Raw genomic sequence first — 44,903 nt, 5'->3', positions numbered from 1 at the left:
CCCGAGGATCCATACGCCCGGTATCTGACGGTGGCGCACCCTGGGGACACCGGGCGTATGGATCCTCGCCACAAGGGCGAGGATGACGAAATTAGAGCGGCAAGAAGTGGATGGTCGTTCCAGCGTTTATCCAGCGCGAACGGACGCAGCTTCAACTGACCCCACCCTATCCGTGGGAGCCTTTGAAAGATCAAATTTAAATCGCAGAAGCTCCTTGTTCAACAGGGCAGCATGGACTTCATTTAATCCCTTGATTGCTTCCTTATTTGAACTTGGAAGAGAGCCCGCCAAGTATTGGATCAGATCCTCCAATTCCGTACGAATACGAAGTGTTTGGCGGGCAAGGCCTGGAGTCATGGCGACGCCTGTTTCGGTGAAAGCCTCCTGAGGCATCATTGCCCATAGCGCTTCACGTTTAAGCTCATAGTTCACCATGACCTCATGACACTGGTTCCTAATAGCTGGCAAAGAGCCCACCAAGTTGAACTCGTTATTTAGGCCCAGATCCAGAAGCAGTGACGTTTCATCGCCGTCGAAGATTATGGGAGCTCGATCAACGAACATGGCGAGGACGCGAGGCCACGCATCCTGGCCGGCGGGAATCGCCTTCAACTGGGGTACCAAGTGTTCGTTTAGGCGCTGCAAGTCCGACTGGATCGCCATAAGTTTGACGAACATCCTATGAGCAACAGATCGTTGGCGTTCAAACCGATCATCTTGGCGGATCGCCTCTTGCCGATCAAACTCCCGTTTTTGAAGCACGTAGCTCGTCAGGGCTGTCGCACCGGCACCTATAATCGCGCCGAGCAGACCACCCCAAAGACCGATCAAAGCATCTGCACCTCCACTTCCACCGAAAGCGAGGCCAACAAAAACAGGGATATCTGCGATTCGATACATCAACCACCGATATGAAAGAGGGCTGGTAGTTCCGCCTTCTCAGAGCGACTCGTCCTCTGTGATATTCCAACCCTCGCTTTGCGCCAGTTCTCTAAGTTGGGAAGGATTAGTGGAGGTGTGACTGCCCTCTAAACTATTATGAGGCATCCCGTTGTGCAGCGTCTGGAGCTGCCAAATGACCACACCCGCGGGACCTCCCGATGGCGTTATGTCGATAATTCTCGCGTCCATAGCCATTTCCCCTGTTGGTCGATTGTTCGCATCACCTCACAGTTGCAGCTTGTCGCCAAATCTTTTGTGCTTTGCCATATCTCTTAATCACCAATGCCCTCCATCCTCTTCGTCTGCCTCGGCAACATCTGTCGCTCTCCCCTCGCCGAGGCCGCCCTCCGCGCCGAGGCCGAACGCCTCCGCCTCGACCTGATCGTCGATTCCGCCGGCACCGGGAACTGGCATGCGGGCGAGCCGCCGGACCCGCGGGCCCAGGCGACCGCCCGGCGGCACGGGGTCGATATTTCGGGGTTGAGGGCGCGGCAGGTGACGCCGGCGGACTTTCGTCGCTTCACCCATGTGATCGCCCTGGACCACGACAATCTGGCGAACCTGCGCCGGATCATGCCCGACGACGCGACCGCCGAACTCAGCCTGCTGCTCGACCACCTGCCCGGCCGCGAGGGCCAGGCCGTGACCGATCCCTATTTCGGCGACGACGCCGGGTTCGAGGTCACATGGTCCGAGGTGACGGCGGCGGCGGAACGACTGGCCGAGAGACTGCGCCTCACACGCGACTGACCTCGCCCCCTCCGTCTCGCCGGCTTCGCCGGCGATCCACCTCCCCCAAGGGGGGAGGATCGCCGTCATCACCCCGCGCATTCCTCCCCCCTTGGGGGAGGGGGACCGCCGCGCCTCTTGCGCGGTGGTGGAGGGGCTTGCCGCACGGCCGGCGCCCGAATCCGTCGCACCCTGCGTCGGGGTCCGAAGATCAGTCGCGTCCCCGTCCCGTGATCCTGCGCCAGATCCGCTTGCGCGCCTCGACCACCGACACCCCCAGCAGGGCCGCCGTGGTCCAGAACAGGGCCTCGGTCGTCACCGCCGCGACGATGGCCAGGGTGATGCGCGCGCCGCGATCCACGTCCAGATAGAGGCCGATGCCCAGGCCGATCCAGGCGCAGATCGCCCCGACCAGCAGCAGCAGGGCCAGCACCTTCAGGAACCCCTTGCCGCGCCCCAGCATGCCCTTTTTCGGCGACTCCATCGTCTCGGTTTCGATCGTCATGGCGAACTCCTTTGTTTTTCGACGCCTGACCTGAAAGTCTCGGCCAACCCTTGAGTCTTTCATCCCGACCGACGATTTTTTACGGAGACCGCCGCGCTTGGGACGCGACCAGACCTTCGAGGCCCTGCTGGCCGAGCACGGCGGCATGCTGCGCCGTATCGCCTCGGCCTATGAGGCGGATCGCGAGCGGCGGCGCGAGCTGGAGCAGGAGATCCTGCTGGCCGTCTGGCGCGCCCTTCCGAAACACCGGGGCGATGCGCCCCTGCGCCATTTCATCGCCCGCGTCGCCCACAACCGCGCCGTCACCCATGTGGCGCGCGAGGCGGCCGAGCCGCGCCGCCAGCCGCTGGACGAGGCGGCCCCCTCGGACGCCCCCACCCCGCACGAGGCGACCGAGACACGGGATCTGCACGACCGGCTGGGCCAGGCGGTGCGCGCCCTGCCCCTGTCGTTGCGTCAGCCGGCCCTGCTGACCCTGGAAGGTTTCGCCCCGGCCGAGATCGCCGACATGCTGGGCCTGAACCCCAACGCCGTCTCCATCCGCCTGACCCGCGCCAAGGCGGCGCTGCGTGAGGCGCTGAACCCCGAGGTTCGATCATGACCATCCCCGACGACGACTGGACCGACCTGACCCAGGCCTGGACCGAGACGCCCGACGACGGCCCCCGGCTGGACGCCGGCTTCATCCGCGCCGTGCGTCGCCGAGACCGGCTGGCTCGGATCAATTTCATCGCCGAGCTTGCCGGCGGCCTTATGGTCATCGCCGCTATGGGCTGGGGTCTGCATCGCGGCCTTCCCCTGCCCGCCGCCCTCGCCGCCCTGGCCTTTGGCGCCTTCGCCCTGGGTGTGACCCTGTGGTCGCGACGCGGCGATCCCGGCCTGCTGACCGACACGCCGCAGGCCGTGCTGCGCTCGGCCATCGGTCAGGCGCGCATCGGCCGGCGCTGGGCTCTGGCCGGCGTGGCGACCAGTCTGGCGGGCGCAGTCTTCCTGGCCATCATGCTGACAATGACCGACACGGCCGCGCCGAGGACCGCGCCCGTCTTTGCCGGCGGCTTCGTCTTCCTGTGGATCTGTATCGGCTTCTATCTTCGTCACGCCCGGCGGTGCCGTCGGCGAATGGCGGCGCATCAGGCGGCGTTGGACGCCCTGGACGAACGTCCGTCCGACCCGGCTATTCGCTCCTGAGGAACAGCACCCGCGCTGCGCCATAATCGCGCGCGTCCAGCCGTTCATAGCCGGGGGTGTCGATGTCCGGCTCGTCCGATCCGCGCTCGAACACCACCAGAGCGCCGGGCTTCAGCCAGTTCCCCTCCAGCAGCCGCACCAGGGTCTGCTCTCCCAGACCCTTGCCATAGGGCGGGTCCAGGAAGGCCAGGTCGAAGGCCTCGCCGTCCGATCCGGGACGGACGCCCAGGTCGGTCGCGCTGCGCCGATGCACGCGTGTGCGCCCCATCACCCCATAGGCGTCGGCGTTCTCGCGGATCGCGCCCCTGGCCCCGTCGTCGGTCTCGACGAACAGGCAAAAGCCCGCGCCCCGGCTGATGGCCTCGAAGCCCAGGGCGCCCGAGCCGGCGTACAGGTCGATGACCCGCAGCCCCTGCAGGCTCTCGGCCCAGGCGGCGTGTTCCAGCACGTTGAACACGGCTTGCCGCGCCCGGTCAGAAGTCGGGCGCGTGCCCTGCCCCTCCGGCGCGACGATGGCTCGGCCCTTCAGGCTGCCCGCGACGATCCGCAAGCCTCAGCTCCGAGGCGTGCGGGGCTTGCCCCCCGGCGCGCGACCGCTGGTGCCCGACGGGCCGGCCGGCTTGCCGCCGCCCGTGCGGGGCGGCCGCGTCTCGCGCCCGCTGGGCGAGGCTGCGCCGAAGCCGCGCGGTTTGAACTCCCGCTTGGCGCCGTCGGCGCCGGCCGTGCGCGGCTTGTACTCGCGCTTGGGTCCGTCGCTGCTTCGGGCCGGGGCGCCTTCGCGGGGCTTGAAGGCCCGGGCCGGACGATCGCCCTCCTCACGCGGCTTGTAGGCGCGGGCCGGGCGTTCGCCGTCGGCCGGGGCGCCCTCGCGCGGCTTGAACACCCGTTTCGGATGGCTGGTCTTGGGCGCGGCCTTGGCCCAGCCCTCCTTCTTGGGCGGACGTTCGCGGCGCTCGATCGCATCGGCCTGGGCCGTTTCGGCGGCGCGGACGCGGCTGGGCTTGCGCGACGGGTCCGACATGGCCGAGCCCGAGTTCCCCTTCAGGATCGGCGTCGACACGCGACGACCGGGGACCGGCGCAGGCGTTTCGACCGTATTCCCGGTCGGCAGGTTCTCGGGCCGGATATAGTCGGCCAGCAGCTCGCGGATCACGCGCGGCCCGATCTCTTCGACCGACCCGACCGGCAGCACGTCCAGTCGGAACGGCCCATAGGCCAGGCGGATCAGGCGGTTGACCGTCAGACCGACGGACTCCAGCACCTTGCGGACTTCACGGTTCTTGCCCTCGGTGATCGACACCGAAATCCACAGGTTGCTCGGCGTGCGGCCGTCCTCGGATTTGGACTCCTTGGCCTTGTCCAGCGTCGCCACCATGGGACCGTAGGAGATGCCCTCCACGACGGCGCCGTTCTTCAGCTCGTCCAGCTGTTCCTGCGTGATCTTGCCCCGCGCCCGCGCCCGGTACTGACGCACCAGACCGGCCGAGGGAAGCTCCATCGCCCGGCTCAACTCGCCGTCGTTGGTCAGCAGCAGCAGGCCTTCGGTCGACAGATCCAGCCGTCCGATCGAGATCACGCGCGGCAGACCGGCCGGCAGGGCGTCGAACACCGTCGGCCGCCCGGTCGGATCCCGGTGGCTGGTCAGCAGGCCCGCAGGCTTGTGATAGCGCCAGACGCGGGTCGCCTGGGTCGAGCCGATGGGCTTGCCATCGACGGTGATCACGTCGTCGCGCGTCACCAGGGTGGCGGGCGTGTCCAGGATGCGGCCGTTGACCGCCACCTTGCCCAGGCCGATCAGCCGCTCGACCTCGCGGCGCGAGGCGATGCCGGCGCGGGCCATGGTCTTGGCGATTCGCTCGGCGCGCAGGGGAGTGTCGCTCTTGGCCGAACCGGACGCAGGCTTGCCGTCCTTGCCGGCCTTGCCGGCGCGCGGCCGGTCGCCTCGATCCGGCTTGTCGCCGAACCGTTTGGCGCCGTCGTCGCGAGGGCTGCGCGGCTTGTCGCCGAAGGAGGTCTTCCCGTCGCCGCTCTTGCGAGGACCGGAGGATTTAAAGGGCCGGGGCGACCGTTCGTCTTGACGGGCGCGGGGCTTCTTGTCGTTGTCGTCTGTATGGCGGACCATGATCAGCGGTTCATGCGCATGGCGCTGGACCAAGCGCAAGCGGCGGCGGACGCAGGAGAGGTGCCTGTGGGCGCAATTCTTGTCGATCCTGCCTCAGGTGAGGTAATTTCGACCGGCGCCAATGGTCCCATAGCCGCCCACGACCCCACGGCCCATGCCGAGATCGTGGCCATGCGGCGGGCGGCGACGGCGCTGGACAACTACCGCCTGACCGGCCTGACCCTCTATGTGACGCTTGAGCCCTGCGCCATGTGCGCCGGCGCCATCAGCCACGCCCGCATCGGCCGGGTGGTCTGGGCCGCAGACGATCCCAAGGGCGGGGCGGTGATCCACGGTCCCCGTCTGTTCGAACAGCCCACATGCCACTGGCGCCCGGCGACGGACTGGGGTTTGCTGGCCGCAGAGTCGTCCGACCTGCTCAAGTCCTTCTTCCGCCAACGGAGGGGAACAGCGGCAGGCGGCGTACGTTAGCACCGCGCGCCAAGCGGCGCCGTTGGAGGAATATCGCCTTGTCCAAGCCGGGTCTGCCGCCGTCGCTCGTGTTCAGCGGTCTCGCCGCCGCCCTTCTGCTGACGGCCTGCGGCCCCGATCCCGACACGGCCCCCAGCACCGGCGACGAGGTCAAGGACCGCGCCATCGAGGCTCAGACCGCCCGCAAACGCACCGGCGCCGAGATCCAGGATCGCACGCTGAACCGCGTCGTCCACACCGTCTATCTGTGCGACAACGGCGAGCGTCTGTCGGTCGATTTCGACAACCCCCGCCAGATGGCCACCATCCGCAACTCGTCCGGCGAGGCCGTCGACCTCTATCAGGAACGCGCCGCCGACGGCATCTGGTACCGCGCCTCCAACGTTGAACTGCGCGGCAAGGGCGTCCTCGCCACCTGGTCCGTCGAGGGCCGCCAACCGACGCAATGCCGGGCGGTGGATTAGGCGAACGCCGCCAGCCTTCGATCCAGCCCGTCCCGCACCGCCGGCCAGTCGTCGTCGATCACCGCGAACACCGCCGTGTCCCGCGCACGGCCGGTCCAGGTGATCTTGTGCTTCCTCAGCACCCCCTCGGCCTTGGCGCCCAGTTTCAGGATGGCGGCCTGGCTCTGGGTGTTGATCGCATCGGTGATGATCTCGACCCGCACCGCGCCGGCCTCGAAGGCGTGGCCCAGCAACAGCCGCTTGCAGGCCGGATTGATCACGCCGCCCCGCGCCTCGGGTCGATAAAAGGTCGAACCGATCTCACACCGCCGATAGGTCGGGTTGATCTCATAGAGGCTGGTGGTCCCGACCACGACCCCGTCCGACAGCCGCCGCACCGCATAGGCGATCCGTGTGTCCGCCTGCATCGCCGCCAGAGCCGCTGTCCACCAGCCGTCGAAATGCTCGCCCCAGGCCGGTCCGACCATGATCGCCCAGGCCGCTTGATCACAATCCAGAGCCGCGCGGACCTCGTCGCGCAGCCCGTCCTCGAAGGGCTCCAGCCGGACGAAACGGTCCTGCAGTGGAACCGTCGCGATCCGCATCACGCGGACGCGCCTTCCTCGATCAGGAACGCCCGCACCCGGTCCGCGTCCACGCCCTTTGCCACAAAGGCCTGACCGATCCCGCGCGCCAGGATCAGGGTGAGGGCGCCACCCTCGGCCTTCTTGTCCCCGGCCATCAGGGCCAGCAGTCGGTCGGCCGTGAACGACCCCGCCTGGTCCAGCCGGGTCGGCAGACCCGCCGCAGCGACCACCGTCTCGACCCGTTCGACGTCGGCGGCGGAACACAGGCCCTCGCGCGCCGAATAGCGGAAGGCCATGCAACAGCCCAGGGCCACCGCCTCGCCGTGCGCCAGCGCGTCCTCGTCGAACCCGACCTCGGTCTCGACCGCATGACCGAAGGTGTGGCCCAGGTTCAGCAGGGCGCGCCGACCGGCCTCCTTCTCGTCTTCGCCGACCACGGCGCTCTTGATCTCGACCGAGCGGATCACGGCCCGTTCCAGCGCAGCCGGATCGCCGGCCGCCCCCGCCGCCCCCTCGCCCGCCAGCCAGTCGAAGAAGGCCGGGTCGCAGATCAGCCCGTGTTTCAGCACCTCGGCCCAGCCCGAGCGCACCTGTCGTTCCGGTAAAGTGGCCAGGACGTCGATATCGGCCAGGACCAGGCGCGGCTGATGGAAGGCGCCGACCAGATTCTTGCCGCGCGGCGTGTCGATCGCGGTCTTGCCGCCCACAGACGAATCGACTTGAGCCAGCAGGGTCGTCGGGATCTGAACGAAGTCGACGCCCCGCATGTAGAGGGCCGCCGCCAGACCGGCCAAATCCCCGACCACCCCGCCGCCCAGGGCGACGACCACGTCCTTCCGGTCCAGCCCGATCTCCAGCAGCCGGTCCAGAACCCGCTCCAACTCGGCGAAGGACTTCGATCCCTCGCCCGGCGGCACAGCGACGATCTCGCTCCGGACGCCGGACGCCGCCAGGGACGCGGTCACGGCCGGGCCGTGCAGCGCCGCCACCGTGGCGTCGGTGACGATGACCGTCCGCCCCTTGGCCAGGGGCGCGATCCGCGCGCCCGCCTCGGCCAGCAGCCCGCGCCCCACAACGACCTCATAGGCCGCGAAGGCCCCGCCGCTGACCGGAATGATCGTCATGGCCTCTTCTCCGCGCGACGCCGTTCGCGCCAGTGCCGGCGCAGATGCTTGTGAATGGCGTCCACCGCCTGGCCATGCGAGCCCTGTCCCACGTCCACGGTCACGTCCGCCTGGCCATAGATCGGATAGCGCGTCTCGGCCAAGCTGGTCAGGACCTCCAGCGGATCCTTGCCCCGCAGCAGCGGCCGGGTGTCGCGCCGCGCCACCCGCTCGGCGACCACCGACAGGTCGGCCCTCAGCCAGACGGTGTCGGCCCTTTCCTTCAGCAGGGCCCGCGTTTCGGCGTTCATCATCGCCCCGCCGCCGGTGGCCAGGACGATGGGCGGCCCCTCCAGCAGACGCCGGATCACCCGCGCCTCGCCCGCCCGGAACTCCTCCTCGCCCAGGGCCGCGAAGATTTCGGACACCGTCATCCCGGCCGCCGATTCGATCTCCACGTCCCCGTCGGCGAAGGGTAGTTTCAGTCGGTTGGCCAGCCGACGCCCCACCGACGATTTGCCCACCCCCATCAGGCCGACCAGGGCTATGGTGCGGCTCGGCGCCGGATTCGCGCGCCGCCTCATCCGGCGGCTCCGGCGGAACGGACGGTCGAAAGGACGGCGAAGGCGGCGACGCGGGTAGGCATGATTGATCAAACCTCTACACCAAGCCTGATCATGCGCCATCCGTCTGCGGAGCGGATTGCATCATGACGCCCCAGATCGAAGCCTTTCTGGAGATGATGGCGGTCGAGCGCGACGCCTCGCCCCACACCCTGGCCGCCTATGGCCGCGATCTGGCCGACGCCGAAGCCGTTCTGGCCGACGCCGGCGGCCTGATGAAGGCCGACGCCGAGGCGCTGGAGGCCTGGTTCGCCGATCTATCGCGACGCGGCCTGTCCGCCGCCACCGCCGCCCGCAGACGCTCGTCGGCGCGTCAGTTCTACCGCTTCGCCCTGGCCGAGGGCTGGCGGACCGATGACCCTTCGCGCCGTCTCGACGCCCCGAAACAGGGCCGCCCCCTGCCCAAGCTGCTCAGCCGCGACGAGATCGACCGCCTGCTGGCCGCCTCGGCCGCCCGCGACGCGGCGGCGGGCCTGCGTCTGGTCGCCCTGGTCGAGATGGCCTACGCCTCGGGCCTGCGTGTTTCGGAACTGCTGGGACTGAAGGTCGAGGCCGTCCGCCGTGATCCCGCCTATCTGATCGTGCGCGGCAAGGGCGGCAAGGAGCGGCTGGCCCCGCTGAACGCCGCCGCCCGCGTGGCGATCAAGGCCTGGCTGACCGCCCGCGACGCCAAACGAAAACCCGAGGCGCCGGACAGTCCCTGGCTCTTCCCCTCCTCTGGCCGCACCGGCCATCTGACCCCGCGCCGCTTCGCCCAGCTTCTGGACGAGGCGGCGATGACGGCCGGCATCGATCCGGCCCGCGTCAGTCCTCACGTCCTGCGCCACGCCTTCGCCACCCACCTGCTGGAGGGCGGCGCCGACCTGCGTGTCGTCCAGACCCTGCTGGGCCACGCTGACATCGCCACCACCCAGATCTACACCCACGTCGCCACCGACCGCCTGGCCCAGATGGTCCGCTCCAAACACCCCTTGGCGCGCGACGAGTGACGGCGCATATTCGGGACATGGCCGAGGATTTCTACGTCAAGGCGATCTGGGACCCCGAAGCCGAGGTCTGGTGCAGCGAGTCCAATATCGTGGGGCTTGTGCTGGAAACGGCGACGCTCGGTGAGTTCGAAAGCCTCGCTCGCCATTTCGCGCCTGAGCTTCTGGCTGAAAACCTGAACATCCACGGCGAAGTGCCGATCCGTTTCGAAGCCGTGGGCGGCTTTGATGTGATCGCAGCCTGACCCACAACGCGTAGAAGAGAACTCCGAGAGCGATGATCGGCGACCTCATCTGATCGAAGGCTGCCATGCCCAAGGATTTCTATTCCGAACTCTCGGCTCTCCTTTACGCCGCCGGATGGCGTCGCGTGTCCGATGCCAAGGGCAGCCACGAGAAATGGCGGCACCCGGATCAGCCACACGCCGTCATCGTTCCCCGTTCCAAGAGCCGACACACCGCCAACACCATCCTCAAACAAGCTGGCCTGCCGAAGGCATTCTGACCCGCTTGCCCGGCGGCCTCGACCTCTCTAGTTTCCCCCGCCTTCCCCTGGGGCGCCCCGCCCGCAGTTCCCGGACGCCTTTATGGCCACGCACTATCTCGATTTCGAAAAGCCGATCGCCGATCTGGAAGCCAAGATCGACGAATTGTCGGCCCTGTCCGAGACCTCCGGGGGCTTTGACGCCGAAATCGCCGGCCTGCGCAAAAAGGCGGAGCAGCTGCGCAGGAAGATCTATGCCGGCCTGGATCCGTGGATGAAGACTCAGGTCGCGCGCCACCCGCAGCGGCCGCATTTCGTCGACTATGTTGAGAGCCTGTTCACCGACTGGAACGAACTGCACGGCGACCGTCAGTTCGGCGACGACCAGGCCATTCTAGGCGGCCTGGCTCGCTTCCGGGGCCGTCCGGTCGTGATCATGGGCCATGAGAAGGGTCACGACACCGCCACCCGCATCACCCACAATTTCGGCATGGCCCGGCCCGAGGGCTATCGCAAGGCCGTGCGGCTGATGGACATGGCCGAACGGTTCGGCCTGCCGGTGCTCAGCTTCATCGACACCGCCGGCGCCTATCCGGGTCTGGGCGCCGAGGAACGGGGCCAGGCCGAGGCCATCGCCCGTTCGACCGAGCGCTGCCTGACCCTGGGCGTCCCCTCGATCGCCACCATCACCGGCGAGGGCGGTTCGGGCGGGGCCATAGCCATCGCCGCCGCCAGCCGCGTGCTGATGCTGGAACATTCGATCTATTCGGTCATCTCGCCCGAAGGCGCGGCCGGCATCCTGTGGCGCGACGGCGCGCGGGCCCGTGACGCGGCCATGGCGATGAAGATCACCGGACCCGACCTGATGGGGCTGAAGATCGTCGACCGCCTGATCGACGAACCCGTCGGCGGCGCCCACACCGACCGCGACGCCGCCATGGCGAAGGTCGGCGAGGTTCTGGCCGAAGAGCTGAAGGGTTTCGACGGCCTGTCGCCGCAACAGATCAAGACGCAGCGGGCCGACCGCTTCTACGCCATCGGCGCGCTTTGATCGAACGCTGTTAACCCGGCGTCCATCAAATGCGGTGAAGCTTCCAGTCCCAAGGGTCCGGAACTGCAACGCGCATGCCGACACAGGCTGATTCGCTTCGAGACAGCGCGGTCTTCAATCTGAGCGGCGCGATCACCATGGTGGTCGACGACTCGCCCTTTTCCCTGACCCTGACCTCCAGCGCCCTGTCGGGCTTCGGCGTCCGTCCGACCTTCACCATCGGCCGGGGCGCCGAGGCGCGGCGCATTCTTCAGGACAAGCCGATCGATCTGCTGCTGATCGACACGGACATGCCCGACATCGACGGGTTCGAGCTGGTTCGCTGGCTCCGGCGCTCCGGACCCAATCCCAACGCCTTCACCCCCGTCATCATGACCGCCAGCCACATCCGCCGGGGCCGCGTGACTGAGGCGCGGGACTGCGGCGCCAATTTCGTCGTCACCAAGCCGTTCAGCGCCGCCATGCTGCTGGAGCGTATCCTGTGGGTCGCCCGCGACACGCGCCCCTTTCTGGAGGTGGGCGATTATCTGGGGCCGGATCGCCGCTTCCGGAGCGTCGAATATGAGGGCGAGGAGCGCCGCGCCGACATGATCCGCAAGAAGACGGTGGAATTCGCGTGACCGTCATCACCCACGCGGCAAGACAATCCCGTCTGGCCGAAATGATCGATCGCCCCGGCGGCGTCAGTATCGGCAGGGCCCTGAGCGACGCCAAGACCAATCTGGACGCGCTCAAGGATCAGGCGCGGGCCGTCATCGTCCAGACCATCGCCACCCTCCTGGCCGAACCTCTGCCCGACGTCTCCGAGCCGGAGCGGCTGGACAGGGCCTATGCGGCCGCCAGCCAGATCATCGACGCCGCCAGTCTGTTCGCCCTGGACGACCTGTGCACGGCGGCCAAGGGACTGTGCGACCTGCTGGACGCCGCCCCGCTCCAGGGCGGCTTCGACTGGCGCATCGCCACGGTTCACGCCCAGGCGATGAAACTTCTGCTCTCCCTGCCGCCCGAGGCTGAGGAGACGATCGAACATCGCACGGCCATCATGGCCAATCTGAGCGAGGTTCTCAGACGCAAACTGCCGGCGGCCGGTCAGCCCTCGGCCTGAGCCGCCGCCTTCGTCCGGGTCTGTTTGCGCCACAGGGCGGCGTATTCCCCGCCCAGACGCGCCACCAGTTCATGGTGCGCGCCGCGCTCGACGATCCGCCCGGCCTTCAGCACCAGGATTTGGTCCGCGTCCGCCACCGTCGACAGCCGGTGCGCCACCACCAGGGTGGTGCGGCCGGCGCTGACGCGCCGCAGGGTCTTCTGGATCGCCGCCTCGGTGCGGCTGTCCAGGGCGCTGGTCGCCTCGTCCAGGATCAGGATACAGGGATCGGCCAGCAGGGCGCGGGCGATGCCGACCCTCTGGCGTTCGCCGCCTGAAAGCTTCAGCCCCCGCTCCCCGACCCGCGTCTCCATCCCGTCCGGCAGGCCGCGGATGAAGTCGGACAGCTCCGCCGCCTCGGCCGCCGCCCAGACCTGGGCCTCGTCCGCATCGGGCCGCGCAAAGGCGATATTGGCGTAGAGGCTGTCGTTGAACAGGGCCACGTCCTGCGGCACCAGGGCCACCGCCGCCCTCAACGAGGTCTGGGTCAGGGCGCGAACGTCGTGGCCGTCGATCAGAACCCGCCCCTCCTGAGGGTCGATCAACCGCAGCGCCAGTTTGACGATGGTCGACTTGCCCGCCCCCGACGGCCCGACCAGGGCCGTGGTCGTGCCCGGCGCAGCGACGAAACTGACGTCCTCCAGCCCATTGGCCCGCGCGTCGTGGCGGAAGCCGACATGCTGGAACTCCACCGAGGCCCCGCGCGCATCGACAGGGCGCGGCAGGGGCGTGGCCTCGGCCGCATCCGCGACCTGGGGCGTCTGGCGCGTCACCTTCAGCATCTCCTCCATGTCGATGAAGGACTGGCGGATCTCGCGATAGGCGAAGCCCAGGATGTTCAGGGGAGCGTACAGCGAGATCATGATCAGCACCGCCGCCGCCACGTCGCCCGGCCCCATCCGCCCGGCCGCCGCCTCGAACCCGGCCATGACCGCCATGACGCCCAGGCCCAGGTTCATGATCAGGGCCTGGATGCCGTTCAGAAGGGCCAGCGAACTATTGGCCTTCAGCGCCGCCTGGGCATAGTCGCCCAGGGCCCGGTCATAGGTCTGGGCCGCCCGGCTCTCGGCCCCGAAGGACTTGACCGTCTCATAGTTCAGCAAGGCGTCGACCGAGACCCCGGCCGCCTCGGAATCAGCGGCGTTCATGACCCGCCTATGTTCCAGCCGCCAGTTGGACATGGCGAAGGTGGCCATTGTGTAGACCACCACCACCGCCACCGCCACGGCCGCGAACCGCCAGTCATATTTGCCGCCCAGCACCGCCGCCGCCAGCACCAGCTCCACCCCCGTCGGAACCAGGTTGAAGGCCAGAATGCGCAGCAGGAAATCGACGGCCCGCGAGCCGCGATCCATGGTCCGCGACAGGGCGCCCGACCGCTTGGTCTGGTGGAAGTCCAGCGACAGGCTGAGCGCGTGGGCGAAGGCCTCGGCCGCCGTCGTCCGCTGGGCCGCCGACCGCACCGGAGCGAAGACCACGTCCGAAATCTGAGGCGCGGCCGAGGACAGGAACCGCACCAGGGCCCAGCCCACGGCGAAGGCCGCAAAGCCCCAGCCGACCGCCACGGCCGTCCCCTGCCCCGCCGCCAGCCGGTTGACGGCGGCGCCCAGCACCAGCGGCGCCAGCACCCCCAGGGCCTTGCCGGCCAAGGTCAGGCCGATGGCCGAAATCAGCCGTAGCCGCAGCTGCGGCGCGCCCGAGCGCCCAACCAGCCGCACCAGGTCCGCCAACGCCTTCAGCGTCGGGGGACCTTCTGTCTTTTCTTGCATGCTCCCCGCCTGTTGCGCCTTGACCATAGGGTCGCGCCGGCCGCCGGAGCGCTCTCCGCGCATCGCCATAGGTCGCATATGGACAGACTATGCGACCGGGGAAAGGCCGCGCACGGATCGAAGGCTCAGTTAAGCCCGGCGATCGCCTCGATCAGCTCGTCCACGGCCTCTTCCCGGGTGGCCCAGGAACAGACGAACCGCACCGACCCGTCGTCGAACTGATAGCAGGCCCAGCCCAGGGCGTTCAGCCTCTGGTGCGCCTCGGCCGGCATCCGCACGAACACCGTATTGGCCTCGACCGGATGGGCCAGAACATAGGGCGAGCGCGTCGCCACCCCGGCCGCCAGACGCTGAGCCATCAGATTGGCGTGGGCGCCGCCCGCCTCCCAATCGCCGCTCTCCAGCAGGCCCAACATCGGCCCGGCCAGCAACCGCGCCTTGGACGCCACCTGGCCAGCCTGTTTCAACCGATTGTCCAGACGCCGCGCAAGGCTCTTGTCGAACAGAACGATGGCCTCGACGCAATTCGCCCCCGCCTTCGCCCCGCCGAACACCAGAACGTCGACGCCCAGGCGCGGAATATCCTTCAGGTCGAAGCCGGCGGCGACCGCATTGGTCAGGCGCGCGCCATCCAGGTGCACGCCGTATCCCCGCGTCTTGGTCGGTTCGATCAGGTGGCGCAGCTGCTCCTCGGTATAGACGGCGCCGTACTCCGTCGCCTGGGTCAGGGACAGGGCCGCCGGGGGCTGGCGATGGCCGACCTCGGGCTCGTCCAGTTGCGCCTTCAGCGCCAGCGGATCGATCCGACCGGAAAACCCCGGCAGGCCGATCAGACCCAGGCCCTGGCCGAAGAAGCCGGGCGCTCCCGTCTCGTCGGTGCAGACGTGGGCGGCGTTGTGGGCCAGCACCGCCTCGAACGGAAAGGCCAGCATCGACAGGGCGATGGCGTTGGCCGCCGTGCCGCTGAAGACAAAACGGATTTCCGCATCGGCGTCCAGTCGCAGACGGATCTGATCCGCAGCCCGCGCGGTGATCTCGTCGGAGCCATAGGACCGGGTGAAGCCCTCATTGGCCCGCACCAGTCCTTCGACCGCGCTCGGCGCCATGCCGGCCGTATTGTCGGATCCGAAATCGTAACGCATCAGCTCTTCTTCGTCGTCAAATCGCTCTTGTCATCCTCGACAGTCCGTACACGGACTACTGGCATGACATCCTCGTCCCCATAGGGCACGGCGACCTGATGCGGGAAGGGAATTTCGATCCCGGCGGCGTCCAGGGCCTCCTTGCCGCCCTGCATCAGATCGGCCTGGGTCTGCCACCAGTCGCCGACCTCGACCCAGGCGTGCAGCGTGATCTGCACGGCGCTGTCCAGCAGACCTGTGACCCCGGTCCAGGGATGGGGGTCGGCCAGAACCTTGGCGTGCGCCGCCGCCATGTCCGCCAGGGCTCCACGCGCCCGGTTCAGATCTTCGCCATAGCCGACGCCGAAATTGATCTCGATCCGCCGCGTCTGCTGTCCGGTCAGATTGGTCAGGGAATCGCTCAGGACCTTCGAATTGGGGATGACGATCTTGTGGTTGTTGGCGTTCGACAACTGGGTCGTGAACAGGTCCAGCCGCTGCACCGTGCCGGCCATTCCGCCGACGTCCACGACATCACCGACGCGATAGGGTCTCAGCACCAGCAGCATGATGCCCGACGCCACGTTCGACAGCGTGCCCTGTAGGGCCAGGCCGACCGCCAGAGACGCCGCCCCCAGGACGGCGATGATCGAGGTCGTCTGCACCCCCAGCCGCTGCAGCACGGCGATCATGCCGATGATGATCACCACCACCCGCACGACCTGGACGGCGAAGCTCAGGACGGTCTGGTCGTGACGGAAGGCGCCGACCCGCGACAGGGCGTTGCGCGCCAGCCGCGCCGCCCATTTGGCTGCGACGACCGTCCCCGCGAAGATCAGGGCGGCGATCGTAAGATTGATGGCGAAGTCGCCGGCCATATCGGTGATCTTGGCGATCATGACGGTGTCGACAGCCACGGCTTGACGCCCGGCGGCGACGGCTTCGGCTATGGGGGAGGCGTTCAACATAGGGCGGGTCTAACGCCTCGATCTCCGAATGGAAGCCCGCTCAAGGCAATTTCACCTGAGACAACGACTATGCCCCCTCCGTCTCGCCGCTGCGCGGCGATCCACCTCCCCCAAGGGGGGAGGAATGCGAACAGTGATGACCGAAATCCTCCCCCTCTGGGGGAGGTGGATCACCGGCGAAGCCGGTGAGACGGAGGGGGCCCGAACGCCGCCTACCCTCCTAATGACGCTGGTCTGACCCCAGCAATTCCAACACCTTCCACGAATCTCGCCCCCTCCAACCCATCACCCCGCCCAGACCCCTTATAATCACGCCCGGTCTCGTCGCTTGGAGGGCTCGCTTGGCCTGCGACCTTGCGGCGGCGGGAGCGGATGGAACGGGAGCGGGGGTGAAATCCCTCCGCGCCGACGGCGTCTCACGACGTCGGCGGAGGATCGAGGGGGATACTCGATCGCACTCGGGACGGGGTTCGCAGACCCCGCCGACCCGTCGCAGGCTTATGGGGTTAGGCGATAAGACCGCCACCGCTCGGCGCCCCGAGCTTGCAGGACAACCAACCGCGCGGGGCGTCAAACCTTCGTCGAAACGGTACTTCTAGATCAAACTCCGGGCGAAGGCCCGGCGCCCCGCCCAGCCCTCCACTTGCAAAGGGCCTCCCAACTTCGCCGCGAAACGGCGAAGACGCCGTCGTTCCTCCCGCCTTATTTGCTCTCCCGCCTCAGGATCGCTACATCCGCCCAAACCTCCTCATCCGACGAAACCCGAAGGGCGACACCGCACCTCATGGCGCAGCAATATATTTTCCAGATGCAGGGTCTGACCAAGACCTTCCCCGGCGGCCGCAAGATCTTCGAGAACATCTGGCTCAGCTTCTACAACGACGCCAAGATCGGCGTCGTCGGCGTGAACGGCTCGGGTAAATCCACCCTGCTGAAGATCATGGCCGGCCTGGACAACGAGTTCACCGGCGAAGCGCGCGCCGCCGACGGCATCAAGCGCGGCTATCTTGAGCAGGAGCCCAAGCTCGACGACAGCCTGAACGTTCGCGAGAACGTCGAGGCCTGGTGCGAAGAGAAACAGTGGGTCAACCGCTTCAACGCCGTCGCCGGCGAACTGGGCGAGAACTACACCGACGAGCTGATGGAGGAGATGACCGCCCTCCAGGAGAAGATCGACGCCGGCGACGTCTGGGACATCGACAGCCGTATCGAAATGGCCATGGGCGCCCTGCGCTGCCCGCCCGACGACTGGGAAGTCACCAATCTGTCCGGCGGTGAGAAGCGCCGCGTGGCCCTGGCCCGCCTGCTGCTGTCCAAGCCCGACATGCTGCTGCTCGACGAACCGACCAACCACCTGGACGCCGAATCCGTCGCCTGGCTGCAGCACCACCTGGAAAACTTCCCCGGCTGCGTCATCCTGGTGACCCACGACCGCTACTTCCTGGACCTCGTCACCAAATGGACGCTGGAGCTGGACCGCGGCAAGGGCCACCCGCACGAGGGCAACTATTCCTCGTGGCTGGAAGCCAAGACCAAGCGGGTCGTGCAGGAACAGTCCGAATCCGAAGCCCGCCAGCGCGCCCTCACCCGCGAACTGGAATGGGTCCGTTCGGGCGCCAAGGCCCGTCAGGCCAAGTCCAAGGCCCGTCTGGCCGCCTATGAGCGGATGGTCGAGGAACAGGAATCGATGCGCGGGGCCCAGACCCACGCCCACATCCAGATCCCGCCCGGCCCGCGCCTCGGCAACGTCGTCCTGGAGGTCGAAGGCCTGGCCAAGACCTATGGCGACAAGACCCTGTTCGACAATCTGACCTTCAAGCTTCCGCCCAACGGCATCGTCGGCGTCATCGGCCCCAACGGCGCCGGCAAGTCGACCATGTTCAAGCTGATCACCGGCCAGGAACAGCCCGACGGCGGCACGATCAAGGTCGGCGAGACGGTCAAACTGGCCTATGTCGATCAGTCGCGCGACGATCTGAAGCCGGACGAGACCATCTGGCAGGCCATCTCGGGCGGCACCGACGTGATGATGGTCGGCAAGCGCGAGATCAACACCCGCGCCTATGTCGGCAGCTTCAACTTCAAGGGCGGCGACCAGCAGAAGAAGGTCGGCCAGCTGTCCGGCGGTGAGCGCAACCGCGTCCACCTGGCCAAGACCCTGGCCTCGGGCGGCAATCTGATCCTGCTCGACGAACCGACCAACGACCTGGACATCGAGACCCTGCAGAACCTCGAAGAGGCGCTGGAAGAGTTCGCCGGCTGCGCCGTGGTCATCTCCCACGACCGCTGGTTCCTTGACCGTCTCGCCACCCACATCCTCGCCTTCGAAGGCGACGGCCACGTCGAATGGTTCGAGGGCAATTTCGAAGCCTACGAACAGGACAAGATGCGTCGCCTGGGCGCGGACAGCATCATTCCCAAGCGCATCCAGCACCAGAAGTTCGGGCGCTGATCGTCTGATCGAAAAAGAGGAGCCGCTGCATGACCCAACGCCCCGCCGTTCTTATCATGCAGCGGCATCTCGCCCCGCTCTCGCCGATCCTCGAGAGCGCCTATGACGTCTACCGCTTCTGGGAAGGCCCGCCGATCGAGGCCGCCCATGACATCCGCGCCCTGGTCGTCGCCGGCGAATATCCGCTCGACAAGGCGCTGATCGAACAACTCCCCGCCCTCGACCTGATCGCCTGTTTCACCTCGGGCTACGACGGGATCGACATCGACTGGTGCCGTGAGCGCGGCCTGCCCGTCACCCATGCCCCAGGCGTCAATCACGAAGACGTCGCCGATCACGCCCTGGGCCTGATCCTGGCCGCGCGCCGCCAGATCGTCTCCGGCGACCGCCAGGTCCGGTCCGGCGGCTGGACCGCCGAGACCCGCACCATCACCCCGACGCTGGGCGGACAGAACGTCGGCATCGTCGGCCTGGGCGCCATAGGCAGGGCGGTCGCGGATCGATGCGAAGCCTTCCGCATGAGCGTCTCCTGGTGGGGGCCGCGTCCGCACGACGCCGAATGGCCGCGCGCCGAAAGCCTGCTGGCCCTGGCGAAGCAGAGCGACATCCTGGTCGTCGCCTGCAAGGCCGACGAGACCAATCGCGGCCTGATCTCGCGCGAGGTGCTGGAGGCGCTCGGCCCCGAAGGTCTTCTGGTAAATGTCTCGCGCGGCCAGGTCGTCGACGAGGACGGTCTGCGCGCCGCACTCAAGTCGGGGGCCCTGGGTCAGGCCGCCCTGGACGTATTCGTGGAGGAGCCGACCGCTCCCGCTCGCTGGGCCGATCTGCCGCAGGTCATCCTCACGCCCCACACCGCCGGCGCCACGACGGCCGGGGTGCAGGGCATGCTGATGCTGCTGATGCAGAACCTCCAGGCGCACTTCGCGGGTGAACCGCTGAAGACGCCCGTCGCGTAATCAGTCGGGCCGCATCGGGCGCTGCGGGCGTTCGTCGGCGGTGACGACGCCGTCGCCGTTCTTGTCCATCGCCTTGAACATGACCTCGGCGGCGGCGTTCATCTCGTCGCGCGTGATGCGACCGTTGCCGTCGCCGTCCGCCCGAGCCAGCATACGCCCACCGGGTCCGGCGGACATTTCCGAGGCGTCGACGGCGCCGTCATGATTGGCGTCGATCCGGTCGAACATCTCGCTCATCCGGGTCTTCATATCGGCCAGGGTCTCACGCTCCGGCGGACGCATGCCGCCCATCGGCGGACCGGACATCGAAGGAGGCGGGCCGTCGGGGAAATCGCTCTGAGCGAAGGCCGGCGCGGCGACGAGCATGAAGGCGGAGATCAGAACCAGACGCATGAAACCACTCCAAAGGGGATGCGACAGGTTCAACGCGGGTCGCCCCGCTTTCCGTCGCACAGCCGCGCTTGGTGGTTTTTGCTTGCATAATCATATAAGGATATCCTTATATGATCTTATGAGCCTGACCGCCGACCAGACAGTAGACGCCCTGCGCGCCGCCGGCGAACCCACACGGCTGCGCCTTCTTTCCCTGCTGTCCGGCGAAGAATTATCGGTCATGGAGATGTCCCGCATTCTGGACCAGAGCCAGCCGCGCGTATCGCGTCATTTGAAGCTGATGACGGACGCCGGGCTCATCGAACGATTCCCGGACGGCGCCCGTGTCTATTACCGCCTGTCGCACGACGCCCAGGCGCGCCGGCTGATCGACACCGTACTGGACATCCTGGCCGACGACGCCGGCGAGGCGGATCATCGCCGGCTGGACGAGGTCCGCAAGGAACGCGAAGAGGCCGCCGAAAGCTATTTCGAACAGGTCGCTCCCCAGTGGGACCGGCTGCGTTCTCTCTACATCAGCGAAGCGGCCGTCGAGGCCGCTCTGGAGCGGGCCGTCGGCCCCGGCCCGTTCGAACGGGTCGTCGACCTCGGCACCGGCTCGGGCCGGATGCTGACCCTGTTCGGCAAGAGGGCCAAGATGTCGGTGGGGCTGGATCTCAGCCAGAACATGCTGAACATCGCCCGCGCCAATGTCTCCAAGGCCGGGCTGGACAAGGTCGAACTCCGCCACGGCGACATCTTCGCCACCCGACTGCCCGCCGGCAGCGCCGATCTGGTGATCGTCCACCAGGTGCTCCACTATCTGGCGGATCCGTCCGCCGCGGTGGCGGAGGCCGCGCGGCTGGTCTGTCCCGAAGGCCGGCTGGTGATCGTCGACTTCGCTCCCCACGACTTCGAACATATGCGCGAAGCCCACCAGCATCGCCGCCTCGGTTTCCCCGATGGCGAAATCAACACCTGGCTGGTCGAGGCCGGCCTGACGCCCACCGCCCCCATCGCCCTGCCCCCCGACAACGAGGGCCTGACCGTGACCATCTGGACGGCGGAACGCCCCGCCGCCCAAGCTCGAAAGTCCGCCTGATGGCCTCGTCCAATAATCTCGCCGAGGCCCGCGCCCTGCTGCTGTCGCCGCTCGGTCCGGTCGCACGGGCGGGTTCGAACCGGGACGCCGTGCGCGTCTCGTTCGAATTCTTCCCGCCCAAGACCGACGAGGCCGAAGCCAATCTGTGGAAGGCCGTTCGTCGGCTGGAGCCGCTGAATCCGGCCTTCGTCTCCGTCACCTATGGCGCCGGCGGTTCGACGCGCGAACGCACCCACCGCACGGTCCAGCGGATCATCGCCGAGACCAGCCTGCGTCCCGCCGCCCACCTGACCTGCGTCGAGGCCAGTCGGGACGAGGTCGACGAGGTCATCGCCGGCTACAAGACCATCGGTGTCGATCACATCGTCGCCCTGCGCGGAGACCCACCGGGAGGCGCCGGCATCGGCGGCGTCTATACGCCCCGCGCCGACGGCTACGCCAACGCCACCGAACTGACCCAGGCCATCAGCCGCGCCGGCGGGTTCGAGGTCACGGTCGGCGCCTATCCCGAAAAACACCCGGAAAGCCCCTCCATCGATCACGACATCGAGGTGCTGAAGGCCAAGGTGGACGCCGGCGCCACCCGCGCGGTCAGCCAGTTCTTCTTCGACATCGACGCCTTCCTGCGCTTCCGCGACCGGGTGCGAGCGTCGGGCGTGACCATTCCGCTGATCCCCGGCGTCATGCCGGTGTCCAACTTCGCGGGCCTGACGCGTATGTGCGGCGCCTGCGGGACTAGCATCCCCGACTGGCTGAAAGCGCATTTCGACGGCCTGGACGACGATCCCGACACCCGTCGCCTGCTGGCCGCCTCGGTCGCCGCCGAGACCTGCGCCCGCCTGCAGGAAGAAGGTTTCTCCGACTTCCACTTCTACACCCTGAACCGCGCCGACCTGGTCTATGCGATCTGCCGGGTGCTGGGCGTGCGTGAAGCAAAGGCGGTGTCCGCGTGAAGAACCCCTCCGTCTCTTCGCTTCGCTTCGATCCACCTCCCCATTCGCCAAGCGGCGAACAGGGAGGAGACGCAATGGCGCATGTCTCCTCCCCGTCGCGCAGCGATGGGGAGGTGGCGCGGCGCGTTTGCGCCGTGACGGAGGGGTTCTTCCCAGGAGTGAACACATGACCCGCACCGACCGCATCGCCGCCCTCCACCAGGCAGCCAAGGAACGCATCCTCGTCCTCGACGGCAGCTGGGGCGTGATGATCCAGCGTCGCGGTCTGGACGAATCCGACTTCCGCGCCGACCGGTTCGTGGCCGCCAACGGCTATGACGAGAAACACCAGATGAAGGGGAACAACGACATCCTCTGCATTACGCGACCGGACATCATCTCGGACCTGCACGACCAGTATTTCGGCGCAGGGGCCGACATCTCCGAGACCAACACCTTCTCCGGCACCACCATCGCCCAGGAGGACTACGCCCTGGACGCCCAGGCGGTGTGGGACATCAATCTGGAAGGCGCCAAACTGGCCCGCGCCGCCGCCGACCGCTGGACGGAGAAAGAACCGCACAAGCCGCGCTTCGCCGCCGGCTCGATCGGCCCACTGAACAAGATGCTGTCGATGTCGTCCGACGTGAACGACCCCGGCGCCCGCAGCGTGACCTTCGACCAGGTCTATGAGGCCTATCGCCATCAGGTGAAGGCCCTGAACCAGGGCGGCGTCGACCTCTATCTGATCGAAACCATCACCGACACGCTGAACTGCAAGGCCGCGATCAAGGCGATCAAGGACCTGGAGGACGAGGGCATGGACGCCCTGCCCATCTGGATCAGCGGCACCATCACAGACCGTTCGGGCCGCACCCTGTCGGGCCAGACGGCCGAGGCCTTCTGGAACAGCGTGCGCCACGCCAAGCCCTTCGCGGTCGGCTTCAACTGCGCCCTGGGCGCCGACCTGATGCGCCCCTTCATCGCCGAGCTCAGCCGCGTCGCCGACACCCTGGTCGCCGCCTATCCCAACGCCGGCCTGCCCAACGCCATGGGCCAGTACGACGAGGAACCCCACGAGACCGCCCACTTCATCGAGGAATGGGCCGCGTCGGGCTTGGTCAACATCGTCGGCGGCTGCTGCGGCACGACGCCGGACCACATCCGCCACGTGGCCGAAGAGGTCGCGCCGTTGAAGCCCCGCGCGATCCCGGAACGGCCGGTGGCGCTGCGGCTGTCGGGCCTCGAACCGTTCGAGATGGTGGCGTGATGATCGCTCTGATCATCGCCCTTCTGATTGTACCTATGCCAAGCGCCAGCGCAGCGGCGTCAAACGCACATGCGAACTCGATCGCATATCGAGGAACTTGGGATGTCGGCCCGTTTGATAACGACACGGCAAGCGACTGGTATTTGACCTTCACCGACGCGCCGACATGGACTGGGCTTCACGAAGCTTTCGCCGCGACAACCGCCCTAGACTATGTCGATGCCGACACGGCTTCGATCGCGGTCGCTGCAGCCGCTATTGTATCGGCGGCGGATCAGCAGCGTTTCGATTCGCTCCCGCCGGAAGGACGCGAGGGTATCGCCGCCCTTGGAAAACCGTCCCCTAGTCTCGTACGCGAGGCACAGGGCGCACTCTCCCGTGTCGAACGGGATTCCGAACTGGCTGAGCTGTGGAATGAAGGCGATCCCGCCGACTGGCTCGCCTCCCTGAACTCGATTCGAACCGGCCTCAAGTAATGCGTCCCACCTTCATCAACGTCGGCGAACGGACCAACGTCACCGGCTCGGCCAAATTCCGCAAGCTCGTTGTCGAGGGCGACTATTCGGCCGCCCTGGACGTCGCCCGCCAGCAGGTCGAGGCCGGGGCCCAGATCATCGACGTCAACATGGACGAGGGTCTGCTGGACGGCGCCGTCGCCATGCGCACCTTCCTGAACCTGATCGCGGCCGAGCCCGACATCGCCAGGGTGCCGGTGATGATCGACAGCTCCAAATGGGAGGTGATCGAGGCCGGGCTGAAATGCGTACAGGGCAAGCCGATCGTCAACTCCATCAGCATGAAGGCTGGCGAGGCCGAGTTCCGCGAACAGGCCGTCAAATGCCTGCGGTATGGCGCCGCCGTCGTGGTCATGGCCTTCGACGAGCTGGGCCAGGCCGACACCGCCGCCCGCAAGATCGAGATCTGCACCCGCGCCTACAACATCCTGGTCAACGAGGTCGGCTTCCCGCCCGAGGACATCATCTTCGACCCCAATATCTTCGCCGTGGCAACGGGGATCGAGGAGCACGACAACTACGCCGTCGACTTCATCGAGGCAGTCAAGGTTATCAAGGCGACCCTGCCCTACGCCCGGATCAGCGGCGGCGTGTCGAACGTCTCGTTCAGCTTCCGGGGCAACGAGCCGGTGCGCCGGGCCATCCACAGCGTCTTCCTGTATCACGCCATCCAGGCGGGCATGGACATGGGCATCGTCAACGCCGGCGACCTGCCGGTCTATGACGACATCGACCCGACCCTGCGCGAAGCGGTCGAGGACGTGATCCTGAACCGCCCGCAACGGACGAACGTCTCCAACACCGAACGGCTCGTCGACATCGCGCCCAACTATAAGAGCGACAAGGGCGTCGCCCGCGTCGTCGATCTGAAATGGCGGGACCAGCCGGTCGCCGCCCGCATCGCCCACGCCCTGGTCAACGGCATCACCGAATATATCGACGCCGACACCGAAGAAGCCCGCCTGGGCGTCGAACGCCCGCTGCACGTCATCGAAGGCCCGCTGATGGACGGGATGAATGTGGTCGGCGACCTGTTCGGATCGGGCAAGATGTTTCTGCCCCAGGTCGTGAAATCGGCCCGGGTGATGAAACAGGCCGTGGCCTGGCTGGAGCCCTATATGGAGGCCGAAAAGGCCGGCAAGCCGCGCGAGCAGGCCGGCCGGATCCTGATGGCCACGGTCAAGGGCGACGTCCACGACATCGGCAAGAACATCGTCGGCGTCGTGCTGCAGTGTAACAACTACGAGGTCATCGACCTGGGCGTCATGGTCCCGGCCGACCGCATTCTGGACGAGGCCAAGGCTCACAATGTCGATATCATCGGCCTGTCCGGCCTGATCACCCCGTCGCTGGACGAGATGGTCTTCGTCGCCGCCGAGATGGAGCGGCGCGGCTTCGACATCCCCCTGCTGATCGGCGGGGCCACCACCAGCCGCACCCACACGGCGGTCAAGATCGAACCGGCCTATCGCCGGGGCTCGACCACCTATGTCATCGACGCCTCGCGCGCCGTCAGCGTCGTCTCCGGCCTGCTGTCCAAGACCGAGCGCGCCAAGAACGAGGCCGCCACCCGCGACGAATATATCCGCATTCGCGAACAGTACGCCCGCGGCCAGGAGGTCAAGGCGCGGGCCACCCTGGCGCAGGCCCGCGAGAACCGGTTCCGCATCGATCCGACCCAGCCCATGCCCGGCAAGCCGTCCTTCATCGGCATCAAGGCCTTCGACGCCTGGGATCTGCAGGATCTGGCCGACCACATCGACTGGACCCCCTTCTTCGCCAGCTGGGAGCTGATCGGCCGCTATCCCCTGATCCTCGACGACGAGATCGTGGGCCAGGCCGCGCGCGACCTGTTCGAAGACGCCAAGGTCATGCTGAAGCGGATCATCGACGAGAAGTGGTTCACGGCGAAGGGCGTGGTCGGCTTCTGGCCCGCCCGCGCCGACGGCGACGACGTCGTCGTCTTCGCCGACGAGACCCGCGCCGAGGAGATCGCCCGCTTCCACACCCTGCGCCAGCAGATCAAGAAATCGAACGGCAAGCCCAACCTGGCTCTGTCCGACTTCATCGCCGAAGAGGGCGAGTACTATATCGGCGCCTTCGCCGTCACCGCCGGCCATGGCGAGCTGGAGATCGCCAAACGGTTCAAGGAAGCGGGCGACGACTATTCCGCCATCCTGGCCACGGCCTTGGCCGACCGCCTGGCCGAAGCCTTCGCCGAACGGCTGCATAAGGAAGTCCGCACCCAGCTCTGGGGCTACGCCGCCGACGAGACGACCAGCGTCGATGACCTGATCGCCGAACAGTACCAGGGCATCCGCCCTGCTCCAGGCTATCCGGCCCAGCCCGACCATACCGAAAAGGCCACCCTGTTCCGCCTGCTCCAGGCCGAGACCAACGCCGGCATGGCCTTGACCGAGAGCTTTGCCATGACGCCCCCCGCCTCGGTCTCAGGCCTCTATTTCGGCCATCCGGGCAGCCACTATTTCGGCGTGGGCAAGATCGATCGCGATCAGGTCGAGGATTATGCCCGCCGCAAGGGCTGGGACGTGGCGACCTGCGAGCGCTGGCTGGCGCCGATCCTCAACTACGATCCCCACGCCCAGAAACGCGAAACGGCGGCCTGAGCCGAAGCTCGGACCGCCGTTCCGGACGCGCCGGATGCCCGACGATCAGTTGGTCGCGGCCGGCGCTTCCAAACCGACTTCGGCCGGGGTCGCGGGCGGGGTGGTGATATTGCTGCGGATACGCCGCGCGGCATGCTCGCAACGGCCGGGCAAACCATAGAAGAGCCCGAAGGACTGGCTGCGCGCCGCCTCGTCCTGGCTGGCCAGCAGCGGCGCCCACTGGGCCTTCACGGCCGCGGCGGCCTGTTGCGCGGCGGCCTTGGTCGCGGCGGTCTGGCGTGGTTCAGCGGCGGCCAGGGCGCTGCGGAAGTCCTGGGCCTCCAGTCGGCCCAGACGCACCAGTTCGACGTCCTCGGGCGCACGGTCGGTCAGGGTCTCCCCCAGATCCGCGTGCCCGGTCACCAGCGCATCGCACCAGGCCACCAACGGATAATCCTGCGTCGGCGCGCCGCGCGGCAGCGGGTTCGCATAGGCGATGGCCTCGCGCACCTTCAGGGCGTCGGCCGTTTCGGCGCCCCGATTTCCGGTGACGATCGGCCCATCCTGGTCCTGAGCCTGGGCCTCGGTGAAGGCGGTCGCACCCGCGAGAGCGACGGTGGCGGCGAGTGCGGCGGCGGCGGTCTTGAACATTGGCATCCTGTGGTCTTGAGCCCCCCGGCCCGATCTTGAGTGCACGTAACGCTTGATCGACCGAATGGTTTTTCTGCGGCGCCAAAAAAGAAAAGGGCGGCCAACCCGAAGGTCCGCCGCCCCATTCCAGCTCAGTCGAATGCGGGCTTAGAAGCTCGCGGTCACGCTGATGAATGCGTAACGGCCCATCGCATCATAGACTTGCGGATAGGTGTTGTTGTTGCCCGTGGTCCCGACCGAATAGGACAGCGGCGGGTCGTTATCGAGCACATTATTGACACCGCCACGCAGGGTGACGTTGTCACGCAGCTGCCATGACCCGTTCAGGTCGAGATAGTGCTGTGCGTCCAGGGTGCTGTCCAAGCGAGTGGTGACGCCGGAGTCCAGCTCCACTTCGCCGACATACCGCCAGGTCGCGCCGAGGTGCACGCCGTCCCACGGAGTGCCCCACGACACCGTGGCGCGGTGACGCCATTCGGGCGAGGCGGCGATGCCGTTGGCGGCGCAGGTGTTGCCGTATTTGCCGGCGCAGTCGAACACCGAGTTTTCGAAGCCCAGGCCGGTGTCGGTTTCAAGTGTCTCCAGCCAGGTGCCAGTGAAGGAGAAGCCGAGCGTGCCGAAGCTCGCCGCGCCGAAATCGGCGAGGTCGATGTTGTAACCGGCGTTGATGTCGACGCCAGAGGTCTTCAGGCCGCCGATGTTGGTGTTCAGGTCGACGACGACGCCGTCGCCGGACCACAAGGACCCGTTGGCGTTCCGCTGGACCAGGTCGCACGCCTGTTGCAGGCCTGCGTTGTAGCAGGCGTCTAGAGTATTGGCCGCGCCGATCGACGAGATCAGATTGGTGATCTCGATGTTGAAATAGTCGACCGACATGTTGAAGCCCGGCAGGAAGCTGGGCGTGAACACGACGCCGAAGGTCGTGGTCTCGGAGTCTTCCGGCTCTAGTTCGGGACTGCCGCCCTGCAGGTAGTTGTACTGGCCGGCCGGGCTGGTCAGGAAGCCGCTCGTCGATTGTGCGGCGGTCACCTGCCACGGGTTGGTGCCGATACAGGCGCCTGACGAGGCGGTGCCATCACCGGCCGGGTCGGTGAAGTCGCAGGGATCATCGTCCAGGTCGAACAGGTTGAAGCCTTGGGCCGTGAACAGATCGATCACGTTCGGAGCACGCGTCGCCTGCTGATAGCTGGCGCGGAAGCGGATGTCCGACACCGGGGCGTAGTCGAGGCCCAGTTTCCAGGTGTCGGTCTTGCCGCCCAGCGTATAGTCCGAGGCGCGATAGGCGCCGTCCAGTGTGATGGATTCGGCGAGCGGCATGCCTTCGACGATCGGCAGTTGGAACTCGCCGAACAGATCGTAGGTCGAGTTGGCGCCGCCCAGGCCGATAGTCGCGCCGCCCTGGCCCGCACCGTCGCCGGTCGAGTAGGAGACGTCGGTGGTCAGATCCAGAGCGTCACGACGGTATTCCGCGCCCAAGGCCAGCTTCAGGCCGCTTTGCGCCCAAGGCGAAACAATGCCCTTGTCGGTCAGATCACCGGTCACCGACGCCGTCACGACCTGCTGTTCTGTGTAGCCTGTCATGACCAGCGGAACTTGAAGATAGTCGAGCGTCGCCTGGTTGATTCCTCCCGGTGCGAACACATTGTAGGGGACGCAATTCGGGTCGGTGCCGTCCAGGACCGAGGAACAGACCGGCGCCCCCGATGTGGGATCGGTGACAACGTCCAAGGCGCGCGTCAGACGAGCGACCGAGAATTCATTGCGGTAGATCTGCGACAGTCTGACTTTGGAATATTGGGCCGAAACCTCATAGCCCCAGGCGTCGTCGAGATCACCCCGAATGCCGACCACGCCGCGATAGGACTCGTAATTCAGGTGCGACTGGCGACCACCGCCCTCGACGTTCCGACGTAGAATATAGAGGTCGGTATCCGAACCTGCGGCGATGTCAGCAGCCGAGCACCCGATACCCGTCGCCTGAGCCGCAGACAGCAGCGGGTTATCGCAATTGATCGTCGTCGTATTGCCGAAGTTGCCGGAAGGCGCAATCTGAGCCACCGACTGATAGTCATTGAACATCAGCTGGGCGAAGGCCTCAATCTTGTCATTGACTTGATAGCGGCCGAAAGCTCCGAGATTGTAGCGCTCGTCGGGACGTTGGTAATAGTTAAGCGGGCCGAAGTTGTAGGCGTCGCGGGCGGAGCTAAACGGAATAAAGTTGCCGCTAGCGTCCAGTGTGTAATCGAAGGTCGCGAAATCGGTGAAACGCCCCGGGTTGGAAGTGCTCGACCCACCGCAGGTGAAGCTGCCTGCACTCTCGCCACCTAGCGAGCAGGACGCATAGTCGTAGTCGCGTCCGAGAACCTTGTTGTTCTTGCGATAGCCGGCATAGGCGGTGATATTGCCGCGGCCGTCCGGCGAGCTCACACCCATGATGGCGGTGATTTCACGGCTGAATCCGGTCTGGACATCGTCATCCGGCAGTTGGAACTGCGACGGGTTGGTCGCGCCGCGGCCTTCGATGACCGAACGCAGATTGCCCGGGCCGTCATAGTCGTTGTGGTGGAGATACTGGCCGTACTGAGCCGTGATCTCGAGGCCCTCGAAGTCCTTCTTCATGATGAAATTGACGACGCCGGCGATGGCGTCCGAACCATAGACGGCCGAGGCGCCGCCGGTCAGGACCTCGACGCGCTCGACCAACTGGGCCGGGATCTGGTTGAGGTCGGCCGCAGCGTCCAGCGGCGAGCCGTACGGCATCCGCTTGCCGTCGATCAGGACGAGGGTGCGGGTCGAGCCGAGGTTACGCAGCGAAACCGTGGCCGTGCCCGAGGCGCCGTTCGACACGGTCGAGTTCTGGGCCGCGAAAGCCTGCGGCAGTTGGGTGACGAGATCTTCGACGCGGCTGACGCCTGTTTCCCGGACATCCTCGGACGTGACCTGGGTCACCGGGCTTGTCGTCACCAGGTTCGCCTGACGGATGCGAGAGCCCGTGACGACGATTTCCGAAACCGACGTGGCCTCATCCTCAGTCGATTGAGCCATAGCAGGGGCCGCCATGCCGATGGCGGCGAAGCCCGCAATCATGGTCGACGCCAGCAAGCGCCTCCGCTGGTTCTGTGATCTCACGTTGATAACCCTCCAAAGGTTCAAATCGCATTCGGTCCACGGACACGAAAACTCCGTTTTGGTCTCCCATCGTTTCCGGCGTGAAACCAACTCCGGAGTGTTGACCCGCCTTTAACCCCGCCGCCACGTGAATTGCATAATCGCAACCCTATTGTGGCAAGACTGTCGCAAATCAGCCACGCCATGGACACCGGCGGATCAACAATGCAGACTCTTCAGGCTACCCGTTAGTTTTGGGTATTTTTGACTAGCTTAGGCGGAAATTGGAGCAACGACTTGCGTCACATTATGACTTTTTTGGCCTGTTTGGCTCTGACCTTGAGCCCGACGGGACACGCTGAGGCTGCGACGATTCAAGAGTCCACCCAGGCGGGCGCTCTCAGCGATGTGGCCCGCTGCCGGACAATTGTGGCGGACGCGGACCGACTCGCCTGTTTTGATCGCGCCGTGTCAGCCCTGGATGCCGCCGAGCGTGCGGGTGAGGTAGTCGTGCTCGACCGTGCGCAGGTGCGCGAGACGAATCGGCAGCTGTTCGGTTTCGAGATCGTCAATCCCTTCGTCGGCCGGACGAACATCCCGCCGGAACCGGTCCTAGAGGCGATCGAGACTACGCTGGCGTCCGCCAATCCGTCCGGCGACGGCAAATGGGTCTTCAGACTGGCGAACGGCTCGGAATGGCGCCAGATCGACTCGGGGCCCGTCCGTTTCAGAAATCGTGAAGGCGAAGCGGTACGCGTGCGTCGGGCGTCGCTGGGAAGCTATATGATGACGCTGGGCAACAGCCGCGCGGTCCGCGTTCGGCGCCACTAGTCTCGTCTATCGCTGAATCGCCACCCGGCTCGCATAGGGCGCCGGTTCCGGGGTGCAGGAGGCGGTGACCAGTTGCGTCGCCATGAGACAAAGCACCGCCGCCGCGATAGGCTGGAGCCGATTTGAGACAGCGAAGGCGATCGAACGGGCCATGATGGGCGCTCCGGCGGTTATTACCGAAACCTTAAGGCAAACCCCAGGCCACCTTCGGGGCGATCAATGGTGATCCCCTTCGTGCGGGCGTTCGACTTCGCTCATGGCCGACTCGATCAGGTCTCGCCCCTGATTCAGCGGGTGATCGCGAACAATCCGGGACCGTTCACCTTCACAGGGACCGGAACCTATGTGGTCGGACGGCCAGAGGCGGGGGCGGCCGTGGCGGTGATCGATCCGGGACCGCTGGATCAGGCGCATCTGGACGCCTTGCTGGAGGCGGTCGAGGGGCGGACGGTAAGCCATGTGCTGGTGACCCATACGCATCGCGACCACGCTCCCCTCGCCCGCCCCTTCGCCGAGCGGACGGGGGCGACGATCCTGGCGGCCCGGCCGCCGGCGCGGGAGACCCACGCCTCGGGCGCCCTGGACGAGGAGGAAGATGCGGTTTTCGCTCCGGATGTCGTGCTGACCGGCGGGGAAGTCGTCGAAGGCGACGGCTGGACGATGGAGGCGCTGTTCACGCCGGGCCACGCGTCCAATCACATGGCCTTCGTCCTGAGGGAGGAGAAGGCCCTGTTCAGCGGCGATCACGTCATGGGCTGGGCGACGACGGTGGTGGCCCCGCCGGACGGGAATATGCGGGATTATATGACCAGTCTGGACGTCGTGATCGCACGGGATTTCGCCACCCTGTGGCCGACGCACGGGGCGCCGGTGACGGAGCCGGGGCCGTTCCTGGCTGCATATCGAGAGCACCGGCTTGAGCGGGAAGCCCAGGTGCTGGCCCGGCTAGAGGCCGGGGACCGGACGGCGGCGGAGATGGTCCCGATGCTCTATGCGGCGGTGGATCGACGGCTGTGGCCGGCGGCTTCGCTGTCGGTGCTGGCTCATCTGGTCAAGCTGGCGGAGGACGGCGCGGCCACGGTCTCGGGTCAGCCGGGCCTGGCGGCCGAGTTCAGTCCGGTTTAGCGGCTTTCCGCCTCCAGCGCCGTGACGATCTTCTCCATCAGGCGGCAGGTGGCGCCGCCGTCGGGGCGGGAGTCGCGGGCGGCGACGCGGATGTCGGTGCGGCCGGGGCGGATGCGAATGACGGCGTCATAGGCGAAGCCGAACCAGGCCCCTTCGTGCACGCCCTCTACCTCGAAGGTCGAGGCGCGAACGACCGGGAAGCCGGCGTCCACCAGGGCCGAGACAGCCTGTTGCGCCAGGACCTGGGTCGGGATCGAACGCGCCGCCGGACAGGTCTCGGGACCGGTCACCCCCGAGGCGTCACGGTGCATGGACGCAAGGCGGGTGTAGGCCGGCGGCTCATCGACATGGGTGCTGATGTCGCGCGGCGTCGGCTGGGCCAGCCGCTGTCCCTGAAACAGGAAGACGCCCAGGGTCGCCCCGGCCAGGACCAGGGCGACGAGGGCGAAGACCCAGCGACGGCTCAGATCCCGCAGCGCCAGGACCGTCACGATCAGGGCGGCGGCGAGGCCGACCCAGGCCAGGCCGCGCGCGACGGTCCAGGTCAGCAGATCATAGGTCACAGCCCGATCGACGCCGCCGAACAGGGTCGCCGCCATGGCCGCGATCACCAGGACCGGAGCCGCCGCCGAGACCGCGGTCAGCCAGGGGATCAGGGCGGGGACGGGTTTGGTCGACGGCATCGGGGCTCCGGGGGTTCAGACCGGCAGACGGTAGTCCTTCATCCGCTCGCGCAGAAGCTTCTTGTCGATCTTGCCCGTGGCGCCCAGCGGAATCTCGTCCAGAGCGACCACGTCGTCCGGCATCCACCATTTGGCGATCTTGCCCTGCAGGAAGTCGAGATGCTCCTGCTTGTCCAGGGTCTCGCCGGGCTTCAGCTTGATCAGCAGGACCGGGCGTTCATCCCATTTGGCGTGGGCGGCGCCGATGACGGCGGCCAGTTCGACCTTGGGGTGGCCGACGGCGATATTCTCGATCTCGATCGAGCTGATCCATTCGCCGCCCGACTTGATCACATCCTTGGAGCGGTCGGTGATCTGCATGAAGCCCAGTTCATCGACCGTGGCCACGTCGCCGGTGTCGAAGAAGCCGCCGTCGTCGAGGATCGATCCCTCTTCGCGGAAATACGCGCGGGCCACGGTCGGCCCCTTGACCATCAGATGACCGAAGGTCTCGCCGTCGTGCGCCAGGGCGCGGCCGGCGTCGTCCTTCAGCGCCAGTTCGATGCCCAGCGGAGGCGTGCCCTGTTTGGTCCGGTATTTCAGCTGTTCCTCGAACGGCAATCGGGCCGTCTCGGGCGTCATGTTCGACAGGGTGCCGATCGGCGAGGTCTCGGTCATGCCCCACCCCTGCAGAACCTCGATCCCATAGTCGTCGTGGAAGGCGCGAATCAGGCTTTCGGGCACCGCAGAGCCGCCGATCAGCACACGGTTGACGGTCGAGAGCTTCAATCCGTTCTGCTTCATATGGGCCAGAAGCCCCTGCCAGACCGTGGGCACGGCGGCGGAGAAGGTGACGCCCTCGGTCTCCAGCAGCTCATAGAGCGACTCGCCGTCCATCTTGGCGCCCGGCATCACCAGCTTGCAGCCAGAGGCCGGGCCGACGAAGGCGATGCCCCAGGCGTTGGCATGGAACATCGGCACGACCGGCAGGATGACATCCGTGGTCTTGCCGCCGACGACCGAAGACTGCAACGCCATGAAGGTGTGCAGGAAGTTGGAGCGGTGCGAATACAGCACCCCTTTGGGATTACCCGTGGTGCCCGAGGTGTAGCAGAGGCCGCAGGCGGTGGTTTCGTCGAAATCGCCCCAGACGCAGTCGGCCGAGTTCTCGGCGACGACCCTTTCATAGGCCACGGCGCCGGGCAGGTCGGTCTGGGGCATATGGCCGTCGTCGGTCATGATGACGACGCGCTCGACCTTCGGAATATGCGGCAGAATGGCCTGCAGCAGAGGCACGAAGGTCAGGTCGACGAAGATGACCCGGTCCTCGGCGTGGTTGATGATATAGACCAGTTGTTCCGGGAACAGGCGCGGGTTCAGGGTGTGGCAGACCGCCCCCATGCCCATGACGCCGTACCAGGTCTCGATATGTTTATCGGTGTTCCAGGCCAGGGTGGCGACCCGGTCGCCAGGCCTGACGCCCCAGGACTTCAGAGCATTGGTGACCCGTTTGGCCCGATCGTGGATCTGGGCATAGGTGGTGCGGACGATCGGCCCCTCGACCGAACGCGTCACCACCTCCCGATCACCGTGCCAATTTTTGGCATGGTCGATGATCTTGTCGACCGTCAGCGGCCAGTCTTGCATCAAGCCCGTCATCGGCATGCCCGGCATATTCGTTTCCTGTTCCTGATGTGCGTCTGATTGGCTGTGACGCTTGAGCGGACGCTATCATTGGTGATCAGTGATAAGCAACGTAACGCTGCGTCAGCCTGGCGCGGCGGATCGTCCGGAATGGGGCGGAGTGGCGTCGAGAGCTTGACCGCTCTAGAAGGCGGTCATGGCCATATTGATCGCGATCACGGGGGGCTCCGGCTCCGGCAAGAGCACATTGGCGGAGGCGCTGGTCTCGGCCCTGCCGAAGGGCAAGGCCGCCCTGGTGCGCGAGGACTCCTATTACAGGGACGCGGCCTCCCTGCCCGGTTTCGACGCCGCCACCTTCGACTTCGACGATGTCGCCGCGCGCGACCATGATCTGATGATCGCCGACCTGACGGCGCTGAAGGCCGGACGCCCTGTGACCGCGCCGGTCTATTCCTTCATTCATCACGGCCGCGAACCGGGCGGCGAGCCCATTCCCGCCGCCGAGGTGGTGATCGTCGAGGGCACCCATGTGCTGTGCACCCCGGACCTGACCGCCCTGTTCGACATCCGGGTCTTCGTCGACACCCCGGCCGACATCCGCTTCATCCGCCGCCTGTTGCGCGACCAGTCCGAACGCGGCCGGTCGGCCGATTCCGTCGTCGCCCAGTATCTGGCCACGGTCCGCCCCGGCCACGAACGGCTGACCGAGCCGTCGCGCACCCACGCCGACTTCATCGTCGCCGACGCCACGGCGGCGGTGCGTCTGGAGGATCCGCAGGCCGTGGTGCGCCTGGCCGCGCCGGTGCTGGCGCATCCGCTGCTGCTGCCGCTGCTGGACGCCTGACGTGACGCAGACGGTTGTCTCCTCCCCGCTTTGCGGGAGGTGGCGCGGCGCTTCTTCACCGCCGTGACGGAGGGGGTCTTCACCGCATCGCCAATACCGGGGGACTTCAAGAGCCCCTCCGTCTCTCCGCTCCGCTACGAGCCACCTCCCCATGAAATGGGGAGGAGACGGTGGGGCTTTCCCTACCTCGCCCAGCCGGGGTTGCGCTTGTCGAGGAAGGCGCGGACGCCTTCGCCTGGGTCTCGCGCTCCTCCGCCTCGCGCTCGGCCCTGATACGGGCGCGTTCGGCCGCCTCAGCCCGTTTCTCGATCAGGATGGCGTCGATCCGAATGCAATTGAACTCCAGTTCGGCGCGGAGACGCGCGATTTCCGCCGCCTCCTCGGGGGTGTGTCTGTGGGCGGGCGGCAGACCGCGGGCGGGTCTGGGTCGGCGAGGTTTGGGGTGGGCCATTCGGGTCTCCGGACAGGGGTGATCGGCTTCGCGCTTTCGCTGCGAAGTCATGGAGGGCTGGGCGGGGCGCCGGGCCTTCGCCCGGAGTTTGATCTAGAAGTACCGTTTCGACGAAGGTTTGACGCCCCGCGCGGTTGGTTGGCCTGCAAGCTCGGGGCGCCGAGCGGTGGCGGTCTTATCGCCTAACCCCATAAGCCTGCGACGGGTCGGCGGGGTCTGCGAACCCCGTCCCGAGTGCGATCGAGTATCCCCCTCGATCCTCCGCCGACGCCGTGAGACGCCGTCGGCGCGGAGGGATTTCACCCCCGCTCCCGTTCCATCCGCTCCCGCCGCCGCAAGGTCGCAGGCCAAGCGAGCCCTCCAAGCGACGAGACCGGGCGTGATTATAAGGGGGTCTGGGCGGGGTGATGGGTTGGAGGGGGTGAGATTCGTGGAAGGTGTTGGAATTGCTGGGGTGAGACCAGCGTCATTAGGAGCGTAGGCGGCGTTCGGGCCCCCTCCGTCTCACCGGCTTCGCCGGTGATCCACCTCCCCCAGGGGGGGGAGGATTTCGGTCATCACTGTTCGCATTCCTCCCCCCTTGGGGGAGGTGGATCGCCGCGCAGCGGCGAGACGGAGGGGGCGTAGTCCCCCTACCCCGCCCAGCCGGGTTTGCGCTTGTCGAGGAAGGCGCGGACGCCTTCCTGGCCTTCGGGGGAGACGCGGGCGCGGGCGATGCGTCGCGCGGTGTCGTCCATCAGGCCGTGGTCGATGCGGTGGCCGGCGATGTCGTTGACCAGCCGCTTGGCCTCGCCCATGGCGCCGGGGGCGTTGCCGGTGAGGCTGTCGGTCAGCATGGCGACGAACTCGTCCACCGATCCCTCGGGCAGGACCAGGTCGATCAGGCCGGCGTGAGCGGCGTAGTCGGCGTCGAAACTGTTGGCCGTCAGGAACAGCTGGCGGGCGCGGCGGGGGCCGATGGCCTCGATCACATAGGGGGCGATGGTGGCCGGGATCAGGCCCAGCTTGACCTCCGAGAAGGCGAACCGCGCGCCCTCGACCGCCACGGCCATGTCGCAGGCGGCGACGATGCCGGCCCCGCCGCCCATGGCCGCGCCCTCGACGATGGCGCAGGTCAGGGCCGGGACGTCGTGCAGGGCCTTGAGCATCTTCGCCAGACCCATGGCGTCGTCGCGATTGTCGGCCTCGGACCAGTCGGCGGCGTCGCGCATCCAGTTCAGGTCGGCGCCGGCGCTGAAGGTTCCGCCCGCTCCGCGCACGAAGACGGCGCGGACATGATCGGCGCCGTGCAGGGTCTCGAAGGCCTCGTGCAGGGCGGCGATGGTGGCGGCGTCGAAGGCGTTCTTCTTGGCCGGACGGTTGATGGTGACGAAGACCACGCCGTCGGTGGTCGCGTCGATCTGGACCAGGTCGTCATTGGCGTCCGGCGCGGGGTCGGCCAGCAGCGGATGGGCGATCCGGTTGATCTCGGCTTCCTCGGCGTCGGTGACGTCCAGGGCGTTCAGTTCGGCCTCGGTGGGCTTGTGGTCGGTCATTGGAACTCCTTGGGGGAATCAACGCGCGAGGAGGCGGTGTCGATGCGAGTGAGCAAGAGGTGAGCGAAGGCTTCGGCGCGACGGGCGGCTCACCCCTTGCTCACTAGCACTATTCACTCTTTCCGAACCTCCTGCTCACCCTTTTACATCCGGAACAGGCCGAACGTCGTGTCCGGGATCGGGGCGTTCAGGCTGGCCGAGATGGCCAGGCCCAGGACGTCGCGGGTCTGGGCCGGGTCGATGACGCCGTCGTCCCACAGGCGGGCGGTGGCGTAATAGGGATTGCCCTCGTCCTCGTATTTCTGGCGGATCGGGGCCTTGAAGGCCTCGGCTTGGTCGGGGGACCAGGTCTCGGCGTCGCGGTGGACCGTGGCCAGGACCGATGCCGCCTGTTCGCCGCCCATGACGCCGATCCGGCTGTTGGGCCAGGTGAAGAGGAAGCGCGGCGAATAGGCCCGACCGCACATGCCGTAATTGCCGGCGCCGAAGCTGCCGCCGATCAGGACGGTGAACTTGGGAACCTCTGCCGAGGCTACGGCCGTCACCAGCTTGGCGCCGTCCTTGGCGATGCCGCCGGCCTCGTATTTGCCGCCGACCATGAAGCCCGAGATGTTCTGCAGGAACAGCAGCGGAATCTTGCGCTTGCAGGCCAGTTCGATGAAGTGGGCGCCCTTCTGGGCGCTCTCGGAGAAGATGACGCCGTTGTTGGCCAGGATGGCGACCGGATAGCCCCAGATGCGGGCGAAGCCGCACACCAGGGTCGAACCGTACAGGGCCTTGAACTCGTCGAACTCGGACCCGTCGACCAGGCGGGCGATGACCTCGCGCACGTCATAGGGCGCGCGGACGTCGTCGGGGATCAGGCCGTAAAGCTCCTCCGGATCGAAGGCGGGGGCGCGGGGTTCTCGCACGTCCATTTCGACGGACTTGGTCGTGTTCAGATTGGCGACGATGGAACGGACGATCTCCAGCGCATGCTCGTCGTTCTCGGCCACATGGTCGACGACGCCGGAGCGACGGCCGTGGGTCTCGGCCCCGCCCAGTTCCTCGGCCGAGATGACCTCGCCGGTGGCGGCCTTCACCAGGGGCGGGCCGGCCAGGAAGATGGCCCCCTGGTTCCTGACGATGATGGTCTCGTCCGACATGGCGGGCACATAGGCGCCGCCGGCGGTGGACAGGCCCATGACGCAGGCGATCTGGGCGATCCCCTGCGCGCTCATCCGGGCCTGGTTGAAGAAGATGCGGCCGAAATGGTCGCGGTCGGGGAAGACCTCGGCCTGGTGCGGCAGGTTGGCGCCGCCGGAATCGACCAGATAGACGCAGGGCAGGCGGTTCTGCTCGGCGATCTCCTGGGCGCGCAGGTGTTTCTTCACCGTCATGGGGAAATAGGCGCCGCCCTTCACCGTCGGATCGTTGGCGACGATCATCACCTCGCGGCCCGAGACGCGGCCGACGCCGGCGATCACGCCTGCGGCGGGCGCCTCGCCGTCATACATGGCGTGGGCGGCCAGTTGCCCGATCTCCAGGAAGGGCGAACCGGGGTCCAGCAGGCGCTCGACCCGGTCCCGCGGCAACAGCTTGCCGCGCGACACATGGCGTTCGCGCGCCTTGTCCGAACCGCCCCGCGCGGCCTTGGCGACATGGTCGCGAAGTTCGGCGACCAGGGCGCTGTTGTGCGCATGCAGGGACTTGTATTTGGGGCTTTGCGGATCGACCGCGGACGTCAGCTTCGGCATGGGGTTGGTTTAGGGGGACTGGGTACGACCCACAAGCGTCTCTCCCTCCCCGCTCCGGGGAGGGGCGTCGCGCAGCGACGGGGTGGGGGCCGCCCGGCGGGCTAGCGTCTGCCGGAAGCAGAACAGTTCTGTGACGTGTCGCCCTGCCCTACCCACCCGGTCTCGCCTGCGGCTCGACCACCTTCCCCCGCGCGGGGGAGGGAGAAATGTTGCGCATCGCCCCCTTTTCCCCTATAGGCCCCGCCTTTCCAGGGCTTCGGTCCTGTCGCGGAGCACCAAAGGGTTGGACGTTCGGTCCGGCCGCCGCGCCAGGAGCCATCGTGGAGACCGACTTACCCGGTCGTTTCCGCGCCGACGCCCACAAGGGAGACTACCGCATGGCTCTTTACGAGCACACGGTCATGACGCGCCAGGATATCTCGGCGCAACAGGCCGAAGCGCTGAACGACACCATCAAGGACCTGATCGTCCAAGGCGGCGGCTCCGTCGCCAAGATCGAGTACTGGGGTCTGCGCAATCTGACGTACCGCGTGAAGAAGAACCGCAAGGCTCACTATTCGCTGCTGGCCGTCGACGCCCCTCCGGCCGCCATGGCCGAAGTCGAGCGTCAGCTGGGCATCAACGAAGACGTGCTGCGCTGGCTGACCGTCCGCGTCGAGGAACTCGACCTGGAACTGTCGCCGCTGCTGGCCCGCCGCGAGCGTGAACGCGAGCGCGAGCGCGAACGCACTCCGCGCGACGACGACGCCGCCGCAGACGCCGAATAAGGAAACCGGAACATGACCGACACCACCGCCCCGACCCCGGGCGCCCCGGCCGGCTCCGGCGCCGCCGGCCGCCGCCCCTTCTATCGCCGCCGCAAGGTCTGCCCGTTCTCGGGCGCCAATGCGCCGAAGATCGACTACAAGGACGTGAAGCTGCTGCAGCGTTACGTCTCCGAACGCGGCAAGATCGTGCCCTCGCGCATCACCGCCGTCTCCCAGAAGAAGCAGCGCGAACTGGCCAAGGCCATCAAGCGCGCCCGCTATCTGGCCCTCCTGCCCTACGTGGTGAAGTAAGATGAAGGTCGTTCTGCTTGAACGCGTCGAGAATCTCGGCGCCATCGGCGACGTCGTGTCCGTCAAGGACGGCTTCGCCCGTAACTTCCTTCTGCCGCGCGACAAGGCCCGCCGGGCCACCGCCGCCAACCTGAAGGCGTTCGAACTCGACCGCGCCGCCATCGAGCAGCGCAACGAGAAGAACAAGGCCGACGCCCAGAAGGTCGCCGACAAGATCGACGGCGCCACCTACATCATGATCCGTCAGGCCGGTGAAACCGGTCAGCTGTACGGATCGGTCGCCGGTCGCGACGTCGCCGAGGCCATCCAGGCCGAAGGCGGCAAGGTCGAACGCGCGCAGGTCGTCCTGCACACGGCGATCAAGACCCTGGGCGTTCACGACGTGCTGGTCCGCCTGCACGCCGAGGTCCGCGCCACGGTCAAGATCAACATCGCCCGTTCGATGGAAGAAGCCGAGCGTCAGGCCAAGGGCGAGGACGTGATCCGCAGCCAGTTCGACGATGAGCGCCAGGCCGCCGAGCAATCGGCCCAGGAACTGATCGAAGGCGGCGCCGGTCAACAGGAAGGCTTCGGCGAAGAAGCCTGAGCCTGAACGGTCCTTCGGGACCGACCGCCGAGACATCAGGGGCGCGTTCCGCAAGGAACGCGCCCCTTTTGCTTCGGCAACCCTCAATCCCGATGTGGAGAAATCCGGCGCCGTCTCCAGACGAAAACGGGCGCTCCGACGGGATCAGAAGCTGTAGCTCAGCCGCCCATAGAAGAACCGTCCGTTGAAGCCGTAGGGCGAGTATTGCGGGAAGCCGACCGACCCCGTAGCCGCGTTCAGCGCTGCGGGAGTATACTCGGGGTATTCGTCGGTCAGATTGTTGACCCCGATCGCCAGACCGACGCCCATCGGGAAGGTATAGCGCCCCTCCAGATCGAACAGGGTGGCCGATCCGGTCCAATAGTCGTTGGAGGCCGTGTTGTTCGGGACCAGGACCGAGTCGTAATAAGTCGCCTTGGCCGTGACGCCGAAATCGCCATAGGTCCAGTCGGCGCCGCCCACGACCTTGTACTTGGGCGTGCCTTCTTCGAACGACAGAATGTTGGCGCGGTCGAACAGGAAGTTGGAGGACACAGGGATCGACAGGCCGGTCGGAACGCCCGGTATCTTGTCGACCGTGGTCTCGTTGTAGTTGCCGGCCAGAGTGAAGTCGAAGCGGCCGATGGAATCCGTCGGCAGACGATAGCGCCCGACCACGTCGACGCCCTGGGTCGTCGTATCCACGCCATTGGTCCAGAAGCGGGCGGACGAGACGCCCAGCGGCTGAATAATGGCCAGGACGGCGCTCGTCGTCGCCGCCGACTGGCTGGGACGGCTCGGGCCGAGGTTTTCCGACAGGATTATGCGGTTCTCGATCTCGATCTGATAGGCGTCGACCGTCAGTTCGAACCTGCCGGCGCGGAACACGGCGCCCAGCGAATAGTTGGTCGAGGTCTCGGGCTCCAGCGGCTTGGCGCCCAGGGCGACCGAGACGGGATCATCGACGCGGAATGTGCCGGACTGGATCAGATTGGTCACGGGCGGCGAGCCGGTGGTGACCAGGTTGGTGGCGATATAGCTGAAATACTGCTGCTGCAGGGCGGGGGCGCGGAAACCGCTGGAGACCGCGCCGCGCAGGGCGAAGGCCGGCGAGAAATCGTAGCGGGCGGACAGCTTGCCCGTCACCTTGTCGCCGAAGTCGGAATAGTCCTCGTAGCGACCAGCGAGGCCGACCGTCAGCGCCTCGGTCAGCTTGCCTTCCAGGTCGACATAGGCGCCCCAGTTGTTGCGGTCGACGTCGACGGCGTTGGCGGGTGAGAAGCCGGGGAAGCCCTGGGCGCCGCCGCTCCTGGTGCTGCCCGCCTGCTTGTCATAGGACTTCGGTTCGCCGGCCGTCTGGACGAAGCCTTCGGTGCGGTATTCCAGGCCGAAGGCCAGGTTCAGCGGTTCATAAAGGCCGACTTCCAGCGGCTTCACCCCGTCAAGGGCCAGCGTCAGCTGGTCATACTCCAGACCGCCGGCTTCGAACTCCTTCTGGGTCATGTCGCCCTGGTCGCCGTAGGAGGCGTTGATGCTGTCGAACACCCGGTAGTCGATGGTGTTGCGGCCATAACCCGCCGAGACATCCCACTGGATCCCCGCCGCCTCGCCCTTCACGCCGCCATAAAGATTGTAGTCGATGATGTCGGTGCCGATCTTGGGCAGGAAGCCGTTCGGGTAGACGCCGATGACATTGTTGGCGTTGTTGTAGGCTCGGGCGGTCGCCGCCGATTCCGTCTCCTTGTGCTGGATGCCGCCGAAACCATAGGCTTCCCAAGTCCCGCTGATCGGCGTGCCGGCGTTCAACCATAGGGATTGCGACTGAACGCCGGGATCGCCGAACCGGCCGAGGACGACATCGGTTGAACCGTCCGCCACGGCCGAGGGGGCGGCGTAGTCCGACCGATTGGTCGGGTCGCGGCTCTGCAGTTCGCCGGACACAGTCAGGAAGCCTTCGTCGCCAAAGGGCAGGCCGACCCAACCGGCGACCGACTTCTGGACGCCGTCCGTGCGGTTATGCGAGCCACGCGCCGTGTCGAAACTGGTGTCGTACCGGCCGTAGTTGATCGTCAGGCCGCCGCCTTCGCGCGCCTCGCGCAGACGCAGATTGATCACCCCGGCGATGGCGTCCGAGCCGTACTGGGCCGAGGCGCCGTCCCGCAGCACTTCGACCGTGCCCAGGGCGACGGACGGAATGGTGTTCAGGTCGAACGCGGTCGAGCCGCGCCCCAGGGCGCCGTTGACATTGACCAGGGCGCTGACGTGTCCGCGTTGGCCGTTGATCAGCACCAGGGTCTGGTCGGGGGCGAGGCCCCGCAGGGTCGCCGGACGGACGTGGTCGGAACCGTCCGAGATGGCGGGACGGGGAAAGTTGATCGAAGGCGCGGCCGCGGCCAAGGCCGAGGCGGTTTCCGTGCCGGTTCCGCTGCGGGTCAGGGTCTCGCCGGTGATGACGTCCACGGGCGCGACGCTGTCCAACCGCGTGCGGCCGATGGCGCGGGTGCCCGTGACAATGATCTCGCCGACCTCGGCGGCGTCATCCGCGGGTGGCGGCGTCTCCTGGGCGAAGGCGGCTGACGCGGCCATCAACGCGCCGGTGGACACAAAGGCCATGAGGGCCGAGCAAGCGGAAAACGATTTCATGATGTCCCCAAACGTCAGCAGCCTGATTTTATGGGGCGGCGATCGGCCACGACACCAGCGCCCCGGCCGGGACTGCGACGACGCAATGAAATTGTCGCAGTAAAGACAAACAACGGCCTTAACAGAAGATGTTCACCGCTGCACGTGACGGTCAAGGCAGACTTTTGCACAAACCCGCACTCCAACCTTTACGTCGGCGTCATTGTTGTAAACTTGTCATAGTTATCGCGACAGGCTCGCAGGCGGGCGCCCTGAGTTCGATCACGGGAGCACCAGCAGGTTGTTTCACGCCCTCGTTGCGCCACATATCGCCGGTCAATCTGGTTCCCCATGATCGAGGGGGGATTCGATATGAAGACCAGGATCGTCGCCACAGCCTTGGCCTTGTCGCTCTTCGCCGGGGCGGCGCAGGCCATGACGGTGCGGGAGTTTCTGACCACGGCCGACGGGATACCGAGAAACGCGACCGCTTTGCTGCGATCCGACACCCGCAGGCTGATGGGCGAGTTTCGTGGCGCGGTGCAGACCATCCGCACCGAACAGACGGCGGCCACGACAGCGGGAAGACGCCCCGCCACCTGCATGCCGGCCAAGGTCGGACTGTCCTCGGATGAGATACTGGCCCGGTTCAACGCCGTTCCGGCGGCCCGACGCGACATCAGCGTGACCCAGGCCCTGCGCGAATGGATGGCCGAGAAATATCCCTGTCCGGCGTGATCGACGCTTGAGAATTCCCGTTCACCCACAGGGTGGGCGATCTGTCCACGGCCGCGGCGACGTCCCCGACTGACGCAGGCGCGTGTCAGGGCTAAAGCGTTAAAGACAATGAACGCCTTCGCCCCCATGCCCTTCTCGTCATCGCCGATGGACTCCAGCGGCGTCGCCTCCATGCCGCACAACCTGGAGGCGGAACAGGCCCTGCTGGGCGCGCTGATGTTCGACAACGGCGTGTTCGAGCGGCTCAGCGACCGGCTGCGCGGCTCGCACTTCTACGAACCCTTCCACCAGCGGCTGTTCGAGGCGATCGAGGATCATATCCGCCAGGGGATGCTGGCCGAGCCGACCATCCTGATGGAGCGGTTCAAGCAGGACCCGGCCTTCCAGGAGTTCGGCGGTCTGCGCTATTTCGCCGATCTGGTGGACCGGGCGCCGCCGGCGGCCAATGCCCCCGACTATGCGCGGGTGGTCTATGACACCGCCCTGCGCCGCGACCTGATCCGCATCGGCGGCGAGATCATCAAGGAGGCGCCCAATCCCGAGACGCCCGCCGACGAACAGATCGAACAGGCCGAACAGACCCTGTATTCGCTGGCCGAGACGGGCAAGCCGTCGTCCGGTTTCGTCAGCTTTTCCCACGCCTTGTCCGGCGCCGTTCAGATGGCGGCCGAGGCCTATCAGCGCGAGGGCAAGCTGGCGGGCCTAGCCACCGGCCTGAACGACCTGGACCGGAAACTGGGCGGGCTGCACCCGTCCGACCTGCTGATCCTGGCCGGCCGCCCGTCGATGGGCAAGACCGCCCTGGCGACCAACATGGCCTTCAACGTGGCCCGCGCCTATCAGTGGGAGCCGACGCCGGAGGGCCGCAAGACGGTCAACGGCGGGGTGGTGG

General features: G+C 66.7%; 45 protein-coding genes. 26 read left to right on the top strand and 19 right to left on the bottom strand.

The window, feature by feature from the left end; translation table 11 throughout:
- Nucleotides 1-126 precede the first annotated feature (126 nt).
- Nucleotides 127-900: a hypothetical protein gene (locus H2037_RS14495; protein ID WP_292123409.1), complete on the bottom strand. Its 774-nt coding sequence runs from the start codon at nt 898-900 to the stop codon at nt 127-129.
- A 324-nt stretch (nt 901-1,224) separates the two neighbouring features.
- Here H2037_RS14495 and H2037_RS14490 point away from each other — a divergent pair, with 324 nt between their 5' ends.
- Nucleotides 1,225-1,692: a low molecular weight protein-tyrosine-phosphatase gene (locus H2037_RS14490; RefSeq protein WP_292123407.1), complete on the top strand. Its 468-nt coding sequence runs from the start codon at nt 1,225-1,227 to the stop codon at nt 1,690-1,692.
- 190 nt (nt 1,693-1,882) lie between these two features.
- Here H2037_RS14490 and H2037_RS14485 read toward each other — a convergent pair whose 3' ends face one another.
- A complete protein-coding gene (locus tag H2037_RS14485) occupies nt 1,883-2,176 on the bottom strand; it encodes a hypothetical protein (protein ID WP_292123405.1) in 294 nt (97 codons plus the stop codon).
- Between the two features lie 97 nt (nt 2,177-2,273).
- Here H2037_RS14485 and H2037_RS14480 point away from each other — a divergent pair, with 97 nt between their 5' ends.
- Nucleotides 2,274-2,777, top strand: a complete 504-nt coding sequence (locus H2037_RS14480) for a sigma-70 family RNA polymerase sigma factor (protein WP_292123404.1) — start codon at nt 2,274-2,276, stop codon at nt 2,775-2,777.
- Nucleotides 2,774-3,364 (top strand): hypothetical protein, encoded by a 591-nt coding sequence (locus H2037_RS14475; RefSeq protein ID WP_292123402.1) that lies wholly within the window; start codon nt 2,774-2,776, stop codon nt 3,362-3,364. Before H2037_RS14480 ends, H2037_RS14475 begins: the two co-directional genes overlap by 4 nt.
- Here H2037_RS14475 and rsmD read toward each other — a convergent pair.
- Nucleotides 3,351-3,914, bottom strand: a complete 564-nt coding sequence (gene rsmD / locus H2037_RS14470; RefSeq protein ID WP_292123401.1) for a 16S rRNA (guanine(966)-N(2))-methyltransferase RsmD — start codon at nt 3,912-3,914, stop codon at nt 3,351-3,353. The genes H2037_RS14475 and rsmD overlap by 14 nt on opposite strands.
- 3 nt (nt 3,915-3,917) lie before the next feature.
- Nucleotides 3,918-5,486 (bottom strand): pseudouridine synthase, encoded by a 1,569-nt coding sequence (locus H2037_RS14465; protein WP_292123399.1) that lies wholly within the window; start codon nt 5,484-5,486, stop codon nt 3,918-3,920.
- On the opposite strand from H2037_RS14465, the gene tadA reads away from it, so the two are divergent.
- Both tadA and H2037_RS14455 read left to right on the top strand, forming a co-directional pair.
- Complete coding sequence (gene tadA / locus H2037_RS14460; RefSeq protein WP_292123397.1) at nt 5,475-5,957, top strand: tRNA adenosine(34) deaminase TadA; 483 nt, start codon at nt 5,475-5,477, stop codon at nt 5,955-5,957. The genes H2037_RS14465 and tadA overlap by 12 nt on opposite strands.
- Before the next feature lie 38 nt (nt 5,958-5,995).
- Entirely contained in the window at nt 5,996-6,421 is a 426-nt protein-coding gene (locus tag H2037_RS14455; RefSeq protein ID WP_292123396.1) for an MliC family protein, read from the top strand.
- Here the strand turns inward: H2037_RS14455 and H2037_RS14450 are convergent.
- From H2037_RS14450 to H2037_RS14440, 3 genes are read right to left on the bottom strand one after another with little or no spacing between them, the layout of a single operon-like run.
- A complete protein-coding gene (locus H2037_RS14450; protein WP_292123416.1) occupies nt 6,418-7,005 on the bottom strand; it encodes a GNAT family protein in 588 nt (195 codons plus the stop codon). The two genes, H2037_RS14455 and H2037_RS14450, sit on opposite strands and share 4 nt — an antisense overlap.
- Nucleotides 7,005-8,111 carry a 3-dehydroquinate synthase gene (gene aroB, locus H2037_RS14445; RefSeq protein ID WP_292123394.1) on the bottom strand — a complete coding sequence of 369 codons (1,107 nt, stop codon included), beginning with the start codon at nt 8,109-8,111 and terminating at the stop codon, nt 7,005-7,007. The genes H2037_RS14450 and aroB overlap by 1 nt, the downstream gene beginning before the upstream one ends.
- Complete coding sequence (locus tag H2037_RS14440) at nt 8,108-8,674, bottom strand: shikimate kinase (RefSeq protein WP_292123392.1); 567 nt, start codon at nt 8,672-8,674, stop codon at nt 8,108-8,110. The genes aroB and H2037_RS14440 overlap by 4 nt, the downstream gene beginning before the upstream one ends.
- Nucleotides 8,675-8,799: 125 nt before the next feature.
- On the opposite strand from H2037_RS14440, the gene H2037_RS14435 reads away from it, so the two are divergent.
- The 6 genes from H2037_RS14435 (at nt 8,800) to H2037_RS14410 (ending at nt 12,339) form a co-directional block, all read left to right on the top strand.
- Nucleotides 8,800-9,702, top strand: a complete 903-nt coding sequence (locus H2037_RS14435) for a site-specific tyrosine recombinase XerD (protein ID WP_292123390.1) — start codon at nt 8,800-8,802, stop codon at nt 9,700-9,702.
- Between the two features lie 17 nt (nt 9,703-9,719).
- Nucleotides 9,720-9,944 (top strand): DUF1902 domain-containing protein, encoded by a 225-nt coding sequence (locus tag H2037_RS14430; protein WP_292123388.1) that lies wholly within the window; start codon nt 9,720-9,722, stop codon nt 9,942-9,944.
- A 65-nt stretch (nt 9,945-10,009) separates the two neighbouring features.
- Nucleotides 10,010-10,204, top strand: a complete 195-nt coding sequence (locus tag H2037_RS14425) for a type II toxin-antitoxin system HicA family toxin (protein WP_292123386.1) — start codon at nt 10,010-10,012, stop codon at nt 10,202-10,204.
- Nucleotides 10,205-10,286: 82 nt separating this feature from the next.
- A complete protein-coding gene (locus H2037_RS14420) occupies nt 10,287-11,234 on the top strand; it encodes an acetyl-CoA carboxylase carboxyltransferase subunit alpha (RefSeq protein WP_292123384.1) in 948 nt (315 codons plus the stop codon).
- A 74-nt stretch (nt 11,235-11,308) separates the two neighbouring features.
- Nucleotides 11,309-11,854 carry a response regulator gene (locus tag H2037_RS14415; RefSeq protein ID WP_292123382.1) on the top strand — a complete coding sequence of 182 codons (546 nt, stop codon included), beginning with the start codon at nt 11,309-11,311 and terminating at the stop codon, nt 11,852-11,854.
- Nucleotides 11,851-12,339 (top strand): chemotaxis protein CheE, encoded by a 489-nt coding sequence (locus H2037_RS14410; RefSeq protein WP_292123380.1) that lies wholly within the window; start codon nt 11,851-11,853, stop codon nt 12,337-12,339. The genes H2037_RS14415 and H2037_RS14410 overlap by 4 nt, the downstream gene beginning before the upstream one ends.
- On the opposite strand, the gene H2037_RS14405 is transcribed toward H2037_RS14410, so the two are convergent.
- The 3 genes from H2037_RS14405 to H2037_RS14395 all read right to left on the bottom strand — a co-directional run bounded on the left by H2037_RS14405 (nt 12,324) and on the right by H2037_RS14395 (nt 16,236).
- Nucleotides 12,324-14,147, bottom strand: coding sequence for an ABC transporter ATP-binding protein/permease (locus tag H2037_RS14405; RefSeq protein ID WP_292123378.1), 1,824 nt, complete (start codon nt 14,145-14,147; stop codon nt 12,324-12,326). The genes H2037_RS14410 and H2037_RS14405 overlap by 16 nt on opposite strands.
- Before the next feature lie 125 nt (nt 14,148-14,272).
- On the bottom strand, nt 14,273-15,289 hold the full coding sequence (locus H2037_RS14400; protein ID WP_292123376.1) for a beta-eliminating lyase-related protein: 1,017 nt from the start codon (nt 15,287-15,289) through the stop codon (nt 14,273-14,275).
- Nucleotides 15,289-16,236 (bottom strand): mechanosensitive ion channel family protein, encoded by a 948-nt coding sequence (locus H2037_RS14395; protein ID WP_292123374.1) that lies wholly within the window; start codon nt 16,234-16,236, stop codon nt 15,289-15,291. The genes H2037_RS14400 and H2037_RS14395 overlap by 1 nt, the downstream gene beginning before the upstream one ends.
- 784 nt (nt 16,237-17,020) lie before the next feature.
- Between H2037_RS14395 and ettA the strand changes: the two genes are divergently transcribed.
- Nucleotides 17,021-18,688: an energy-dependent translational throttle protein EttA gene (gene ettA, locus H2037_RS14390; RefSeq protein ID WP_292123372.1), complete on the top strand. Its 1,668-nt coding sequence runs from the start codon at nt 17,021-17,023 to the stop codon at nt 18,686-18,688.
- 29 nt (nt 18,689-18,717) lie between these two features.
- Nucleotides 18,718-19,644 (top strand): 2-hydroxyacid dehydrogenase, encoded by a 927-nt coding sequence (locus tag H2037_RS14385; RefSeq protein ID WP_292123370.1) that lies wholly within the window; start codon nt 18,718-18,720, stop codon nt 19,642-19,644.
- On the opposite strand, the gene H2037_RS14380 is transcribed toward H2037_RS14385, so the two are convergent.
- Complete coding sequence (locus H2037_RS14380; RefSeq protein ID WP_292123368.1) at nt 19,645-20,037, bottom strand: EF-hand domain-containing protein; 393 nt, start codon at nt 20,035-20,037, stop codon at nt 19,645-19,647.
- Nucleotides 20,038-20,155: 118 nt separating this feature from the next.
- Between H2037_RS14380 and H2037_RS14375 the strand changes: the two genes are divergently transcribed.
- The 5 genes from H2037_RS14375 to metH all read left to right on the top strand — a co-directional run bounded on the left by H2037_RS14375 (nt 20,156) and on the right by metH (nt 26,462).
- Entirely contained in the window at nt 20,156-21,118 is a 963-nt protein-coding gene (locus tag H2037_RS14375; RefSeq protein WP_292123366.1) for a metalloregulator ArsR/SmtB family transcription factor, read from the top strand.
- The gene (gene metF, locus H2037_RS14370) at nt 21,118-22,071 is read left to right on the top strand and encodes a methylenetetrahydrofolate reductase [NAD(P)H] (protein ID WP_292123364.1); all 954 of its coding nucleotides are present in this window, start codon (nt 21,118-21,120) and stop codon (nt 22,069-22,071) included. The genes H2037_RS14375 and metF overlap by 1 nt, the downstream gene beginning before the upstream one ends.
- A 166-nt stretch (nt 22,072-22,237) precedes the next feature.
- Complete coding sequence (locus tag H2037_RS14365) at nt 22,238-23,320, top strand: homocysteine S-methyltransferase family protein (RefSeq protein WP_292123362.1); 1,083 nt, start codon at nt 22,238-22,240, stop codon at nt 23,318-23,320.
- Complete coding sequence (locus tag H2037_RS14360; protein ID WP_292123360.1) at nt 23,320-23,796, top strand: DUF4259 domain-containing protein; 477 nt, start codon at nt 23,320-23,322, stop codon at nt 23,794-23,796. The genes H2037_RS14365 and H2037_RS14360 overlap by 1 nt, the downstream gene beginning before the upstream one ends.
- Nucleotides 23,796-26,462, top strand: coding sequence for a methionine synthase (gene metH / locus H2037_RS14355; RefSeq protein ID WP_292123358.1), 2,667 nt, complete (start codon nt 23,796-23,798; stop codon nt 26,460-26,462). The genes H2037_RS14360 and metH overlap by 1 nt, the downstream gene beginning before the upstream one ends.
- 45 nt (nt 26,463-26,507) lie before the next feature.
- Here the strand turns inward: metH and H2037_RS14350 are convergent, their stop codons facing one another.
- Both H2037_RS14350 and H2037_RS14345 read right to left on the bottom strand, forming a co-directional pair.
- Nucleotides 26,508-27,092 carry a hypothetical protein gene (locus H2037_RS14350; RefSeq protein ID WP_292123356.1) on the bottom strand — a complete coding sequence of 195 codons (585 nt, stop codon included), beginning with the start codon at nt 27,090-27,092 and terminating at the stop codon, nt 26,508-26,510.
- A 147-nt stretch (nt 27,093-27,239) separates the two neighbouring features.
- Nucleotides 27,240-30,179, bottom strand: coding sequence for a TonB-dependent receptor (locus H2037_RS14345; protein WP_292123355.1), 2,940 nt, complete (start codon nt 30,177-30,179; stop codon nt 27,240-27,242).
- 330 nt (nt 30,180-30,509) lie between these two features.
- Here H2037_RS14345 and H2037_RS14340 point away from each other — a divergent pair, with 330 nt between their 5' ends.
- On the top strand, nt 30,510-31,031 hold the full coding sequence (locus H2037_RS14340; protein ID WP_292123353.1) for a hypothetical protein: 522 nt from the start codon (nt 30,510-30,512) through the stop codon (nt 31,029-31,031).
- Nucleotides 31,032-31,037: 6 nt separating this feature from the next.
- Here the strand turns inward: H2037_RS14340 and H2037_RS14335 are convergent, their stop codons facing one another.
- Nucleotides 31,038-31,184 carry a hypothetical protein gene (locus H2037_RS14335; protein ID WP_292123351.1) on the bottom strand — a complete coding sequence of 49 codons (147 nt, stop codon included), beginning with the start codon at nt 31,182-31,184 and terminating at the stop codon, nt 31,038-31,040.
- Between the two features lie 69 nt (nt 31,185-31,253).
- Here H2037_RS14335 and H2037_RS14330 point away from each other — a divergent pair, with 69 nt between their 5' ends.
- Nucleotides 31,254-32,156: an MBL fold metallo-hydrolase gene (locus tag H2037_RS14330; RefSeq protein WP_292123415.1), complete on the top strand. Its 903-nt coding sequence runs from the start codon at nt 31,254-31,256 to the stop codon at nt 32,154-32,156.
- Here the strand turns inward: H2037_RS14330 and H2037_RS14325 are convergent.
- Together H2037_RS14325 and H2037_RS14320 are read right to left on the bottom strand one after the other, a co-directional pair.
- A complete protein-coding gene (locus H2037_RS14325) occupies nt 32,153-32,839 on the bottom strand; it encodes a DUF1499 domain-containing protein (RefSeq protein WP_292123349.1) in 687 nt (228 codons plus the stop codon). The genes H2037_RS14330 and H2037_RS14325 overlap by 4 nt on opposite strands.
- Before the next feature lie 15 nt (nt 32,840-32,854).
- Complete coding sequence (locus H2037_RS14320; protein ID WP_292123413.1) at nt 32,855-34,477, bottom strand: long-chain-fatty-acid--CoA ligase; 1,623 nt, start codon at nt 34,475-34,477, stop codon at nt 32,855-32,857.
- 181 nt (nt 34,478-34,658) lie between these two features.
- Here H2037_RS14320 and udk point away from each other — a divergent pair, with 181 nt between their 5' ends.
- Nucleotides 34,659-35,306, top strand: a complete 648-nt coding sequence (gene udk / locus H2037_RS14315; RefSeq protein WP_292123347.1) for a uridine kinase — start codon at nt 34,659-34,661, stop codon at nt 35,304-35,306.
- 1,083 nt (nt 35,307-36,389) lie between these two features.
- Here the strand turns inward: udk and H2037_RS14310 are convergent.
- Together H2037_RS14310 and H2037_RS14305 are read right to left on the bottom strand one after the other, a co-directional pair.
- Nucleotides 36,390-37,292 (bottom strand): enoyl-CoA hydratase-related protein, encoded by a 903-nt coding sequence (locus H2037_RS14310; protein ID WP_292123346.1) that lies wholly within the window; start codon nt 37,290-37,292, stop codon nt 36,390-36,392.
- A gap of 143 nt (nt 37,293-37,435) precedes the next feature.
- On the bottom strand, nt 37,436-39,028 hold the full coding sequence (locus H2037_RS14305) for a carboxyl transferase domain-containing protein (RefSeq protein WP_292123344.1): 1,593 nt from the start codon (nt 39,026-39,028) through the stop codon (nt 37,436-37,438).
- Nucleotides 39,029-39,405: 377 nt separating this feature from the next.
- Between H2037_RS14305 and rpsF the strand changes: the two genes are divergently transcribed.
- Genes rpsF through rplI form a run of 3 tightly spaced genes read left to right on the top strand, consistent with a single transcriptional unit; the run spans nt 39,406 to nt 40,672 of the window.
- Nucleotides 39,406-39,795 carry a 30S ribosomal protein S6 gene (gene rpsF, locus H2037_RS14300; RefSeq protein ID WP_292123411.1) on the top strand — a complete coding sequence of 130 codons (390 nt, stop codon included), beginning with the start codon at nt 39,406-39,408 and terminating at the stop codon, nt 39,793-39,795.
- A gap of 12 nt (nt 39,796-39,807) precedes the next feature.
- Nucleotides 39,808-40,086 (top strand): 30S ribosomal protein S18, encoded by a 279-nt coding sequence (rpsR, locus tag H2037_RS14295; protein ID WP_008259463.1) that lies wholly within the window; start codon nt 39,808-39,810, stop codon nt 40,084-40,086.
- 1 nt (nt 40,087) lies between these two features.
- Nucleotides 40,088-40,672, top strand: coding sequence for a 50S ribosomal protein L9 (gene rplI / locus H2037_RS14290; protein ID WP_292123342.1), 585 nt, complete (start codon nt 40,088-40,090; stop codon nt 40,670-40,672).
- Between the two features lie 144 nt (nt 40,673-40,816).
- Here the strand turns inward: rplI and H2037_RS14285 are convergent, their stop codons facing one another.
- A complete protein-coding gene (locus H2037_RS14285) occupies nt 40,817-43,294 on the bottom strand; it encodes a TonB-dependent receptor (RefSeq protein ID WP_292123340.1) in 2,478 nt (825 codons plus the stop codon).
- Nucleotides 43,295-43,645: 351 nt separating this feature from the next.
- Here H2037_RS14285 and H2037_RS14280 point away from each other — a divergent pair, with 351 nt between their 5' ends.
- The gene (locus tag H2037_RS14280) at nt 43,646-44,011 is read left to right on the top strand and encodes a hypothetical protein (protein WP_292123338.1); all 366 of its coding nucleotides are present in this window, start codon (nt 43,646-43,648) and stop codon (nt 44,009-44,011) included.
- 108 nt (nt 44,012-44,119) lie between these two features.
- Nucleotides 44,120-44,903 (top strand): DnaB-like helicase N-terminal domain-containing protein (locus H2037_RS14275; RefSeq protein WP_292123336.1); only part of this gene is annotated, 784 nt, incomplete at its 3' end.

The organism is Brevundimonas sp. (assembly GCF_013912065.1).
Lineage (GTDB): Bacteria > Pseudomonadota > Alphaproteobacteria > Caulobacterales > Caulobacteraceae > Brevundimonas.
This window is presented reverse-complemented; position numbering and strand designations above follow the sequence as displayed.

What these genes read in the sequence shown, in the direction of transcription:
- H2037_RS14495 (WP_292123409.1), bottom strand. Translation starts at nt 900, where the DNA reads ATGTATCGAATCGCAGATATCCCTGTTTTTGTTGGCCTCGCTTTCGGT.
- rpsF (WP_292123411.1), top strand. Translation starts at nt 39,406, where the DNA reads ATGGCTCTTTACGAGCACACGGTCATGACGCGCCAGGATATCTCGGCG.
- H2037_RS14440 (WP_292123392.1), bottom strand. Translation starts at nt 8,674, where the DNA reads ATGAGGCGGCGCGCGAATCCGGCGCCGAGCCGCACCATAGCCCTGGTC.
- H2037_RS14430 (WP_292123388.1), top strand. Translation starts at nt 9,720, where the DNA reads ATGGCCGAGGATTTCTACGTCAAGGCGATCTGGGACCCCGAAGCCGAG.
- H2037_RS14385 (WP_292123370.1), top strand. Translation starts at nt 18,718, where the DNA reads ATGACCCAACGCCCCGCCGTTCTTATCATGCAGCGGCATCTCGCCCCG.
- H2037_RS14360 (WP_292123360.1), top strand. Translation starts at nt 23,320, where the DNA reads ATGATCGCTCTGATCATCGCCCTTCTGATTGTACCTATGCCAAGCGCC.
- H2037_RS14490 (WP_292123407.1), top strand. Translation starts at nt 1,225, where the DNA reads ATGCCCTCCATCCTCTTCGTCTGCCTCGGCAACATCTGTCGCTCTCCC.
- H2037_RS14465 (WP_292123399.1), bottom strand. Translation starts at nt 5,486, where the DNA reads ATGGTCCGCCATACAGACGACAACGACAAGAAGCCCCGCGCCCGTCAA.
- H2037_RS14365 (WP_292123362.1), top strand. Translation starts at nt 22,238, where the DNA reads ATGACCCGCACCGACCGCATCGCCGCCCTCCACCAGGCAGCCAAGGAA.
- H2037_RS14375 (WP_292123366.1), top strand. Translation starts at nt 20,156, where the DNA reads ATGAGCCTGACCGCCGACCAGACAGTAGACGCCCTGCGCGCCGCCGGC.
- H2037_RS14475 (WP_292123402.1), top strand. Translation starts at nt 2,774, where the DNA reads ATGACCATCCCCGACGACGACTGGACCGACCTGACCCAGGCCTGGACC.
- H2037_RS14435 (WP_292123390.1), top strand. Translation starts at nt 8,800, where the DNA reads ATGACGCCCCAGATCGAAGCCTTTCTGGAGATGATGGCGGTCGAGCGC.
- H2037_RS14425 (WP_292123386.1), top strand. Translation starts at nt 10,010, where the DNA reads ATGCCCAAGGATTTCTATTCCGAACTCTCGGCTCTCCTTTACGCCGCC.
- H2037_RS14320 (WP_292123413.1), bottom strand. Translation starts at nt 34,477, where the DNA reads ATGACGGGCTTGATGCAAGACTGGCCGCTGACGGTCGACAAGATCATC.
- H2037_RS14400 (WP_292123376.1), bottom strand. Translation starts at nt 15,289, where the DNA reads ATGCGTTACGATTTCGGATCCGACAATACGGCCGGCATGGCGCCGAGC.
- udk (WP_292123347.1), top strand. Translation starts at nt 34,659, where the DNA reads ATGGCCATATTGATCGCGATCACGGGGGGCTCCGGCTCCGGCAAGAGC.
- ettA (WP_292123372.1), top strand. Translation starts at nt 17,021, where the DNA reads ATGGCGCAGCAATATATTTTCCAGATGCAGGGTCTGACCAAGACCTTC.
- metF (WP_292123364.1), top strand. Translation starts at nt 21,118, where the DNA reads ATGGCCTCGTCCAATAATCTCGCCGAGGCCCGCGCCCTGCTGCTGTCG.
- H2037_RS14450 (WP_292123416.1), bottom strand. Translation starts at nt 7,005, where the DNA reads ATGCGGATCGCGACGGTTCCACTGCAGGACCGTTTCGTCCGGCTGGAG.
- H2037_RS14340 (WP_292123353.1), top strand. Translation starts at nt 30,510, where the DNA reads ATGACTTTTTTGGCCTGTTTGGCTCTGACCTTGAGCCCGACGGGACAC.
- H2037_RS14420 (WP_292123384.1), top strand. Translation starts at nt 10,287, where the DNA reads ATGGCCACGCACTATCTCGATTTCGAAAAGCCGATCGCCGATCTGGAA.
- rpsR (WP_008259463.1), top strand. Translation starts at nt 39,808, where the DNA reads ATGACCGACACCACCGCCCCGACCCCGGGCGCCCCGGCCGGCTCCGGC.
- H2037_RS14415 (WP_292123382.1), top strand. Translation starts at nt 11,309, where the DNA reads ATGCCGACACAGGCTGATTCGCTTCGAGACAGCGCGGTCTTCAATCTG.
- H2037_RS14305 (WP_292123344.1), bottom strand. Translation starts at nt 39,028, where the DNA reads ATGCCGAAGCTGACGTCCGCGGTCGATCCGCAAAGCCCCAAATACAAG.
- H2037_RS14395 (WP_292123374.1), bottom strand. Translation starts at nt 16,236, where the DNA reads ATGTTGAACGCCTCCCCCATAGCCGAAGCCGTCGCCGCCGGGCGTCAA.
- tadA (WP_292123397.1), top strand. Translation starts at nt 5,475, where the DNA reads ATGGCGGACCATGATCAGCGGTTCATGCGCATGGCGCTGGACCAAGCG.
- H2037_RS14280 (WP_292123338.1), top strand. Translation starts at nt 43,646, where the DNA reads ATGAAGACCAGGATCGTCGCCACAGCCTTGGCCTTGTCGCTCTTCGCC.
- rplI (WP_292123342.1), top strand. Translation starts at nt 40,088, where the DNA reads ATGAAGGTCGTTCTGCTTGAACGCGTCGAGAATCTCGGCGCCATCGGC.
- H2037_RS14405 (WP_292123378.1), bottom strand. Translation starts at nt 14,147, where the DNA reads ATGCAAGAAAAGACAGAAGGTCCCCCGACGCTGAAGGCGTTGGCGGAC.
- aroB (WP_292123394.1), bottom strand. Translation starts at nt 8,111, where the DNA reads ATGACGATCATTCCGGTCAGCGGCGGGGCCTTCGCGGCCTATGAGGTC.
- H2037_RS14380 (WP_292123368.1), bottom strand. Translation starts at nt 20,037, where the DNA reads ATGCGTCTGGTTCTGATCTCCGCCTTCATGCTCGTCGCCGCGCCGGCC.
- H2037_RS14350 (WP_292123356.1), bottom strand. Translation starts at nt 27,092, where the DNA reads ATGTTCAAGACCGCCGCCGCCGCACTCGCCGCCACCGTCGCTCTCGCG.
- metH (WP_292123358.1), top strand. Translation starts at nt 23,796, where the DNA reads ATGCGTCCCACCTTCATCAACGTCGGCGAACGGACCAACGTCACCGGC.
- H2037_RS14285 (WP_292123340.1), bottom strand. Translation starts at nt 43,294, where the DNA reads ATGAAATCGTTTTCCGCTTGCTCGGCCCTCATGGCCTTTGTGTCCACC.
- H2037_RS14310 (WP_292123346.1), bottom strand. Translation starts at nt 37,292, where the DNA reads ATGACCGACCACAAGCCCACCGAGGCCGAACTGAACGCCCTGGACGTC.
- H2037_RS14485 (WP_292123405.1), bottom strand. Translation starts at nt 2,176, where the DNA reads ATGACGATCGAAACCGAGACGATGGAGTCGCCGAAAAAGGGCATGCTG.
- H2037_RS14345 (WP_292123355.1), bottom strand. Translation starts at nt 30,179, where the DNA reads ATGATTGCGGGCTTCGCCGCCATCGGCATGGCGGCCCCTGCTATGGCT.
- H2037_RS14335 (WP_292123351.1), bottom strand. Translation starts at nt 31,184, where the DNA reads ATGGCCCGTTCGATCGCCTTCGCTGTCTCAAATCGGCTCCAGCCTATC.
- H2037_RS14325 (WP_292123349.1), bottom strand. Translation starts at nt 32,839, where the DNA reads ATGCCGTCGACCAAACCCGTCCCCGCCCTGATCCCCTGGCTGACCGCG.